The following is a 57,671-nucleotide window of genomic DNA, read 5'->3' as shown; positions in this document are numbered from 1 at the left end:
GTTGCCGGACTTGGTGATGTCAGCCCGGTCGACCTCGTCAAACGAACAATCCCCGTCATGATCCCCGCTTACGTGATCATGGTCACCTCGTCGATCGTGTGGGATTACCTGCTTCGAGTTCTCATTTAAGGAGGAAACATGGCTCTTTTACCAATGCAGATCGCTGAAACACTCACATCGAATGTCGACGCCATGACCGATGACCTGGTCCAGTGGCGCCGCGACTTCCACGCACATCCTGAACTCGGATTCCTCGAGTATCGCACCACGTCGATCATCGTCCAGCATCTGCGCGAGTGGGGCTATGAGGTCCTGCAGGGAAAGGACGCGTGCCTGTCTGAGGAGCGAATGGGACTGCCCAGCTCCGAAGAAGATGAGGCCGCAATTGCCCGAGCGATTGACGAGGGTGCCGACGCCGACTTTGTTCACTCGATTGCCGGAGGACACACAGGTACTGTGGCAATTCTCCGTAATGGGGACGGCCCCACTGTCGGCATGCGCTTCGACATTGACGCGCTGCCGCTGCAGGAATCCTCAGAAAAGGGGTATTACCCAGCGGATGAGGGTTTTAACTCCATTCACGCCTCCACCATGCATGCGTGTGGACACGACGCTCACATCACGATGGGGCTGGGTGTTGCCCGCACAATGGCACAGATGAAGGACTCCTGGTCAGGAACGCTGAAGATTTTGTTTCAGCCCGCTGAAGAAGGCGTTCGCGGAGCGAAATCGATGGTGGCCGCCGGCCATGTCGATGACGTCGACGTCATGTTCGCGCAACACGTATGGCCACACGACTTCGAAGAATCCGACTACGCGCCCGGATCCGGCGGGGCTCTGGCCACCACGAAGTACGACGTGAATCTGAAAGGACTGGCAGCCCACGCTTCAGGCGCGCCGCAAAAAGGCAAGAACACCATTCTCGCCGCGTGCACCGCAGTGTTGAACCTATATGCGATTTCGCGCCACTCAGAAGGGGCGACCCGCGTGAGTGTCGGCAAGATCGTTGCCGGCGATACCCGCAATATTGTCGCAGATCATACACACTTTGAGATGGAAGTTCGCGGTTCAACGACCGAGATCAACGAGTACATGGAGCACCGAGCCCGCACCGTGATCGAAGCGGCTGCACGGATGTATGAGTGCGACTACGAGATCGTGCGCATGGGAGAGGCCATCTCCCTGGATTCCGATCCGGACCTGATGGACCGAATCGCTGAAGCTGGCGAGTTGGTGGGCGTACGCGCCAATGACCCGAAGTGGGTGGAAATGACCGCTTCCGAAGACTACGCATTCATGATGAAGCGAGTCCAGGACAACGGCGGAAAGGCCTCATTGCTGCTGATCTTCACTCCGTCGAAGGGCGGCCTGCACTCCGTCGAGTTCACGGTGGATGAAGCTGTCCTGCCCAAAGGAGTGCGCGTCATCAGCGCAGCCGCCATCGCGGAAATGCCAGCCGCACACTGACCGAGTTCACATCGTTATGGCGCCGAGTGGTCGCATGCATGCGACCACTCGGCGCACACCACGTATCAGAAGCGGTGGACTGGATTAGGCCGGAGTGCCTGTGAATCATTACCCTTAGGACTATGGAACATGATTCGACAGTGCCCCCCTCGACAATCGACAAGCTTGTCATCACCCTTTCCTGCCCGGACCAGCCAGGAATTGTTCACGCAGCCTCCGGCATCATGAGCGACATCGGCGGCAACATTATCCAGTCGCAGCAATTCGGTGACCCGGATACCGGCCTGTTCTTCATGCGAATGGAAGCTGAATCACCTGTTGGTCGAGGTCCTGTCGAAGAAGGCCTGACACGAATCGCCGACAAGTTCAACGCCTCCTGGCGCGTCGACCAGTTGGGGCGACCGCTCCGCACCGTCATTATGGTTTCGCGCGAAGGGCACTGTCTCACGGACCTGCTCTATCGGCAGCGCTCTCAAGGTCTGCCTATCGAAGTGGTTGCAGTTGTCGGTAACCACCCTGACCTCGCGCCGGTCGCACAGTTCTACGGCGTCCCCTTTCTCAGTATTCCGGTCACCAAGGATTCAAAAGCGCGCGCCGAGGCAGAACTTCTTGACCTCATCAAGTCCGAGCAGGTTGAATTGGTCGTCCTGGCCCGCTATATGCAGATCCTGTCTGATTCGGTATGCCGTGAAATGGCCGGACGAGTCATCAATATTCACCACTCATTCCTGCCTTCGTTCAAAGGCGCGCGCCCATACGCCCAGGCTCACGAACGCGGCGTCAAACTCATCGGCGCAACCGCGCACTACGTTACAGCCGACCTGGACGAAGGGCCGATCATCGAGCAGGACGTCACGCGAGTCACGCACGCCGATTCCACCCGCGACATGGTGGAGCTGGGGCAGGATGTTGAACGCCGAGTCCTCGCGCAGGCAGTGCGTTGGCATGCTGAACGCCGTGTCCTGATGAACGGCAACCGAACCGTCGTATTCTCCCGCTAGTGTCCGCACTGGCGGTTTCCGCAGCGGAACACAGTTGATAAGATGAATCTGTCGCAACTGGCGAACAGGTGGGATGACCACCGGGGAGCGAAATAGGGTTGTCGCGGTCGCCCGCCTGGGCCACGCAACCGAGCGAGGAACGGCTGGGGCCATCCTCGCCACTAGTGAAAGCCAGACAAGCGAATTGAAAACTGGAGCAGCAATGAGTGATTCTCTCAACTCCCATACGTTGGCCGAACTCGATCCTGACATCGCAAAGGTGCTGGATGATGAGCTGAACCGTCAACGCGCCACCCTTGAAATGATCGCGTCGGAAAACTTTGTCCCGCGTGCCGTTCTGCAGGCTCAGGGATCAGTTCTGACCAACAAGTACGCCGAAGGATACCCGGGACGCCGCTACTACGGCGGGTGCGAGGCAGTGGACGTTGCTGAAAGTCTCGCAATTGAACGCGCCAAGAAAGTGTTCGGTGCCGATTTCGTCAACGTGCAGCCACACTCAGGCGCGCAGGCCAATGCCGCCGCGCTCATGGCGATGGCAAAACCGGGGGACACGATTTTGGGTCTGTCCTTGGCTCACGGCGGCCACCTGACACACGGAATGCGCATCAACTTTTCCGGCAAGATGTACCACGCCACCGCATACGAAGTTGACCGCACAACAATGCGTATCGAGCCCGATCAGGTGCGTGAAGTGGCGCTGCGTGAGCGTCCCCGTGTGATCATTGCCGGCTGGTCGGCCTACCCTCGTCACCTTGACTTTGCTGCTTTCCGCAGCATTGCCGACGAGGTTGGCGCTGCGCTGTGGGTTGACATGGCGCACTTTGCCGGCCTCGTTGCAGCCGGACTGCACCCAAGCCCACTGCCCCACGCCGACGTGGTGACCACGACGGTCCACAAGACACTGGGGGGTCCCCGCTCCGGCATGATCTTGTCCGCGCGCGGCGAGCAGTGGGGCAAGAAGCTGAATTCTGCTGTGTTCCCAGGTCAGCAGGGTGGCCCGCTGATGCATGTGGTGGCTGCCAAGGCCGTAGCAATGAAAGTGGCTCAGACCCCGGAGTTCAAGGACCGCCAGGTCAGAACTCTTGCTGGCGCGCAGAAACTTGCAGAGCGTCTGGGACGCGACGATGCGAAGAAGGTCGGCATCAAGCTGGTCACCGGCGGCACCGATGTGCACCTGGTGCTCGTTGACCTCGTTGATTCAACTCTTGACGGCAAGCAGGCTGAGGATCTGCTGCACGAAGTCGGCATCACGGTCAATCGCAATGCTGTGCCGTTTGACCCGCGCCCACCGGCAGTCACATCCGGTCTGCGTATCGGAACGCCGGCGCTGGCTACGCGCGGTTTTGGTGATGAGGAGTTCACCGAAGTTGCCGACATCATCGCGACCGCACTGGTTCAGGCGGCCTCCAAGGAGACAGTGGATATGGAGGGTCTGCAGGCGCGCGTGCGTGCACTGACTGATGCCTTCCCGTTGTACGACGGGCTGCAGCAGTGAGAGCGCCGTGGAAAGGTGCCGCACAGGTACTGGATGGGAAAGCCACCGCTGCTGCTATAAAGGGCGAGCTTGCTGAGCGCGTCTCACGTCTGCGTGAAGCCGGTGTCCATGCAGGGCTGGGAACAATCCTGGTGGGTGAAGATCCCGGGTCAGTGACCTATGTTGCCGGCAAACACCGTGACTGTGCGGAGGTTGGCCTCGAGTCGATTCGCATTGACTTGCCCGAGTCGGTCTCTCAGGCTGATATTGAGCAGGCTGTCGACCAGCTCAACGCTGATCCTGCCTGCACGGGTTTCATTGTGCAGCTTCCGCTACCCGTCGGGGTCGATTCCCAGGCCGTGTTGGAGCGCATCGATCCGGATAAGGACGCTGACGGCCTGCATCCGATGAACCTGGGCCGCTTGGTGCTGCGCGCGGCGGGTGACATCACCTCGCCCCTTCCGTGTACGCCGCGCGCCGTCATTGAGCTGTTGGAACGCTACGGCGTGGAACTCAATGGCGCGGATGTGTGCGTAGTTGGCAGGGGAGTGACCGTCGGCCGTTCGATCGGATTGCTGCTGACGCGTAAGAACATCAACGCGACCGTGACGCTGTGCCATACGGGCACGCGCAACCTCGCTGAACAGGTGCGCAATGCTGACGTGATTGTGGCTGCGGCTGGCTCGCCGGGACTGATCACCGCTGACATGGTGCGTGAAGGTGCGGCGGTGCTCGATGTTGGCGTTTCTCGCGTGACGGAAGCTGATGGCCGGGCGCGGCTGCATGGAGATGTGGCCGACGGAGTTGATCGTGTTGCGGCATGGCTGTCACCGAATCCCGGTGGCGTCGGGCCGATGACGCGTGCCCTCCTGTTGGCGAACGTGGTTGAAATGGCTGAGCGAAAGGCGGGTTTCTCCGCTCAGGTGTAAATGCGCAGGTGTGAGCTTAGTGCCTTAACTGTTCATGTTCGCGGTGCTGGGGGCTTTCCAACTGGAACGTGGAATGCGTGATCGTGACGGGAAAGTGTTCCTGTACGCAGCTGGCGAGTGTGTGCAAAATGTCGGATCGCTCGTGCTCGTTCAACTCGGGTTGGACGGTGACGTGAGCCGTCAGGGCTATCACTCCTGTCGCAATGGTCGAGGCATGCAGGTCATGTACGTCTTTGACTCCTTGAACATGGAGCATATGTTCACGCACCGTTGCCAGTTCCAGGCCGGGTGGTGTTTCCTCCATCAGGATCGCCACTGAGCGGCGCAAGAGTGTGATCGCCCTCGGAGCCATCATGCACGCGATGAGCAGTGAGGCGAGGGCATCCGCTTGGAGCCATCCGCTGAAATGGGCGACGACCGCGCCGATGATGACCGCGACCGACCCTAACGCGTCGGTGGCAACCTCGAGGAACGCTGCGCGCATGTTCAACGAGGAACTGCGGCCCCCCATCAGCACGAGTAGGGAAGCGACGTTTGCAGCCAGGCCGAGGATACCGACGATCAGCATGATGCGGGTGTCGAGTTGCTCGGGGTTCATGAAGCGGCCGATGGCTTCATATGCGATCATCACGCAGATCGCGGCGAGCATACCTGCCTGCAGTGCCGCTGCGACCACTTCGGATCGTGCGAGACCCCATGTGAATCTGTCGGTGCGCGGGCGCAGCGAAAGGTGAGCCGCGATCAGCGCAATCACCAGCCCGGTGGAGTCCACCGCCATGTGGCCGGCATCTGCAAAAAGTGCGAGTGATCCTGAAAGTGCGCCGCCGATTGTCTCGACGAGGAGGACAGTTGCCGTAATGGACAAGGCTGCAATCAGACGCCCTCGGGAACTGGCAGCATGCGAGTGCGAATGTGAATGCGAGTGGTCGCTTGCAAGCGACTTCTCGGCGGATGTGGGCCTGCTGTGGGGTGATGATTGCTCCGACTCCTCGCAGCAATCGCGATGCTCGACATCGGGCGACATGGCGTCCTTTCGCTAGGTGACAACGAAAATCAATACCCCAAGGGGGTATCCTTGGTTGGCTATAGAGTAGCCATTTCTCGCTGCCTTGCCAAGTCCGTGATGTCGAGTGGTCGCTTGCAAGCGACCACTCGGTGAAGTTTCGGGCACAATAGAGGCATGCTGAACGTCACGACTGTCAACCTCAACGGGATCCGCGCTGCCGCTAAACGAGGACTGAACGACTGGTTGAATCGCCAGCACCCCGACGTCCTCCTGATGCAGGAGGTGCGCGCGCCGGAAGAAGTGACGCGTGAGATTCTGGGGTCGCAGTGGCATGTTGTGGCCGTGCCATCGCGGGCGAAAGGGCGTGCGGGCGTAGCAGTCGCTGTCCCGATTGAGAACGAGGCGCTGATTGGAGACGTGCGGACAACGCTGGACGACCAGGAAAGTGATGTGGATTCGGGTCGCTGGCTGGAAGTGGACCTTGAATTTGCCACTCCACTGACGCTTGTGTCGGCGTATTTCCATTCGGGCGAGAAGGATACACCGAAGCAGGATGCCAAGATGGCGCACCTGCCGAGGGTGTCAGCGCGCATGAGCGAACTGTTGAAAGCTGCGAATTCGGCGAAGGGGCGTCAAGCTCTCGTTGCGGGAGATTTCAACATCGTTCGCTCCGAATTGGACATCAAGAACTGGAAGCCGAACCACAACAAGCGTGCCGGAGTGCTCGACGAGGAAATTGCCTTTGTGTCGTCATGGGCCGAGGGTGGCTGGTGCGACACCGTCCGCGAGCTTGCGGGGGATGTCCAAGGCCCATACACGTGGTGGTCGTGGCGAGGCAAAGCATTCGATAATGACGCCGGGTGGCGCATTGATTATCAGTTTGTGACGCCGGATCTGGCGCAAAAGGCACGGTCCTTTTCGATTGATCGCGCCGCCTCTTACGATGCGCGCATGTCAGACCATGCCGCTTTGACCGTGTCGTATGAGTTCGATTAATTGCAATCACACCCGTTGAAGAACAGCAGTGTGTGCGAGCCAGATCTCCTGAAAAAATAGGCTCTTTCCGATCTGACGACGCTCGCCAGTCTTCTACCTCATGACCCTGGATCGCCCGCACGATTCTGCTGAGTTTCAAACGTTCACGTGTGGTGCGTTGCTAGTTTTGCTGAATAGTGTTGCGTTGCTTGTGATGTTCGTTTGCGACTGTCCTTCCTGGTTAGTGTCCGTGGGTTTTTTCGGCGTGGTCGGTGAGGACTTGGTGGGGTTTGGTTAACAGGAATGGGGCGCTGGTTTCTCTTGTGCTTGTAATGCTAGGGATTGTGTGCGTGGTGCCGGTGAACGGGTTGGTTAGTGTGACGTCCCACGTGGTGGTGAGTGTGACGGTTTGGTGGGGTGATTCGTTTTGCCATGAGTGTGTGTGCACCATGTTGGGGTAGGGGTTTCCTGGGGTGGTGGTGATCAGTGGTGGGGTGTGGTCGTTGAAGTCGAATGTGTAGGTGGAGGCGTGAAGGGTGAGGGTGACGGTGTGGTTGAAGACGGTGAGGGTGTGGGTTTGGGTGGGTGTGGCGGCGTAGATGTTGGAGGGCACTTCGGTGAAGGCGTGTTGGTGTGGTTGGATGGTCAGGCCTGCGCCGCGTAGGGTGATGGTGTTTAGGGCTGTGCGTGCGATGGTGTCGGTTGACGGAGTGGCGGGCTGGTCTGGTTCTTTTCCTTCAGGTTTTTCTGTTGGTGGTGGGGTGCATTTGTCTGCTGGTGTGGCGCCGGCTGTGCCGGTGCCGATCTTGCAGCGCACCTGCCAGCCCGGTACACGAAAGCCACCAACCGGTCCCTCAACAACCTCAACCACACCACCAGCACCAGCGGCGTCAACATTCTCCACGCCAGCAGAGCCGGGAATGGGCGGAGTGGTCGTTTCTTGGCGGTAATCGACTTGGAGCGTTAACTGGTTGTCAGAATCCGAGCGAAAGTCAAATGAGTACCTATCTGTGTCATTAGCTGGAGGCGGTGACGTGCTAACTAGGATCAAGTCGGCAATTAAAATGGCTTTTTTCCAAGTCTCTACTGGCTTCATGATTGTGAACCTTCATCCTTAGAATCGCCGTAGAGACGCCTTAAAACGAAAGATCCCGAACCGCTGTCCACTTCGAGTTCGATGACCTCAGTTCTTTCTACGCCGCTGACAATTTTCCCCTCTTCATTAAACGCAACGTATATGGGGGTATGTACTGTACCCACAACCAAATAGACATCCTCATCATCCGAATGAGGGATGCCATCATCTAGAGTCCTGACCTCGTATTTCATACCGATGTTCCACCCGCCGCCTGTGTATTGCGTCTCGATCTCGTTGATAAAGGATTGGCAGACTTTGCATTCTGGGCTGCTGACTTTTTTGAGGGTGGTGGTGTTGCCGGTGTTGATGGAGTATGCGAGGAGGTTGAGGTAGTACTCGGCGAAGTAGCGTGCCCCGAACGCGTCCATGTTGGTGGCAGCGCTAGGTAGTTGTGGTTCGTGTGGTTCCACCCAGTCCACGGGTCTGCCGAGCTTCCCGTTGGGTAAAATCGGGTACTCACCGGACATGGGTATGCTTTGCGCCGCTTCGTGTGAGCTGCTGTTGGATTGAGGGCTTTGAGCGCTGCCACTCTGGTTGCTACCTTCCCCGTGGCTGCATGCAGCCAGAGTGAGCAAGCCAGCCAATACTGGAACCAGGAGCGTGGAGTGTCGTGATCGTCGTGTCATGTGCACCACACTACGGAACAGTACTGCTGCCCGTACAGACCCAATTCATAATTGTGGATCAAACTCTTTTTGCACCCACCTGTCGATCTGGATGCCTCTCACTGGATTCATCACGGCTCTACCTCCCGTGAGGTAACTCGTGACCAGTGCAAACGCCTCGTGCGTGGAAGCGACGGCCGTTGGCCCACTCTTCAGATCGACAGGCGGGTAAAGAGGGGAGGACAAGCATGCGGGAAGAAGAATTCCCACAATGTGGGAAGACGGCACATGCACGCGCACCCCCACACGAAACCCTTCAGTCCACAAGAAAGCGCAAGCTTGAGCCATTCCCACAAAGCACGACCCCTGTCTACCCTCGGCAATCACGGGAGCGACAATCACACGAGGCCCCGGGCATGTTCCCCCAGGTTCGAACTCGACACACACCCACAGCGCAAAGGACCCGCACTGACCCCACTGGCCAACCATTCCCACAGGTCACAGGCTCACCCACCCAACGGCGCGTAGCACCCACAGCCACACAACGAACCCACCACCACGCCAAATCGAACCTCGGGGACGAAAAGAGGAAAGGTGCATCTCTCATCTCGCACTCGAGACAAAGAGCGAGGCACTCATGCCTCCGCGAAAGGCGTTACAAGAGGGGGAGGACACCTACCCCCCATGCACGGTGACACGAGGGCCTGTCCTCACCCACGACGACACAGGGCACGAGGAGAGCGGGCATTCCCCACGCGCGGGGCTTGAACGACCGGCTCAGGCTCCAAGCTCAACGTGCAGCAGAGACATCCCCGCGCGGGGCTTGAAACTACTGCTACTTGTCGGCGCGGTCGATGACCTCGGACGTACCTGACATGTCGGTGTTCTGAGCGGAATCCTTGCTTGACGTGCTCTCAGCATTGTCAGGAGCAGTGCCGGCAGCCTCGCGCTCCTGGAGCAGCCGTTCGCCCAGAGCCAAAGCATCACGCCGATTCTCATCTTCGTGACGCTTATCCGCATCCTCTTTCAGTGCGTCAACCTGTTCGCGCGCATCGGCCTGACGACGCTTCTCCTCTTTTTCGCGCTTGGCGTCCTCGACGTTCCACGGAGTTTTTTCACCGCGAGCTTCACGTTCGTCAGCCAGATTCTCTCCACGTTTCATTGCCTGATGGAAGTTCATACGAGCCTGCTTCTCCTTACGGTGTTCAGAAATTTCTTCCGGCGACATGCTGGCTAGAGCCGCCAATTCGCCCTCGCTGAATGAGGGGTGGTATGAGGCGTCAATGGCCAGCGGAGCATCGGAAAGCTTGGGGGGATCGGGGGTCGGTTCGACCTCTCCGGTCACAGCGTGGTGTGGCCACTCCAGAGTACGAGGGACACCCAGCGTGACATAGTTCGGCGTCTCATTGAAGTGAATCAGAGAGGACTTATCGGTCGGCGGGATTGCAGGCGGATTCGCAACCCACGCACTGATCTGCAAAATGACACGCATCTGCAGGTTAATCCACAAAATGAGCGTGACCAGCGTCGTCGCAGTGGTCAACACTGCGCCCGACACGGCGCCAACAGCGGACGTTCCCAAAAAGCGCAGCACCCCGGCGGCGAGGGCAGCCAATGCGGCACCCCACATGAGGTCGCGTCGAGGTGGATGAACGAGCGCCACGATTCGAATCAGAACAATGAACACGCCGAAATCAACCGCAAAACCGACCAGCAGGCTCGCAATGTTCAATGCAATTTTACCGAAACCGGCGTCGATTCCCAGAGTCGAGAAAATCCAATCGCCAAACACTCGCAGAGCTACGGAGGAAACGGCGCTCACCAGCACTCCCACGCCCAGGCAGAGAGCGCCGACCAGGTTACGCGGCATCGACTTGTAGATGGGAACCGGGGCACTCACCAGCCCAAACATCGAACGAATCGCCATGCCCAGCGACCCCACAACCGACAGAGCGGACCACACCAAGCCGACGAAGGCAACGATCGACGTGATTGACATTGCGGTGGAGACCTGCAGATTGTCGGGGTTGACCAGCCCGCCGTTCGTGCCGTCATCGATGACGCCCGGCATCGCATTGTTGACACCGTTGATGACAGCCTCTTTGAGCTCCGCGTTATTGCCCAGCAGCGCCATGAAGATGGTCCAGCCAACGACCAGTGCTGCGGACAGCGACAGGAGCGTTGTCAGCGCCATACCGCCTGACATCAAGCCACCGGAACGCTTACTGTATCGCGCCAATGCTCGCGCCAGGCGCGTCCGGTTCCACCACTGAATCAGTGCCTTGATCTTGTCGACCAGACCCGGAGTAGCGAGGGTCTCGCGCAATCCCGGGCCGCGCAGATGCGAGGCGCGCTTGGTTTCGTCGGAATATGTGCCGGCCAGTTCGGCTGAATGATAACCGGGAGCATTCGGAGATGGCTCATCACGATAGGTCAGATCCGATTCGCGCACGGTGCCCGTGAACGTTCCGGGTACTGAGCGCGGGCTCGGCGGCGCAACGGTGGATCCCACGTTGGTAGCCGACAAATCGTGTTGAGTATCGTTCGTGCTTGCCGTCATATTCATAATCTACGGTGTTGACGCGGCGCGCGCTCGCTATGCATAGGCAGAATTTGCTCAACAGGGGACGGCCGTCTCCCCTCGTCGATCACGAAAATTGACGAGGGAGGCTGCCGCACCCGCGTTCCTACTTCGTTTCGAAATCGAAAAGGGCGAGCGAGGAATACATGCCAGTGGGGTCCACGCGGTCCAGGCGAAATCCTGGAACCATCCAAGAGGCCTCGAAATCTGCGGCGACGTCGAGAGCCAGGTCAATGGCTGGGTCATCAACATCCTGAGCCAGTGTGACGTGAGGGTGGTAGGGGAATCGAAGGGTGTAGTCAAGTGGGCCGGTGCGCACATCGTCTGCAAGGCTGCGGCACTCATCCACGCCTTGCGTCACAGTCAGGAACGCCACCTGGGACAGAGGGCGGAACGTGTCAGTACCTTTAATGGTGATGCGGAACGGCTGGCGGCGTTGCGCGACGGAGCGGAGGTGGCGAATGATTCGGGTGCGATCTTCCACCGGCACGGCAATCGGTGGCATGACGGTGATGTGGGCGGGGACACGAGAGCCGTTGACGTCACCCAGCCCGAGACGCAACTCTGTCAGTTCGCTGACCCAAGGCTCCGGAATGGCGATGACTGCTCCCATCCATTCCTGGCCGTCAAGGCGCGGAGGCAGGAACATGGATCACCGCCATTTCTGCAATGAGGTAGCTGCGTGGCGAAGCGACCAGGGTGCCGCTGCGCGACTGACCTTTTAAGAGTACATGGGATGGCGCGGCTGTGAGGTGAAGGTGGTGCGGCTGTGAGGTGAAGGTCGCAACGCAGGTAGATGCCATGACCTAGGTCACGAGCCGTCCCCGTGGTGGTGACAAACCTCTATGGCAACGTAAACTTATGACGTGGCCTGCCTGTGGGGACACGGACGGGGCACCGAGAAATGAACGTCTCTCAAGAACTTCGTTGACAACGTGGAAGGACACACAGCGATGAGTGCTCAGGTGCGCAAAACTGCCACCAAACTTGCCGATGGGCGAGACCTCTTTTATTTCGACGATTCCCCCGAATATGTATCAGGACAGCGCACTCGTCGCCTCGATGACCCGCGGCCCTTGCCGGATCGTTTCGCACCGATTGAAGGGGAGGACGGGACCGTTCATCCCGTGACCGGACCTCAGATGCGCAAAGACCCGCTGACCGGGGACTGGATCCCGATGGCGACCCACCGCATGAACCGTACATTCCTTCCGCCAGCAGACGCGAACCCGCTGGCGCCGGCACGACCGGGCGCCGAATACTCCGACGGGGAGATACCCGACACAGACTACGACGTCGTCGTCTTCGAAAACCGCTTCCCCTCCCTCATGGCAACCCCAGAACAGGCGCAGGAAATCGCAGCAGCTGACGGTGTGATCCCCGTGAACGGTCTCGACGGTGATGACCTGTACCGCAGGGCGCCAGCCGCGGGACGATGCGAAGTCATTTGCTTCACCCCGAACCTTGAAGACTCACTGGCCACCGTCTCCCATGAGCGCATGCGCACCGTGATCGAAGCGTGGGCGGACCGTACCCGCGAACTGTCAGCAATGCCCGGCATCAAACAGGTTTTCTGCTTTGAAAACCACGGCAAGGAAATTGGCGTCACACTCTCGCACCCACACGGCCAGATCTACGCCTACCCCTATCTGACGCCCCGCACCCGCCAAATGCTGACTCAGGCTCAGGCCCACCGCGAAGCGACTGGTCGCAACCTGTTCGACGATATCGTGGACACCGAGCTGCGCAGTGCACGCCGTATCCTCGATCAAAGCGAACACTGGGTGCTGTTCACCCCCGGAGCCGCGCGCTGGCCCGTCGAAGCTCACCTCGTCCCACGTCGCCACGTACGCGACATTGCGCATCTGACCGAGGAAGAACGTGAAGAACTGGCTGACCTCTACCTGCATTTGCTACAGGCAGGTAATCGCTTCTTCGTCAACCCGGACGGTTCGGCCATCGAGCTGCCGTACATCGCGGCCTGGCATCAGGCGCCAATCGGACCTGAAGGCGACGAACTGCGCCTGCACCTGGAGTTCTTCTCATTCCTGCGCGCGCCGGGCAAACTGAAGTACCTGGCTGGTTCGGAATCAGGTATGGGTGCGTGGATTTCCGACACGTCTCCCGAAAAGATCGCTGACCGTTTCAAGGAGGTGTGGTGATATGACCACCCCACACACACCCGAGCAGGCTGACTCCATGCACGAGGGCGGCTCAGCCAAGACAGAGGACCTCACGTTCAACGACCCCTTGACATTTGACGAGGGGGCCCTCGCCGCGCGCACCCTGTTCCGCGAAACATTCAACGCAGATGCGGATGGCGTGTGGCACGCACCTGGCCGTGTCAACATCATCGGTGAGCACGTGGATTACAACGGTGGCATCTGTCTGCCGATCGCGCTGCCACACCGTGCATTTATCGCTGCCACACCGCGATCTGACCGCCACGTACGCCTCGTGTCTCCGCAGACGCGCGACCATATCGACGAGTTCGACCTCGACACCGTTGACCGGCGCGGGACTGACGGCGAAGTATCCGGCTGGGCTGCGTACCTTGTGGGCGTGGCATGGGCCCTGGAGCAGGCCGGCTTTGGGCCGCTGCGCGGCTTCGATGCGGCGCTGCATTCCTGTGTGCCTCTGGGTGCAGGACTGTCGTCTTCTGCCGCTTTGGAATGCGCGATGGCCGTGGCGATCAACGACATGGAAGACCTCAACCTGCTCGGTGGTGACGATGATGATGCGGGCCGCGCACTCCTGGTGGATGCCGCACGGCGCGCTGAAAACGACATTGCGGGCGCCAATACAGGTGGGCTGGATCAGTCTGCATCGATGCGCTGCACGAAGGGACACGCACTGGAGCTTGACTGCCGCGATATGTCCGTGCGGTCGATCCCATTTGACCTGGCTCACGACCACCTGGCACTCCTGGTGATCGACACGCGCGCCGAGCATTCGCATGTAACCGGCGAATACGCCCAGCGCCGACAGGCCTGCGAAGAGGCCGCAGGCATCCTCGGTGTCGATCTGCTGGCCGACATCGACGATGAACAAGCGGCATTGGATCAGCTGCCTGACGAGGTGATGCGCGCTCGCGTGCGTCACGTTCTGACGGAGATTGATCGCACACGCACGTTCATTGACGAGCTGGTTTCCGGCTCGCTGGTCGGGGAGCGGCTGGATCGCTGCGCCGCGCTCTTGGACGCGTCCCATGACTCGCTGCGTGATGACTATGAGGTGACCTGTCCGGAACTGGATGTGGCCGTCGATGCGGCGCGAGCCAGTGGAGCACATGGCGCACGCATGACAGGTGGCGGTTTCGGCGGCTCGGCGATCGCCCTCGTCGATGAGTCTGCTGCGCGAGACGTGGCCCGGGCTGTCGCTGATGCCTTTGCTGAGCACGGCTTCGAAGCGCCGCAGTTCCTGATCGCTACGCCTGAAGAACCTGCAGGAAAAGTCGCTGAGTAACGTGGCGCGTCACAGGGGTCGTCAATACCTCGATCAGTGGCTGAAATACCGCGGCGGCCCTTGTGGTGGCGAATCGTCGACAGATGTGACATTCGACCAGCCGTGGCAGCTGAAAACTCCCACAATGGCACAATCAGATCTATGAGTGATGAAACCCCATGGCTGATTGTGGGGCTGGGAAATCCCGGCGCCCAGTATTCGCGCACCCGTCACAATGTCGGTCACATGGTGATCGATGCTCTGGCGGGACGATGCAGTGCGACCTTGACCGCACACAAGAGCGGGACGCACATGGCGAGTATCCGTCTGGGCATCAGACCAGGGGGCGCGCCAGGACCGCAAGTTCTCGTGGCCACATCCGATTCATACATGAATACGTCGGGTCGCTCGATCAGTGCGTTGGCTCGCTTCGCACACATAGCGCCCGACTGTATCCTCGTCATTCACGATGACCTCGACCTGCCCGAACACGACCTGCGTCTGAAATTTGACGGGGGAGAAGGCGGCCACAATGGCCTGAAATCGCTCAGTCAGTGTCTGGGGACGCGGGCTTACCACCGGTTGCGTGTCGGAATCGGCAGGCCTCCGGGCAGGCAGGACCCTGCAGACTACGTTTTGGCACAGCTTTCAGCGCGCGACCGCACTGAGTGGGACGTGACAGTGGAAAAGGCCGCTGACGTGATTGAAGACGTGGCACTAAACGGTTTCCCGGAGGCCCAACAGCGCCTGCATTCGCATAGCTCGCCGCAGTAAAATCCTTTGTGTTTGCGCCATCGCAGTGATTCCGCCCGCCCACTGAGCGCCCTCGCCACATGTACCCATCCCAGTGAAACATGAGGAAGATGTCATGAAATTGAACGGCTTGATGGACCTGATCGGAGCCGACCAGGCAGTTCAACAATTCGCCACTTCACTGTCACGGTCCCTAAGCGGCACCATCGTCGCCCCGCAAGGCATTCGACCCGGCATGTACGCCCTTGCATCGCGCGAAAGGCTCATTGACGAGGCGGACCCGTCCACCGTTGGACCTCTGATCATCATCACGGCATCGGGGCGAGAAGCCGAAAGGCTGACTGACGCATTGTCTGCATGGGTGCCGAATGTGGGCATGTTCCCCTCGTGGGAAACCCTGCCGCATGAGCGACTGTCACCCCAGGTGGACACGATGGCCCAACGTATCGCCATCTTGCGCCGGCTGACACACCCGGATCCAACCGACCCGGCGACCGCGCCACTGTCCATTGTTGTCATGCCGGTTCGCGCATTCCTCCAACCTGTCATCCACGGGCTGGCCGACCTGGAGCCGGTGCGCGTCAAAGTAGGGGACATGGTGGATCTGCCCAGCATGGTTGACCGTCTGACACAACTGGGATACGAACGCGTGGATATGGTGGAGGCACGCGGACAGGTCAGCGTCCGAGGCGGCATCCTCGACGTTTTTCCACCTCAGGAAGCACACCCTTTACGCGTCGAACTGTGGGGCGATGAGGTTGACGAGATTCGCTGGTTCTCCATGGCTGACCAGCGCACCCTCGGCGCAGCTACCGACGGCCTGTGGGCGGTGGCCTGTCGAGAACTCTTGCTAACCGACGAGGTCCGTGAAAAGGCACGCCATGCTGCTGACACCCTGCCGGGCGCGGCGCAGATTCTGGAACTGGCCAGTGAAGGGATCTACAGCGCCGGCCTGGAGTCTCTGGCCCCTGCTTTGGTGGAGCGCATGGACACCGTCCTTGACATCGCTTCCGAGAGCAGCGTACTCATCATGGATGAGCCGGAGCGGGTGCGTGCCCGCGCAGCCGACCTTGTGTCAACCACCGAGGAATTCCTCCAGGCAGCATGGACCGCAGCGGCCGATGGCGGCACTGTTCCACTGGAAGCGCGCGACGCTTCGTTCCGTGACCTGGACGAAGTGTGGCAGGCTTCCGGACTTGCGCGGTGGGAGGTCTCCTCACTGGCGCCGGCAGAACTGGCCGATGCGTTGATCGCTGTCGAGGAAGACCGAGGTGTGGATACGGACGACGAGCCGGGTGCTTTGCAGGCCCACGAGGCGCACGCCGTGGTGGTCTCACCGACACTGATGGCAGTCGGTGCTCGAGAAGTACGCCCATATCGCGGTGACTTTGATCGAGCGTGCGCCGATTTGGCTGAGCTGTCACACGCCGGGTGGAACATGGTGGTGACCACTCAAGGCCCTGGGCCCGGGCGACGAATCGCCTCGATACTGAACGATGCGCACGTGCCGGCGCGAGTGGTAGAGGAGTTGACGCGCGCGCCTGAAGAAAGTGTCGTGCACGTGACGACCGCGCAAGCCGGCGCCGGGTTTGTAATGGCCGATCAGCACCTGGCAGTCCTTACTGAACAGGACCTGACTGGTCGCGTGGGAGCGACCACTCGCGATATGAGGAAGATGCCGTCGCGGCGCAGGAAGGGCGTCGATCCGCTGACACTGCACGCCGGCGACCTGGTTGTTCACGAACAGCACGGGATCGGACGCTTCCTCGAACTGGTCTCACGCACTGTCGGCAGGGGAGCGTCCGCCGTCACGCGCGACTACCTTGTCATTGAGTACGCTCCCTCGCGCAGGGGACAACCTGGGGACCGTCTGTTCGTGCCGACGAACTCGCTGGATCAGGTCTCCAAATACACGGGATCGGATCAGCCGACACTGACCCGGATGGGTGGGGCTGACTGGGCGAAGACCAAAGCCAAAGCTCGTAAAGCCGTCAAGGAAATCGCCGCTGAGCTGATCCGCCTGTACGCCGCGCGCCAGGCAACAAAAGGGCACGCGTTCAGCGCTGACACCCCCTGGCAGCGCGAACTTGAAGATGCGTTCCCATATGTGGAAACCCCTGATCAGCTCGTGACAATCGATGAAGTCAAAGCTGATATGGAAAAGTCCATGCCGATGGACCGGCTCCTGACAGGAGACGTGGGATACGGCAAAACCGAGATCGCTGTGCGCGCGGCGTTCAAAGCCATCCAGGACGGCAAGCAGGTTGCTGTGCTGGTTCCCACCACCTTGCTGGTCCAGCAGCACTATGACACCTTCAGCGCTCGCTATGCCGGTTTCCCCGTCACAATTGGGACACTGTCACGTTTTTCCACGCCGAAAGAAGCTGAAGAGGTCAAGGAGGCACTTGCGTCCGGTGGTATTGACCTGGTGATCGGCACACACGCCCTGCTGACGGGCACGGTCCGCTTCAAGGACCTAGGTCTAGTCGTCATTGACGAGGAGCAGCGTTTCGGTGTCGAGCATAAGGAGACACTCAAAGCGCTGCGCACTGATGTGGACGTGCTGTCCATGTCAGCAACACCTATCCCTCGAACACTGGAAATGGCGATTTCCGGTATCCGTGAAATGTCGATCCTGCAGACACCGCCAGAAGAGCGTCAGCCGGTTCTGACATTTGTGGGCGCATACACGGATGCGCAGGTTATCGCTGCAGTCCGGCGCGAGCTGTTGCGTGACGGGCAGGTGTTCTACGTCCATAACCGTGTCGAATCCATCAACACGGTGGCTGCTCACCTCAGCGAACTGGTACCCGAAGCGCGCATCCGTGTCGCTCACGGCAAACTGTCCGAACACGAACTTGAACGCGTCATCGTTGATTTCTGGAACCACGACTTCGACGTGCTGGTGTGCACGACAATCGTGGAAACCGGCCTGGATATTTCCAATGCGAACACACTGATTGTGGACAGGGCAGACGCGTTCGGACTCTCACAGTTGCACCAGCTGCGCGGCCGAGTGGGACGAGGGCGCGAACGCGCTTACGCTTACTTCTTTTACCCAGCTGACCGCACTCTTACCGAAACGGCCCATGAACGGTTGCGGACAATCGCCCAGTTCACGGATCTGGGCGCCGGGCTGCACGTTGCGCAAAAAGACCTCGAAATCCGCGGTGCCGGCAACCTGCTGGGTGGCGCGCAATCAGGTCATATCGAGGGCGTGGGGTTCGATCTGTACGTGCGTATGGTCGCTGACGCAGTGGCAACATTTAAAGGGGAGCGCCCCGCCGAACAGGTGGACGTGCGAGTGGATCTGGCCGTGGATGCGCATATTCCTGCCGAATATGTGACGAGCGAGCGCCTGCGGCTCGAGGTATACGCCAGGATTGCAGGCGTGAGCACGCCTGAACAGGAAAGCGATGTGCGCGATGAGCTGGCCGACCGATACGGCCCAATTCCTCCTCAGGTAGATTTGCTGTTCGACATTGCGCGACTGCGTGAGCGCCTGCGCCAGGTCGGTGTCGAAGAGGTCGCCACTCAGGGACGGTACATCAAGTTCGCACCCGTCGAACTTGCTGATTCACAGATGATGCGCCTGAAGCGGCTGCACCCTGGCGCAGTCATTAAGACTGCGGTGCGTCAGATCCTGGTTCCCATCCCAATGACCGCCCACATCGGTGGGCACCCCTTGGCAGACAGCGCCCTCATCGAGTGGACGCTGAATGTCGTTGACACGATCATCGTGCCTTTCGCCGCCTCATCAGAAGGCGGCGCCCCCGGCGTTAAAGACCGGTGATCACTCCCCGCGAACATAGAAGCCCGACACCTTGAAACGCCGAGTGGTCGCGTGCATGCGACCACTCGGCGCAAGTACCTGGGTGAGTCGTCCTCGTTCATGAGCGAGGGGAGCGGGACTTCTCACCCCCTGGTGCGGCACATCGGTCAACGTGACGTAGAATAGACACGCACAAGACCTAAGGAGGATCTCGGTGGCACAAAAACGGGGAATAGCTGGCTTCGTTGCAACTCTTGCCGGGCTGGCGCTCGTCATTACGGGATGTTCAGCTCACCCAGGCGCGGCGGCGCGAATCGGAGACCACAACATCAGCGAAGAAACCGTCACGGAAGTTGCCACTGCACTTCCCGATGTTGTGGCACAGCGAGTCAGTCGCGTGGATGCGCTCAGGCTCCTGACGTCCAGCTATTTCCAGAATCGCATGGGACACGACAAAGACGTGACGTTTACTGACGACCAGGTTCTTGACCTCATGAAGCAAGTAGCTGCATCTCGTGGTCTTGAAGCCCCGGAAAATGTACCCGCCAGCGTCCTCGACGTCTTCAGAGGAGAGATGGTCCTGCAGCAGCTGCAGGTCGACGGCAATGATCTCCAGACGATCCAGCAGGAACTGGAACAGTACTACACGAAGGAAAAAATCGACATTAACCCGCGGTACTACACCGCCCAGGCGAACACAAAGCAGGCCAGCACGCTTGCCGACATTGTGACACCCGCAGATGTCAAGGCGCCGAAGAGCGACGGGGATGCATCGACTGACACAGACAGCCAAAGCGGCCATACCCACTAAAATTTAAAACGTGAGACATACCTCGATGCACGCTGCGCGGCTCACGCCGAATGAGGGACCAATGTCGCTCAAGTGCAGGTCAACACGTACACGTGAAGGTCACGAGCACGTTTTTCGAGCATCAGGGGTGTGTTTTACAACCGTTGCGTACTACTGTGAGACGCGACAGCTCCACGCACACAATCACGAAGGAGAATGACGTGGCAAGGATTGAGACAATCGGGGCACGCGAAATCCTCGACTCTCGAGGCAACCCGACCGTAGAGGTCGAGGTTCTGTTGGAGGACGGCACCGTTTCCCGCGCATCCGTTCCCTCCGGTGCATCAACCGGTGCCTTCGAGGCGGTCGAACGTCGCGATGGCGACAAGGATCGTTACATGGGCAAGGGCGTACAGGACGCTGTCGATGCAGTGACCGAGGTGATCGGCGCTGAACTGATCGATGAGGACGCAACCGACCAGCGCGTCATCGACGAGGCCATGCTGGACCTCGACGGAACCGACAACAAGGGCAAGCTGGGCGCAAACGCCATCCTGGGTGTGTCGCTCGCAGTGGCCAAGGCTGCCGCAGAGTCTGCCGGACTGCCCCTGTACCGTTACCTGGGCGGCCCGAACGCACACGTTCTGCCTGTCCCGATGATGAACATCCTCAACGGCGGCTCTCACGCAGACACCAACGTGGATATTCAGGAATTCATGATTGCCCCAATCGGCGCTCCGACCTTCCGTGAAGCACTGCGCTGGGGTGCAGAGGTCTACCACACCCTCAAGGGCGTCATCAAGAGTCGTGGCCTGTCCACCGGCCTGGGTGACGAGGGCGGCTTCGCCCCCAACCTTGAGTCCAACTCGGCAGCACTCGACCTGATCGTGGAAGCCATCGAAAAGGCCGGTTACAAGCCGGGCGCAGACGTGGCACTGGCACTGGATGTTGCCTCCACCGAGTTCTTCGCTGATGGCATGTACCAGTTCGAGGGTGAAGGCCGCTCCACTGACTACATGGTGTCCTACTACGAGAAGCTCATCTCTGACTACCCGCTGGTCTCCATCGAAGACCCGTTGTCAGAAGACGAATGGGACGCATGGAAGTCACTGACCGCTCAGATCGGTGACCGTGTTCAGCTGGTGGGCGACGACCTGTTCGTCACCAACCCCGATCGCCTGCGCAAGGGCATCGAGATGAACGTGGCTAACGCACTGCTGGTCAAGGTCAACCAGATCGGCTCCCTGACCGAGACGCTGGATGCCGTTGAGGAAGCACACCGCAACGGATACCGCACGATGACCTCGCACCGCTCCGGCGAGACCGAGGATACGACGATCGCTGATCTTGCTGTTGCCACCAACTCCGGTCAGATCAAGACCGGTGCTCCGGCACGTTCAGAGCGTGTCGCCAAGTACAACCAGCTGCTGCGCATTGAAGAAGAGCTTGCTGAAGCAGCCGTGTACGCAGGTGCATCGTCGTTCCCACGCTTCAAGGCCTGAGAACACTGAAGCCCTGACGGCTTATTTTTTTAATGTGCGCCGAGTGGTCGCTTGCATGCGACCACTCGGCGCACAGCTGTTTCACGGGAATATGACCAGAACGACTGTGACATGCCGCAAGCGGATCGCCCGGCTCGAAGTGTTTTAAGGCACGATGAGAACATGGCTGATTCGTCGCATCATGATCCGAGGCGCCCTCACGCGCCTCGTCGACGCACTTCTGGTGCGTCACGCCCCTCGTCGACGCCAGCCAGCCAGCAGCGTCGCTCTCGCCCAATCCGGCGATCCCATGGAGATCAAACGGATTCACATAGCGACAGCCAGATATCTACTCGGCCCTCTCTCGGCGCAGTAAACGACAGGGCAGATGAATCGCGTGAGTCGGGCGCCGAAGCGAGTCAGGATTCGCCGAAGGGCCGCTTCCATTCGGATCGCCTGCGCCGCATTGGCCTGGCGGGACCCCGCCTGAAAACAGGAAGCTCGGACTCTTCACGCTCAGCATCTGTCGCATCACGTTTTCGCCGGAACCGTCAACCGGACGCGGCGACGAAGACGAAGGAACGTAGTGGCGGACGGGGCGCAAAGACAGCACGCAGTGACGCTTCGTCGCGCAACATCTCTTTCGGCGGACTGACAATTTCGGTCCGATTCCTCGCAATCAGCATCATGGCTGCGCTGCTTGCTGTCCTACTCATTCCCTCCGCGTACCAATGGTTCAGGCAGAGCCAGGACCTGAAAGATATGCAGGTGCGTGTCGAACAGGCCAGGGAACGCAACGCCGAGCTTCACGAACAGCTCGACTTATGGAAGGACCCGACGTACGTGGCATCGCAGGCCCGCTCACGCCTCGGATATGTCCAGCCGGGAGAAACCCAGTACACGGTCAAGGACCCAGGGCCAGGATACGAGGATGCCTCCTCGCAGGAAAACGACAAACGAGGCCCGGATAAGCCGTGGATTCAGATTCTTGCCCAATCGGTCATCGATGCGGACAACCCTGAAGAAGCAACCCACGACGCCAAAGACCAGACTCCACTGAACTTCAGTCAATCAGGAGACGAGAAATGAACATCCACGGCAGCGACACTGACGCAAGGCAGTTGCCGGAGCTGTCGCCGGTCACCGAAAAGGACCTGGAAGTGGTGCGCGAGCAGCTCGGACGCTTGCCGCGTGGAGTGGATTCTATCGGCGCCAGATGTGTGTGCGGACGGCCCACCGTTGTCGTGACTCGCCCGCGCCTGGATGACGGTACGCCTTTCCCGACGACTTTCTACCTTACGTGCCCACCGATCGTGCGTGGATGCTCCACGCTGGAAGCAGAGCATGTGATGGAAGACCTCAATGAGTGGATCAGGATTGACGAGGACGCAGCCAGGCACTACCGCGATGCTCACAACTCCTATATCGCTTTTCGTCGGACGCTGGGTGAAGTGCCGGAGATCGACGGCGTATCTGCCGGTGGCATGCCAACTCGCGTGAAATGTCTGCACGCGCTTGTCGCGCACTCCCTCGTCGCAGGCCCCGGAGGCAACCCGGTGGGCGACAAAGCACTCGAAATCCTTGCCGAGCGCAATCTGTGGCAGTCTGACCGCTGCATGTGCTAGACGAGTCGCGACAATACGATGGCCTGCAGCGAGGCATCCACGCCGCCTTCAAACGTGACACAATGAGCGCCGTGACTATGACTGAACCAGAACAGCTGCGCCACCCTCGGCGTGTGGCAGCCATCGACTGCGGGACCAACTCAATCAGGCTCCTGATCGCAGACGTTGAGCGAGACGATACGGGATCTGTGCGGATGCGGGACATCACGCGCCTGATGCGGATCGTTCGTCTGGGCTACAACGTTGATAAGACAGGGCGTCTCGACCCCGACGCAATTGAACGCACGCTGGAAGCGGTGCGAGAATACGCGGAGCTTATTAAGCGTCACAATGTGGATTCCGTGCGTTTTGTGGCGACTTCGGCTAGCCGAGATGCGCAGAACCGCGATGTTTTTGTCGACGGGGTGCGTGAACTGCTCAACGTGGAGCCTGAAGTGGTGCCCGGCGAGGAAGAGGCCGCTTTGTCCTTTGCTGGAGCGATGAGCGCGTTGGATTCTCAGGCGAGGCGTCCGGCACTGGTGGTGGACATTGGTGGTGGCTCCACTGAGCTGGTCATCGGCACAACAGGCGTCGAACAGGCGATCTCGCTCAACATGGGGTCTGTGCGAGTGACGGAACGTTTCTTCGCGCACTGTGACTCTGAGCAGGGGATTGATCCGCAGGCCGAAGCCGAGGCCACCCGGTGGATCGACGAGCAGCTGGATCGTGCTGCCTCGGTCATTGATTTTGGCGCAGTGGGAACATTGGTGGGCGTCGCCGGCACGGTGACGACTATTGCCGCGCAGGCGCTGGGCTTGGATCGCTACATGCCTGAACGCATCCACGGTGCCGTGTTCACGATGGACGAGGGGGAACGCGCCATCCGCTTCATGATCGATCAGCCTGTCGACGTGAAAGCCGCCCTCGGCTTCATGCCGAAAGGACGCGAAGACGTGATCGCCGGCGGCGCACTGATCTGGTCCCGCATTTGTGCGCGAGTGGTCGCGTGTACGCGACCACTCGGCACAATCGATCGCTGGGTGACGTCCGAGCACGACATTTTGGACGGGATCGCCTTGTCTCAGATGAAAGAGTAGACGCTCAGCAGGTGTTTAGTGCGCCGGCGGCGTAAACCACGCAGTGCTGACCGAGGCTGGATCTGTGCCTCGTGCCGCGATCGCTCGGTGCCGGATCGCCGTGCTCGGACGTTCAGTGCTGATTTGACGCGTGCGCTCCACGGGCGCGCACGCTTGTACGCTGGTGCAGGGCAATAGCCCCCAACAACGCGGCAGCAAATGTACCGAGAATCACGCCGAAGCGAGCATGGAACACTTCGGTTTCGCCCGGGAACGCAAGCCCGGCTACCAGCATCGCGACCGTGAATCCGATGCCGGCCAGCATGCCGATCGCGGCAATGTCGGGCAGGTCCACTCCGTTGCCCAAGCGCAGGCGGGTGTAGCGCGTCAGAATAGCGACCGACCCCCAGATGCCGATCAGCTTGCCCAGCGGCAGTGCGACTGCGACGGAAATAGTGATTGGGTCGGTTAGCGCTGCGCTCAGGCCACCCTCGCCACCCATGACGGGTACGCCAGCGGCGAAGAATGCGAAAACGGGAAGAGCCAGGCCCGCTGACCACGGACTGAGCTTCTCATTAAACTCGTGAGTGAGCTGGCGGTTCCTGATGCGTTTGGCAGGCACAACCATGCCCAGGCAGACACCTGCGATCGTCGCGTGAACGCCGGAGTTCAGCATGAGTGCCCACGCCACCACAGCCAAAGGTATGAGCAGCCACCACTTGGTGATCTGGCGCTGCACCAGGAAACCAAAGACCACGATCGTCAGCAGTGCTCCGCCCAGCGCCAGCCAGTTCAGGCCAGATGAATAGAACACTGCAATGACGATGATGGCCAGCAGATCGTCGACAACTGCCAAAGTCAGCAGGAAGGTTCTCGCGGCAGGTGGGAGGCCTCGTCCAAAGATCCCCAGGAGTGCCACCGCGAAGGCAATATCAGTTGCAGTTGGCACGGCCCACCCGTGGAAGTGATCGGAACCAGTGATGGTTTGGATCAGCACATAGATGGTGGCAGGTCCGACCATGCCGAAAGCGGCCGCCAACATGGGCAGTGCCGCTTCCCGGATGTCACGCAGCGGTCCGGTCACAAAATCTGACTTCAACTCCAGGCCGACAACGAAGAAGAAGATGGTCAGTAGCCCGTCGGCCGCCCATTCGTGAACTGACAGATGCAGTCCGAGCGATTCAGGGCCAAATTCATAGTGCGAAATAGCGCTGTAGATCGGTTCCCAGGGGGAATTTGCCAGGAAGAGAGCGATGAGTGCAACGACAATGAGCAGCAAACCGGTTCGCGTCTCGTCAGCGAGGAATCGCGGAATGGCTTGGAAAGCATTGCGAATACGGTGCCCCACACTCGCGTTCGACGAGGATGCATAAACTCGTTTGCGCGGCAGAGCTGATACCAGGATCGGTGGGCGTTGTTGGAGGCGCGCACCAGGGAAGTTATGACGTGAGCGATGCACAATCCCATCACTGCGATACGGGATTCGAGGCATGTCGCGCTTTTCGCGTGTGGCTCCACCGGTGGAGGTAGTTTCTTCAGACGAGCCGAGAGTCATTCGTATCGAACCTTCCTTCGCGACGAGGAACCGCTGTGATGGAGATGTGGCTACCTTCGATCATAAGGCACAGGCAATGTGTGGGTAATGCGTTGTCGAGGCGTGGGCGCGGCTCGTGTGGGATGACGGCCGGAAGTGCGTGTAAACTAGGCACGCTGCCGTCACGAGCCATGAGCCAGGCTTGTGAGGTTGGCATGCCCCCATGGCCCAATTGGCAGAGGCAATCGACTTAAAATCGATGTGTTGTCAGTTCGAATCTGACTGGGGGTACGGAGTCGGGCACGCAAGCGGCAGAAATGATGCTCGCCGGGTCTTTGCCGGACGCGGCAGGTTCATTGACGAGGGAGTCCCATGCGAATTCTGACTCGGAAACTCTTCTGTGGAGAGCTGGCCTTGGATTGGTGAAGGGCGAGAGGTGCGCCGAAAGGGATCGCCAGATCTCGCTGTCGGCTCAATAAGAAAGACCCCGATGGGCTAGCGGTCGGGCCGCAAACGTGAAAACCTTAAGACAGGTAGTAGTGGGTCAGTCTGTTTCCGGCAACGCCTGTTCCCGGGGCGCGCTGGCCAGAAGGAGGCACAATGTCCAACCCCGTGTTGAAGAAGCTGGTGAAAGACGAGACGCGCTCGGCGCAGACCACTCCAGCTGGCTATCCAGGAATGCCAGGGTATGCCCCCGGCAACAGCGGATATACCAATTACCAGTCGCAGCAGTACGCTGATCCTTACGCCCATCAGGCTGGCGCTGGCGCTTCGGCCGGCACTGCAACGCAGCAGGGGTACCCTCGTTACCCCCAGCAGGCGGACCAGTTTGAGGAATTTGAGCAGCGTTACAACCAGCCGTCTGCTGATGCGGTGGATCGTGGCCGACTGACAATCGACGATGTCATCGTCAAGACCGGAATCCTTTTTGGGATTCTGCTTGTCGCAGCTGCCGGAGCATGGGCTGTCACGCGTGCCAACCCGTCGATGGGGCTTGGTTTGATGTTTGGCGGCCTGGCCGTCGGATTCGTGCTGGCTTTGATTATTTCGTTCTCACGTTCACCGAAGCCGGGACTGACGATGGTGTACGCAGCTGCTGAAGGCCTCGCGCTGGGCGGCGTGTCATCAGTCATGGAAATCGTGTATCCCGGGATCGTCCTTCAGGCGGTTGTGGGTACTCTGAGCGTTTTTGGCGTCACACTGGCTCTGTATGCGTCTGGCAAAGTTCGCTACTCATCGAAGATGGCCAGGTTTGCCATGATTTCTCTGTTCGGCATCATCATCTTCTCGATCGTGTCGTTCCTGCTCAACATCACCGGCGTGCTCGACTCGTCACTGCGCTCCATCACGGTTATGGGAATCCCGCTGGGGGTCTTCATCGGTGTCTTCTGCGTCTTCATCGGCGCGATTTGCCTGATTGGTGATTTCGAGGTGGCCAAGGTGGCCGTCGAGCAGGGGGCTCCATCAAAGTTTGCCTGGACATGCGCATTTGGGCTGATGGTGACTCTCGTGTGGATGTATCTGGAGATTCTGCGCCTCCTGTCATACTTCCGCGAGTAGACTCGCTTTCATCATTACACGTCACAGTAAGGACAACGCACTATGGAAAACGTTCACGTCGAAGGCGAGTTTGGACGCAAGCCGACTGTCGCATTCACAGATGCACAGCCCTCCGATGAGCTGCTGATTGAAGTGCTGCGCGCGGGTGATGGCCAGGAAGTGGAGCCGGGCGACACGATTCAGTGCCATTACCTGGGCCAGGTGTGGAACGGACAGGTTTTTGACAACTCCTATGACCGAGGCCAGGCACTGAGCTTCCAGATCGGTGTGGGAATGGTGATCCGCGGATGGGATGATGGCTTGGTGGGGCAGCGTGTTGGCTCACGCGTCTTGCTGTCAATTCCGGCAGAATACGGGTACGGCGACCACGGGGTACCGCAGGCAGGTATCCAAGGTGGAGACACCCTGGTCTTCGTGACTGACATTCTGGGAGTGCACTAGCACCACCTTGAGGCATCATCGATACGTCTCAATTCACTGGGTCCTTGCGGACACATCCGCAAGGACCCTTTTGATTTAAAAGACTGAGACCTCGGCTGAGATCAGAGCGACCCGAGCAGCAGCGCCAGCTTCAGGAACGGGACTTCAGAACGGGGCACGCATAGCCCGTGCGTGAATGGCACTGATAACCATCGGGGTTCTTAAACAGGTAGCCCTGGTGGGAATCCTCTGCGAACCAGAACTGCCCGCCATCGGCCGCCGTCGCAATATGGGTGGTAATGGCTCCGAAGCCATGCTCACTGATTGTGTCGTGGTAGGCCTCGCGCGTGCGCACGGCAAGGTCGTACTGCTCATCAGTGGTCGTCCAGATCGCCGAATGGTACTGATGGCCAATATCGCCGCCTTGTCGATCGCCCTGCGTGGGATCGTGAATTTCAAAAAACGTGGCAATGATCTGGCCGGTGGAAATCTTCGACGTGTCATACACGACGCGCACAGTCTCGAGATGCCCGGTTCCGCCGGCACACACCTGCCTGTAAGTTGGATGATCAGCATGCCCGCCCATGAAGCCGACGGCAGTGGCCACAACCCCCGGTGTTTCCCAGAAAATCTTTTCGACTCCCCAGTAGCAGCCAGCAGCGAAATAGATCAGCTCCTGACCCTCTCCAGGTTCCATATCCAGCGGAGTTCCCAGGACAACGTGACGGTTCGGATCATCATGCACATTGATGGCGTTGTGGAACTCAAACATTGTGGCTCGCTTTCTCTTGGTGCCGATATTGTCTCATTGCCGTATGTAAATGCCCACCCGCTTCCCCTTAATTGCGCTAAGAGCATGAATGTCACGTAGACTATCGTGCGACATTTAACCTGTGCCTCAAGCTCTCCTCGCACACATCCCACGATGAGAACTGTCTCGAGCTGGCACGTGCCGCCTCAGATCAGAGACACCGTGCATTATTGACGAGGTCGGGCACGCTAGCCCGCGACGCGAACTGCGCCAGCCAGATGCAGGTTGACTGTTGACGCTCCACTGAAAGTGAGGATCACCATGGCGCAAAGCCACGACACGCCGTATGCCGAACGGCTGAATAACTGGATGGGCAAATGGCCACGACGCCGCTTCCATTCATCGTCTCGCGACCACGACGAAGTCGTGAGCTTCCACGAGCCTGCTGTCTCGCCTCGGTCTCGTGACGCAAGCGAGGGCGTGACATGGTCTGTGCGTGTGGCTGCAGCATGGTCGTGGCGCCTCCTAATCATTATCGCTGCCGTTGCCGTCGTGGCGTGGGGAGCGGTCCAACTGTCCCTGATTGTCTTTCCGGTTGCGATTGCCGTCCTTCTGACAGTCCTGCTGGAGCCGCTGGTGCGTTTCCTGCACGTCAAGGTTCGCCTTCCGCAGACAGCCGCAGCTGCCACCGGATTGGTCGTCGCCCTCCTCGTCGTCGTGACAATCATCGCTGGAGCCGCCGGACAACTCATCCGGCAGGTCCCGTCCCTAGTCTCCAAAGCCTCCCAAGGTCTCGATAAAGCGGTCGAATGGGTATCTAACGGCCCGTTCGGACTTGAGACGGCCACCATTGAACAGGGCATCGAGACAATCCGCACAGAAGTCACCCAGTTCTTGAGCGCACACTCCTCGGCCCTCGCAACAGGCGCACTGAGCCTGACGAGCTCTCTTGCGTCAGTTCTGACCGGATCCCTCATTATGTTGTTCTGCCTGTTCTTCTTCATGCGCGAAGGCAGGCGGATCTGGCTATGGGTGGTACGCCTGTTCCCGGCGCCAGCGCGCCGCCCGGTCCACGAATCAGCGATCCGCGGATGGGTCACCCTGTCGGCATACGTGCGCACGCAGATCAAGGTTGCCGCAATTGATGCAATCGGTATCGGTATCGGTGCGTGGGCACTGGGCGTGCCGATGGCGATCCCCATCACCGTGCTTGTCTTTTTCGGCTCGTTCATCCCGATCGTTGGCGCCCTGGTGTCTGGAACCATTGCCGTCCTCGTTGCATTGGTGGATCAGGGCGTGGCGCGCGCACTGTTCATGCTGCTGATCATCCTCGCCGTCCAGCAGATCGAAGGTAATATTCTGCAGCCCTGGCTCATGTCCTCTGCAGTATCCCTGCACCCAGTCGCCGTCCTGCTGGTTGTGGCAGGTGCCGGCGCGGTCGCCGGCATTCCCGGCGCTCTTTTCGGCGTGCCGATCGCAGCATTCCTGAACTCAACGTTCCTTTACCTGCACGGATATGACCCCATACCCGCCCTTCGCGATCAGGAGGACAGACCTGGAGGCCCGCCAGGAATGTTGGATGAGATGGTCGCGCAGTCCTATGCCTCTGATGATGACGAAGACGGTGACGGCATCAAGGACAACAAGAACGAAGCCGTCACGTCAGATTCAGACGAGGATACTTCCCATAGCGGCAGCCACGCTGACACTCATGATTCTCACGCTGACGATGATCGAGCGCAGGGTGACAGTAACGAAATTGCTGCAGCCCGGGGTGGATCATCCAGCGACGAGGGCGACCCAGCAGGCTCATCCTCCTCAACGCGGTGAGCTGACGCCTCGAGCAAGCGTTGATGCGCTCGGCGATCACGCTGAGCCGGCATCGACGCGGTGAGCCAAAACTCTAATTAAACGTTCACTCGCAGGCTGGCAGGTGCATGCGCGTGGGCCCTTCATATAGCAAACTCCCCGAAAGAGACGGTTGAACACAGTCAGCCGCTCTTTCGGGGAGCACCCGTCTGGAGAGTAATTATCCTTCTTGTCCGTAAGGCACACACTCGAGAATTTCAACCTCGATGGTCTTACCGTTGGGCGCCTCATAGGTCAGCTTGTCGCCAGGCTTATGTCCCATCACCGCTGCACCCAGCGGTGCGCGAGCGGAGAACACCTGGATACCCAGATCGCCGCCGGCATCGCGTGAGCCGAGCAGGAACTTCTGCTCACGGCCAGCCACCGTTGCAGTGACGACCATTCCAGGCTCCACCACGCCATCGTTGGCGGGAGTTTCTCCCACCTCCGCATGCTCGAGCATCTCCTGAAGTGCGAGGATTCGTGTCTCGTTCATGGACTGCTCATTTCGGGCAGCATGGTAGCCGCCGTTCTCCCTCAAATCGCCTTCCTGGCGAGCCGCATCGATCAGTTTGGCGATCTCCGGGCGACGCTGCTCGATTCTCTCAGTCAGCTCTGCCTTGAGGGCATCATATTGGGCTCGTGTCAGCCACTGAGTGTCCGCCATGGTTCCTTCCTTTCAATGAAAAAGTCCGGCACCGTGGTGTGGTGCCGGAGCGACAAAACGATGAACTGGGGTCAGTGTAACAATAAGAGCGACTAAAGCCATATTCAAAGCGGCGAAAGTCTCGTTTTCATCTCCGGACGAAACGGCGCATGGGTCACCCTCGTCAATGACGACAAAACAACCAACGCCGCTGGCGGCACACGCTTAAGCAGTCAGGACCGCGATGTACACGGCGACGCATTGACACGCCCACGCCAGGATCGTGAACGAGTGGAAGATCTCATGGAACCCAAACCACTTGGACGAGGGATTCGGCCATTTCGTCGCATAGACGAGGGCACCCAGTGTATACAGCAAACCACCTGCAATGACGAGCCACACGACGGCGGGGCCACCACCAGACCACAGAGCGGGCAGATACCATATGGCGGTCCAGCCCAACACAACGTACAGCAGCGTTGCCAGCCAGCGGGGCGCTGCCGGCCACAACAGGTTAATGAGAATGCCTGCGATGGCACCTGTCCACACGATCGAGAGCAGAACAACCTGATCATGCGGGGACAGGAGGGCGACAGCCAGCGGTGTGTAGGTGCCGGCGATCAGCAGGAAAATGTTTGAATGGTCGAGTCTGCGCCATAGCGTCTCCCATTTGGGAGCCCAGTAGAAACGGTGGTAAAGCGCCGAGATGCCGAACAGGATGAGCGATGCGGCAAGGTAGACAGCCGAGGCCCATGTAGTCGCTGTGGTAGGTGCCAGGCACACGAGAACGATCGAGGCGGCCAGTGACAGGGGAGTGGCGACCAGATGGAGCCATCCGCGAAAGTGCGGCTTGACGCTAATGAGCTGTTCTGGAACCCACTGGGTGGGGTGAATAGATGCAATCTTCATGTCTGACATCTCTCCTTACCGAACTCGCATTCTCGCAGGGACAGTGACGCGTTGGTGGAGGCCGCGGGGCGCCGCGGTGGCGCTGTGATGGGGCCGTGATGACCACCCCGCCCTCTACCACCCCGCCCTCTTCCCTACGATACCGTAAGTTAGGTAGCGGGACCGCCACAATCTCCACAGGCGAAATCCACGGGGCAATCCTTCGCCCTCTGAGTTCGAGGCGTGAGGTATACAGTTGGTGCAAGAACATATGGGAGGTCCCGATGGCGCAATGGAATTTGCTCTACGACCTGTATGAACGGCGAGTACGCTCTGAAATCGCTCATGGGTCGATTCCCCGTCACGTCGGGGTCATCTTGGATGGAAACCGCCGCTGGGCGCGTTCCATTGGAACCACAGCGTCTCACGGTCACCGCGCCGGTGCCGGGAAAATTGCAGAATTTTTGGAGTGGGCCGAAGAGGTCGGAGTTGAGATCGTCACGCTATGGATGCTCTCTACCGACAATCTGGAGCGCGATCAGCATGAGATCGACGAGCTTTTTGACATTATTGGACAGGCCGTGCGCGCCTTGGCCGCTCAGCGTCGCTGGAAAATCGGTGTTGTCGGTGATTTGTCACTGCTCAGCGAGGATCTTGCCGATGAGTTGCGCAGCGCCCAGGACGCGACGAAAGATATGGATGGCCTGAGCGTCAACATCGCGGTTGGCTACGGCGGGCGTCATGAGATTGCTGATGCGGTGCGCTCTTTGCTGCGAGATGCGGCTGCGCAGGGGCGCACGCTGGAAGAAGTTGCTGATTCGCTCACTGACGAGGACATCACGAATCATCTGTACACCAAAGGGCAGCCTGATCCGGACCTTGTGATTCGCACCTCGGGTGAGCAGCGGCTATCCGGCTTTATGATCTGGCAGAGTGTTCACACCGAGTTGTACTTCTGTGAGGCGTACTGGCCTGACTTCCGACGCGTCGATTTTCTGCGCGCGCTACGCTCCTATGCGCAACGTGAACGGCGTATGGGGCGCTGATTGCGCGCAGGCGAGCTAGTCGTTCAGCTCCGACTCGCTCAGCTCCGACAGCCACGGTGGGTTGGCGCCGGCACGCGAAACAGTGATATCTGAAATTCGTGAGGCTCGCGTCAAAATCTTCATTGCGGTCGCCTCGTCAAGGGTCCGCAACGCTTCGCGCGCGTTAGCCCCCACGAGGCCAAGACCCCACAGCGCGTCAATAATGCCGCCAGTGAACGAATCACCCGCGCCGACAGTATCAACCACTGGGATATCAGCAGGGGTGGCCGCGCACTGCATGCCACTCACTGAACGAGCCATGGCACCCTTGCTTCCGCGGGTGACGATGACAAGCGACGGGCCAAGTCCGAGCCAATCAGACACGACCTCGTCCAGTGGTGCATCATTTGTCAGCCATGCGATGTCTTCATCTGAGACCTTCACGATGTCAGCTGCACGCACGAAGTCGAGGATCGTGTCGATCGATTCTTCCGGTGAGCCCATAATGTCGGGGCGGATATTCGGGTCGTAGGTGACGATGGCCTGATCGTGTGCGCGGTGCAGCGCGTCAAGAATGGCGGGGCCACCTGGCCGAATAACAGCGGAAATCGACCCGGCATGCACGATGCGGGCATTGGGAGAAACAGGGATAGGCGTGCGCGGAGCCCACTCAATATCGAAGGTGTAGGTCGCGGCACCTCGCTCATTCAATGTGGCGGTCGCCGTCGTTGTGCGTGTTGCGCCGAAAGATTCCGGTGGAATATAGACGTGGGAGTCGCGGAAGTGTTCAGTCACTGTCCGCCCTCGTTCATCGCGGCCCAGCCACGTTTCCAGCACAATCGGACGACCCAGGCGACCCAGTGTCATCGCCGTGTTTGCGGGAGAGCCGCCGGGTGTCTCCACAACATCATCGGGGCGGTCGGGGCGGTGCAGAATATCCACGAGAGACTCGCCGATGGCGAGGATATGCGGGGCAGACAAGATATCCATTGAAACTTCCTGACTGGTGACGTACACGCTTCTGTGCGGGTGCGCCCGAACTGGTGGGGAAGAGCGCACGAGTGCGTTCTGTGCTTAGCCTATCGAATGTGGGTATGCAGCGGAAATTGGCAACGCCTGCAGACTCCATGGTCGAGGAGAACGGGGCGGAGTGCGGTCATGTGGCGCCAGGGGCTGTGTGCGCTCGGGCGGTGCTAGAGGCGACGTGACCGCGAGTGGTCGCCTACCTGAAAGCGCCGTCTGCTTGTTCAGATGAGCCGCTCGCATCGTCGTGTGGCTGGTCTGAGGCGTCTGCCTGTTCAAGGCGGGATTGAGCCTGGTCCAGGATCGTGCGGCAGCGCGTGGCGAGAGCTTCACCTCGCTCCCACAGCTGAAGGGTTGCTTCGAGGGGAGCCTTGCCTGATTCAAGAACACCGACGATCTCAACGAGTTCATCGCGTGCCTGCTCGTATCCCATAGTGGAAGCATCCGGCCGGTTCTCCACAGGTGAGGTGCCATTCTGGCTCATAGACTTTTCCTTCCCAGTTTTCTTGTGCGTGCCGAGTGGTCGCGTGCACGCGACCACTCGGCACAATGAACAAAGCTTTGCGCATTAATTGGCGAGGGGATCATCTTCTGATGCGGAGGTATCCGAGGTAGCAGGAGTGAAGCCGAACACTTGAGCGACCAGTCGGCCCGACGCTAAGACGCCCTCAAGTAAATCGCCTTTCGCTATCTGATCAGTGGAGCGAATCAGATCTCCACCCGGCGTGCGCAACAGGGCATACCCGCGATCCAACGTTGCCTGAGGGGACAGAGCCCTCAACGTGCCGATCGCTCGAGCCAACCCCGTCTGCTCGCGGGACAGCATTCGCGACAGCGCCACTGACAGACGGCCGCGCAAACCGTCCACAACCTGCACGTGGCGCTCGACAATCGCCCTTGGCTCGACCATCACTGGACGCGAGGTGACCAACGAGAGACGCTCGCGCTCCCTGCCTACCACGCGCGCAACCGCAGAACGCATGCGCGAGGCGGCCTGAGTCAGCCCAGCAGTCTCCTGCGCCAAATCCGGCACGACACGGCGGGCCGCATCCGTCGGCGTGGACGCACGAAAATCAGCAACCAGATCCAGCAGAGGAGCGTCGGCCTCGTGCCCAATGGCTGAAACAAGCGGTTTACGAATCGTTGCCGCAGTACGCACCATCGTCTCATCAGAAAACGGCAAAAGGTCCTCGACCGAGCCGCCACCACGGGCCACTACGATGACATCAACATGGCTCAGCCCGTCCAGCTCAGTCATCGCCGCGCACACCTCCCGCACCGCGTGCACGCCCTGAACAGCAACTTCACGAATCTCAAAGCGGATCGCAGGCCAGCGTGCGCTCGCGTTGACCACGACGTCATCTTTTGCCTTGGCGTTGCGGCCACACACCAAACCAATCACCTTCGGGGCGAACGGCAGCGGGACTTTGCGTTCGGGAGCAAACAGGCCCTCGGCCGAAAGCTTGCGGCGCAGCATCTCAATCTGCGCGAGCAAATCGCCCAGTCCCTGCAGATGGATCTCCTCAGCCCGCAGATTGAGCGTCCCGCGCTTCTCCCAAAACACAGGAGTCGCACGAATCACCACGCGCGCCCCTTCTTCAAAGCCCGGACCGGTGCGGTCCAGTACCGAAGGGAACGCGGTCACAGTCATGGATGTATCCGCTTGCACGTCACGCAGCACGAAAAACGCCATACGAGTGCCAGGTCGCGGCTTGTATTCGACGATCTGGCCTTCAACCCACAGTGTCGACATCTTTTCGACATAGGTCTTGATGTTCTCAGTAAGCAGTCGCAGAGGCCACGGGTTCTCCCTCGTCGTCATCGCTGCCTTGGGGGCGAGCGTGCGCGCACCGGGCTGGCCCGCGTTCATTGACGAGGGTGGCCGGCCGCTTCCGGGCTGGCGTCCATCTGGCATATGCGGAGGCTGTGAAAATGACACGATCCAAGGATGTCACATCACACGACGATGCGGACGGTGGAGCGCTGCCGTGACGTGGGATTCATTACGCTGAGGATGTCAATAGGTGTCATAGACGTTAGATTGGACGTATGAATCAGGACGCCGCTGCGCATCGCGCATCTCCCGTGTCGCTTCCGTCGCCCTCGTTCCCACGGCCGCCGCAAGATGATGGTGGGGCCGGATCAGGCCAGGACCAGACGCCTGAAGGCGGGCGCGTGCTCGTCGCTGCGCCGCGTGGGTACTGTGCGGGCGTGGACAGAGCGGTCGACGTCGTGGAGAAAGCGCTCGAACTGTACGGGCCGCCTATCTACGTGCGCAAAGAGATCGTTCACAATAAATACGTGGTGGAAACTCTGTCTGAGCGCGGCGCGATTTTCGTGCAGGAAGTCGACGAAGTTCCCGAGGGAGCTCGGGTCGTGTTTTCCGCGCACGGAGTGTCACCGCAGGTGGTGGCCGCAGCGCAGGAGCGTCACCTCGCCACTATCGATGCGACGTGCCCGCTCGTGACGAAAGTGCATCGCGAAGCGGTGCGTTTTGCGCGCGAAGACTATGACATTATCCTGGTGGGCCATCAGGGGCACGAGGAAGTCGAGGGGACGTTTGGTGAGGCTCCCGACCATATTCAGGTCGTTGGATCGCCTGACGAGGTTGACTCGGTGACGGTGCGTGACCCCTCGCGCGTGGTATGGATTTCGCAGACCACGCTCTCTGTTGACGAGACGCGGCAGACGGTTGACCGGCTGCGTGAACGATTCCCGGAGCTGACGGATCCTCCCAGTGACGATATTTGCTATGCGACGCAAAACCGGCAAGTTGCAGTGAAGTCGATTGCGCCTGACGTTGATGTCATGATCGTGGTGGGATCGGCGAATTCGTCGAATTCTGTGCGGCTGCTGGAAGTTGCGCTGGATGCCGGTGCCGGTTCAGCTCATCGTGTTGACCGAGCAAGTGAGCTGCGCGAAGAATGGTTTGAAGGTGCTCAGACGGTTGGTGTCACATCGGGTGCGTCCGTGCCGGAAGTGTTGGTGCGAGACGTCATCGCGTGGCTGAAAGAACGCGGCTTGACGCACGTTGAGCAAGTGCGCACCGAAACCGAGACGACAACGTTTGCATTGCCGCGTAATTTGCGTATGGAGCTCAAGAAGTCGGGGCTGATCGATGCGCGCCCGCACGCGCCGCGGCAGTCAGGTGCGAACCACACGCATTGACGGTGACGCCCGGTGCAACGAAGGCGCGAGACGCTGCTGACTCACCACAAGATATCTGCGCGAATTTTCTGGTGTGTGCCGAGTGGTCGCGTGCACGCGACCACTCGGCACACACATGAATGAGGCGCAGGACACGGCTTTCCGCATACGCGCACAGGAATGCCTACAATAGGGCACGTGTCTTTGACTATTGGAATTGCGGGACTGCCCAACGTCGGCAAGTCGACCCTCTTTAACGCCCTGACGCGCGCATCAGCGCTCGCAGCGAACTACCCCTTCGCCACGATCGAACCAAACGTGGGAGTGGTACCGCTGCCTGATCCTCGTCTGGACGTTCTAGCAAAAATGTTCAACTCAGAAAAGATCATTCACGCCACCGTCTCATTCGTTGATATTGCGGGCATCGTGCGTGGCGCCTCTGAAGGCGAAGGCCTGGGCAACCAGTTTCTTGCCAACATTCGCGAGGCAGACGCAATCTGCCAGGTCACACGCGCATTCGACGACCCCGACGTTGTCCACGTCGAAGGCAAAGTTGATCCGGCCAGTGACATTGAGACCATCTCAACAGAACTGATCCTTGCTGATATTCAGACCCTTGAAAAGCAAATCCCTCGCCTCGACAAAGAGGTCAAGGGTAAGAAAACAGATCCGGCAGTTCTGGCGACGGCGAAAGCCGCCCTCGAACTTCTTGAACAAGGCACCGTACTATCCGGGCCCGAGGGAGCAGCGCTCGACCAGGATGCCCTTAAATCGTTCCAGCTGATGACGGCGAAACCGTTTATCTATGTCTTCAATATGGATTCCGAGGGGATGGCAGATCGCGCCAAGCAGGATGAACTGCGCGCCCTCGTCGCACCCGCTGACGCCATTTTCCTGGACGCCCAATTCGAGTCCGAACTCATTGAACTTGACGAGGATGACGCCCGCGAAATGCTCGAAGAGTCAGGGCAAGCAGAATCTGGCTTGGATCAGCTGGCGCGCGTGGGATTTAGCACCCTCGGACTGCAAACATTCCTCACCGCTGGTGACAAGGAATCACGGGCATGGACGATTCACCAGGGAGATACCGCCCCCGAAGCTGCCGGCGTCATCCACACCGACTTCCAGAAAGGTTTCATTAAAGTCGAGGTCGTTAGCTACGACGAGCTGGTTGAACTGGGCTCGATGGCGGAGGCGCGCGCTCACGGGCGGGTGCGTATGGAAGGCAAAGACTACGTCATGCAGGACGGTGACGTGGTGGAGTTTCGTTTCAATGTAACCTGAGGCGCGCTAGTGTTAGCGGCATGACAACACGTGCTGCTATTTACCTCCGTATCTCGCTCGATGCTGCCATGGACGGCCTCGCCATCGACCGGCAGCGCCAGGACTGCGAAGCCCTTGCCGAGCAACGCGGCTGGGACGTCGTGCATACCTACGTCGATCAGTCGATCTCCGCGTCGAAGAAGGACGTGGACCGCCCCGACTACGACGCGATGGTGGCGTCCTTTGAGCGCGGCGAGATCGACGCGATCATTTGCTGGGACCTCGACCGCCTCACACGGCAGCCCTGGCAGCTCGAAGAGTGGATCGACAGGGCAGAGGAGCAGGGGCTGAAACTCGTCACTGCGAACGGTGATGCTGACCTTGCCACCGACGGCGGCAGAATGTACGCGCGCATCAAAGCAGCCGTGGCACGCGGCGAGATCGAGCGAAAGAGCATGCGCCAGTCTCGTGCGCAACAGCAACGCGCCGAGCAGGGCCGCTGGTACTCCGGCGGTGTGCGCCCTATCGGCTACACCTCCACCGGCGAGATCATTCCATCCGAAGCCGCCGCCGTGCTCGGTATGTTCCGCGCTGTCGAGAGGGGCAACTCCATGCGCGACATTGCGCGCGCCTTATCTGGGGTCGATCAACCGGGCTTGCCGGATATCCCGACCACGCCGCGCCATATGTACACCGTGGTCACAGAGCGCAACGCTCGACGCCGCGCTGAAGGCCAGGAAGAAAAGCCGGTTCCCGACGCGCAGCCGTGGGCCTACACGTCGTTGCACTCGATCCTGCGCAACCCCGTGTATGCGGGTTACTCCACTTATAAGAAGGCCAAGCGCAAAGGCGTGAAGAACAAATACCGCCGTGTCACGCATATCGTCCGCGACCCCGATACCGGCGAGCCGGTGAAAGGGCAGTGGGAGCCGATCGTCACACCCGATCTGTGGTGGCGCGTGCAGAACGTGCTCGATGATCCCGACCGGCTGACCAACAAGGAGCGGCGTAATACTCGCCGCCATCTTGGCTCGGGTCTGTATGTCTGCGACGAGTGTGGCAATCCCGTGCGCACGCATGCCGACCGCTACCGCTGCGCCGCCTGTGGCTTAGTGCGCACGCATAGCGTCGATGATTTTGTGCTCGCCGTGATCCGCGCCCGCCTTGGTCGTGACGACCTAGCAGACCTGTTGCCGACTGCGGATGACGACGAGGTCGACGCCATCGACGACGAACTCGCTGAGCTTCGCGCAAAGCTCGCCCGCGTCCAGGCTGACTACGACGAGGAGCTTATCGAGGCCCGTGACCTCAAGCGCGCGCGAAACCGTTATGAGCCGCAGATCGAGAAACTCGAAACGCGCCGTGCCCGCCTTGCTGGCGCATCGGCGCTGCTCGACACAACCGGCTACGCCTCGCCCGTGGATGCCTTCGACAACGCAGAGCTCGCCGTGCAGCGCCGTGTCATCAACACCTTGTGCCAGGTGCGCCTGCGCCGTGGTGTGCGTGGCAGCAAGACTTTTAACCCCGAATCAGTCCAGATCGTGTGGAACTAGGTTGCAGTGTGTGACACGTCAACAATCGCGCGCATGTGCTGTAGTGCGCAACGCCCCTACGAAGGAACGCCACAGGAGCCGGCAGTTCGGGGGAGATCTGCCTTCGTGTATCGGGGGTGACACTGCTCAACCGTGGCGTTCGGGGAAAGTATTACACGACTGTTTCCACCCCGCATGTCGAGCGCCGAAAGCAAGAACCCGGGTTGTACGGTAGCGGTAATTTGCGTTTTTGTTACACGCCGCGTTTCACGCAACGATCCCGGGCGGCTTCGCATCCTGCCATGTGTACATCGTTACATCTCAGGGGCGAGATGTGGAGGATCGGCCAGACTTGGATAGGGAGTGCCCGCATGGCAAACGAGCGGATTACAGAAGACTTAGTCGATGAAAAGCTCCGCAACCTCGGATATTACGAGGATGCAGAGAAGATCATCGTTGAGAAGCAGCAATCCGCCATTGAGCTGGTTCGCAAGTCTTTGTCGAAGGCGTCGAAAACTGGCGGCGGCGGTGGTGGTTTCCCGGAGTTCATCATCACTGCCCCCGACACCCCCGACATGATCGTGGTTATCGAGTGCAAGGCAGAGACACGTTGGCACGAGTCGGAAAATCGTGATCGCCCTAAAGACTTCGCGGTTGACGGTGTTCTGCACTACGCAAGTTTTCTGACACACAAATACACCGTGATCTCGATTGCAGTCTCGGGCACGCCTGCACATAGTGAATGGTCCTTCTTTGTCACCACCAAAGGAGAGAAGGAAGCACGCCCGCTTAAGGCCCCGAGCGGTGCAGCGATTACCGAACTTGTCAGCCTTGATGACCTCATTACCGCCGCATCGTTCGATCCTTCTGTTCAGGCAAAGCGAACAAAAGACCTCATTTCGTTCTCTCAGGAAATGCACGCTTTCATGAGGGATGAAGCGGAGCTAGAAGAGAAAGAGAAGCCTCTCGCCGTCGCGGGTAGCCTAATCGCGCTCAACGACCCTGTCTTTGCAAAGACCTACGAAGCATATGGTGCGAAAGACTTGCCCGACTTCTGGATGCAAACGATCCAGAAAGTCATCGGGTCTGCGCAAATCCCGTTCGCCAAGATAACGAACATGACCCAGCCGTTTACTGGCATCCAAGTGCACCCAGAGCTGGGTAAAGCTACCAAAGCCTATCCGCAGGGCTTGTTACACGAAATCGTGACCCTGCTTGCGGAGAAGGTGCTGCCCTTTATCACCGTTTATCACGACTTCGACGTTGTGGGAGCTTTCTACGGTGAGTTCCTGAAGTACACAGGCGGTGACGGCAAAGGGTTGGGGATTGTACTCACGCCGAAGCACATCACTGAGCTGTTTAGCCTGCTTGCCAACGTCGATAAGGACAGCATCGTGCTTGACACCTGCGCTGGTACTGGAGGCTTCCTAATCTCGGCAATGAACCAGATGGTCCGTACTGCGATCACGCAAGACGAGATTGAGTCGATCAAGAAAAACCAACTGATCGGCGTCGAACAAAACCCGAGCATGTACGCCCTAGCGGCTTCAAACATGATCCTGCGCGGTGACGGGAAGGCCAACCTCTACCAAGGGTCTTGTTTTGACACCGCCATCACCAAAGGCGTCAAGTCCCACAAAGCGACAGTTGGTTTGATTAACCCGCCTTACGCCAAAACTAAGGAAGACCTGCACGAGCTGCGATTCGTGGAACACATGCTTGATTGTCTCACTCCCGGGGCGATCGGTATTGCCATTGTCCCTATCTCGTGCGCAACTGCGCCTAGCATCCGCAAGCGCAGCCTCCTGAAGAACCACACACTGGAAGCAGTCATGTCAATGCCACCGGAAGTCTTTTACCCGGTTGGTGTCGTCACTTGTGTGATGGTGTTTACTGCACACATTCCACATGAAAGATCTGACCGGAAAAGCTGGTTTGGTTATTGGCGCGAAGACGGGTTCGTCAAAATTAAGAATCTCGGCCGCGTCGATCGAAATGGAACCTGGCCAGAGATACGCGACCACTGGGTTGAGATGTTCCGTAATCGAGAAGTCAAGCCTGGTGAATCTGTCATGCAAAAGGTGGATGCCGAGGATGAATGGGTCGCGGAAGCTTACATGGAAACGGACTACTCGACTCTTACCCAGTCGGACTTCGAGAAGGTCCTTCTCGACTACGCACTGTTCACCTTGCGCGGGGTCGATATCGAAGAAGGCGGGGACGCGTGACTCGCCAACCTTTAGGTGACCTATTTCATGTTGAGTACGGAAACAAACTCGACATGAACAAGATGACACCAACCGATCCACGGACAGGCATCGCATTTGTAGGACGAGTGGGTGGCCTGAACGGAAAATCAGGTGTCTCCGGGTACGTCGAGGCACTACCTGACCTGACCCCTTATCCCACAGGTTTAATCACAGTTGCCCTCGGAGGGTCGCGACTGCTGTCTTCCTATGTTCAGCAGCGCCCGTTCTATACAGCTCAGAACGTGGCAGTCCTTCGTCCAAAGCGAGACACCATGAGTCTCAACGAGCGTCTCTTCTACGCGATGTGTATTCGCAAGAACGCCTTTCGTTATAGCGCTTTCGGAAGGGAAGCAAACCGCACTCTAGCGACTATTGAGGTTCCCACCGAGATACCCGATTGGGTCGAAATTAGTGAGGTTCCGACTCATGAGGGGCTTCGGGCAGCTACAGGCGATCCCGTGGCTTTGACCGACCCCAGTGGCTGGTGCGATTTCCCGATAGAACAGCTATTTGAGATCAAGAAGGGTAAGCGAGTCACCAAAGCAAATAGGCAACCGGGAACAACACGTTTCATAGGTGCTTCGGACAGTAACAATGGGATTACCGATTGGAGCGCGCTTGAACCACTCTTCCCCGCAGGGACCATCACAGTTCCCTACAACGGATCGGTTGGTTATTCCTTCTACCAGGATCAACCGTACTTCGCCTCAGACGACATTCAGGTGTTAATCCCTAAACAAGAAGTGTCCTACTGGGCAATGCTGTTCATCTCAACCATGATTCGTCACGAGAAGGACCGATTCACGTATGGGTATAAGTGGAATTTGGCTCGAATGAGGAAGATGACACTTCGGTTGCCAGCTGCACCAACCGGGAAGCCTGACTGGGATTACATGGAAGGCTTTATGCAAGGATTACCGTTTTCTGCCGCGATCACTGGTGAGGTGGGTGTCTAACGCTCATCGGTTACGCCTACGTTCCAACCTCCAAGCAGAGACAGTAGCTCGACACTCAGCGTGACCTTCTTGTCCAGCGCACCCGTGAGGGCGTGGCGCACGCCCGCGCCCAGGGCAGGGTCGCCGGCCCCAAACCGAAGCTCGACCAAGAACAAGCCCAGATCGCCAAGGAGCTTATTGAGGGCGGCAAGTCCGTCAGTGCAGTAGCCAGGACATTCAACGTCTCGCGGCCGACGATCTATCGCGCTCTCAAGCGCATCGAAGCCGACGCCTAAGCACAGGCTGCGTCGCTAGCGCTCGCACCCGGCGAGAAGGCACCAGGCTGCGCTAGCGACGCCCGGCGCACAAAGGCACTGTACTGCTGGGATACGCCTGCGACCGGCAGAGCCGGGCCGAATACGGGATTGACCACATACACCCCGTATTCGTGCAAAGGAGCACTGCCATGTCCACTCATTCCCACACGCTTGCATCTCACGGCGAGATCCTTGCGAACCTCCCCGGCATCCTCGGCTTCTACCCGAACAACTCGCTGATCCTCGCGTTCTTCGTCGACGACGAGGGCGTCGACACCGTCCGCCTCGGCCCGGTCGCACGGTTCGACCTGGACGAGGCCGTGGAGAAGCTCAACGAGAGCCGCGAGCGGTTCGCAGCGTGGGTCCACCACCTCGAACTCGACGCAGTTATCGCGTACATGATCAGCGATGACATTGCGCAACCGGTCTTCGACGAGACGGCCACGTACCTCACCAGCGGGGCAGTGCACCTACCGCCGCTGCTCGGGGTGGTGCAGGTGCCCGAAATCGTCACCGGGGCCGCGTGGTGGTCTGTGTACCAGCATCCGCTCATCGACGAGCCACGCCACGGCGTTGTCGGCGAGGTCGCCGCATCGGCGGCGCTTCAGCAGATGCTAGAGCACACCGGAGAGCTGCCGGAGCCGAGCAAAGACGACATCGAAGCACGGTTGAACAGCACCGATCACGGCATCGACGCTGCCGAGCACGCCGACATCATCGAAGACGCGCTGGCGTATATCCCGCCCATGTTCGCGGACGTGCTGCAGCGTGAATACGAGCAGGCGGCGGCAGGGATCACCCAGCCGAGCACTCGTGCTGTTCGGTCTGCGCTGAAATGCTTCACCACGCCGCGCTTGCGAGACACGCTGCTCGCAGCGCTGCTCGATGAGCCGCAGGCTGGCCTTGCGTTCATAGAGCAGGTTATGCGCGCTGTCCCGACCAGCTGGCCGGGGATGCGGGCGCAGCTCACCGCCACTGTTGCCGTGCTCGCTCACGCCACAGGCCAGCCGGGACTAGCTGGCGTGGCTGCGCAGCGAGCCACCGAGATCGGACCAGACGAGAATTTCCCGTCTCTGGTGGCCAAGCTGACCGACATTGGCCAGGGCGAGCGGATGGTCGAACTCGTCCGCGAGGGCGCTGAGAAGACCCGCACGATCTTGTTCACCGAGTAACACCACACACCCCGTTGCAGCGATGCAACGGGGTTTCTTTTTCTCGCGGGGCCGTGGCCAGCAGAGATGCACACCTAGCGGGGCGGGGGAGAACCCCCTAGACAGCAGAGCTGTCTCCAACAGACGGATTGACCATCCATCCGAACAAGGAGGCACCTGATGCGCGACATCACCCACACCGACCTGGAACTGCTCTACCAGCTCGCCGACGGCATCGACGGCGAGGACGCCGATCCGGGCGCAGCACAAGAACTGCGCGACCTAGAGGCGGCAGGCACACCGCTGCCCTGGGCAGTGCTGTAACGACAGCTCAACCCCCGCAGCGGCAAAGCCGCTGCTTAAGTACCCAAATTGCACGGCAAATCACACCCACTCACGTAAGGAGAACCATCATGTCCAACCCCTTCAACAACGGCACCATCGTCGGCAACGCAGCTCGCGCACCCAAGCTGTTCGAGCACGCAAACGGCGGCGCGACGGTGAAGCTCAGCGTCTATGCGCGCAACACCTTCAAGAACAAGTCCACCGGCAAGGTGGAAAGCGAGATCGTGGAGCTGACCGGCTACGTCCAGGACGCCGCGAACCCCGGTGTGTTCGGCTGCATCGGCTCCGGCGATCGCGTTGCGGTGAGCTACTCGCTCAAGACCGACGTCTACACCGACAAGGACGGTGTGAAGCAGTACCCGCTGGTGGCGCGCATCGACACGGTGCAGCTGATCGATTCCAAGAAGGAGTCCGCTGCTCGCGCTGTCCGTCGCGGAGGCGAGGCGGCGACCGCCGCCCTGGCTGGCGCTGAGGGCGAAGAAGTACCGTTCTAACTACGAAACCCCGCAGGGAAACCTGCGGGGTTATTTTTTCAACCATTTCACACGCCAATTTGCTGCGAATCACTTGTGCAGTTTTACGGTGCAGTGGTGCGGTGCTTTTACTGGCGTTTCTGCTGCGCAACTCACTGCACTATGTAGTGTCTGTGACATTTCATTAACACGTAGGTTGCACTGTGTATTGGGCACCCATTTCATCGACACGTTTACTGCGCAATCAAATGCCCTGTCACTTTAATGACATGTGAATTGGGCAGTGAAGTGGTTTGTCATCCTATTGACACCTTTACTACGCAACAGAATGACAACGACATTCTGTCGGCCCTTCTACGGACATCTCTTCTGCGCAGCACATGCCCCGTCGTACACACCGACGTGCTGCGCACTATCTCCGCCACTCAACAGGCCAATTCACTGCGCAACGTAGTGACACCGGCCCCGCCTAGCCGAGATTTCTTCGATTTTCGCTGAATATCAGCCGTTTACCCGCCGCCAATGACCTACGACGCCGACGGCCCCCTGTTAGGCCCGCAGAAGGCCGTACAGGGCAGGGGAGAGCAGTGCTACAACTCCATACCGCCATCACGATCACGCTGCTGTTGCTGCTGGCGGCGCTTCTCGATGCGCTCGCGTGCACGCTGCTGCGCCCCGCCCTTCTTGCCTGAGGTCTGCGACTGCCTGAACAGCGTGTAACGCTCAAGCAACTCTGGGCTGCGATGCAGTTCTTGCACCAGGAACTTCTTATCCAAGTGCTCCAACTGTTGTCCTGACTTCACCGCTTCTTCGATGATGATGGCGGCTTCATCTTCGGCGTCCGTGTGCGCGTTGCGGCGGATCTGATCAGCCTCATCGCGGGCATCCTTGCGCGTTACTGCAGCGTCGCGTGTGGCCTCGTCGCGGATGCTCGTGGCCTCATCTCGTGCTTTGCTGCGGATCGTCTCGGCGTCGCGCTCAGCCTGCTTACGGGCCTCGTCGGTCTTGCGAGTGATCGTCTCTGCTTCGCTGCGAGCTGCGGCTGTAATATCGCCCGCCTTGGCCCGCGCAGTCTCTTCGGCTCGTTCGAGCAGCTCGTCTGCTTGCGCTTCGGCCAGGCCCAACTCCTGCTCAGCATCCTTGCGTGCTTCGCTGCGGATCTCTTCGGCTTCTTGCTCGGCCTTCTCGCGTGCTTCCTTGAGCACACGCTCGGCAACCTCGCGAGCCTGTGCTTCAGCATTCTCCTGTACGCGCTGGGCTGCTTCGCGGGCTTCTTGCGCCTGTTCAAGTTCCTTAGCAGCCTGCTCGCGGTCACGATCAATTGCGTCCATGTCGCGCTGCACGGATCGCTTCTTGACTTCCACATCATCCTCGCGCTTGGCGAGATCGCGCTCCCGGTCTTGTTGCTCGGTGTAGCGGTCGAGGTTGAGTGACTCGTCATGACGTTCGGAGACTTCTAGTTCCACCGGATAGCCGAGCGAGTGCATGTGTTCGCGCAGGCCCCGTTGCGCGTCGATGAACTTCTGGTTACCCGAGATCTGCTTGCCCTTCTTCGGGCCGGATGTGTACCGCACTGAGGTGTCAGTGTTGTACGCGATGCCGGGGCGGCAACGGAGCTTGTCGGGATCTTCGGGCTTCGGTGAGAACGTATCCGCCTGGAACTGGATGTGTGGCGTTGATTCGTCAAAGTTCATATCACCGCCAGCGACTGCGTCGATACCGCCGGGGATGAAGTTTTCTGCAAGCCAGCGCATTGACTCTTCGAGGTACTGCTTTGCTTCCTCGTAGTCGCGGGCGACATAGCGCGGACGTTTCACTTCGCGCCCGTCCACCTCACTGGTGTAGTAGTCGGGGATCTCCTTGCACATCGACTTCGGCAGATACACGACGAACAGCGACGTCTTGAAACTGTTCTTCTGCACGCGCACTCCGTCCATCCGAGGCGTCTACGGCCGCCACAGGGCCGTACAGCCGCTGCCACAAAGATGAACCAATCGAGTCGCGGCGCTACACATTTGCATCAACAGCTGCCGCTGGATCTGCTGCAGCGCGACGCGCTGCGAAACACACGTCGCTGGCGGTGCTCGTTACATGCGCTTGCGCGCATATGGCCGCCGCGAACGTGATGCGTCTGCACAGATACTGTGCTTATGGCACGGGCCGATATGGAGTGTGTTATTCGACCCGTGTTGTTATCACCCGCAGCAGCATCAACACCGCCTTGCGGCGGATGGCTCGCTGCGGGATGTTCACCACCCTGCAATGACCGCCTAGCGGCGGTGTCGTTATGCAGGGTGTGGCTGTGCGCACCACGTTAACGATGTCGGTCTTGCCGTTCGGTTCGACGCCGTGGCACGTTCGCAAGCTCACGTTGCACACGGCGTGCGCGATGACGCGGGAAGACGCCGCAAGCGGCGTTTCCACCCGTCATCGGCCCTTACTTTAAGACCGACATACAACGACTGACGCCGTATGTGGTGCGCACAGCGTGGCGACCTGCAGATTTTGCGTAGGCACCATGTGCGCTTCGCGCATCAACGGGCCGTTTCGGGTAAGGGTCGAAGACCGCATAAAGACCCGAAACACGCAGGTCGCAGCCCCCTTCTGTGTCAAAACCCCTATGAGTTTGTCGTTATAGGGATAGAAGGGGGAAAAGGGCATAAGGGGGTGCGACGCCTCCGCTGCGCTCCGGCGCTCGGCATAGCCGAGGCACTGCACCGGGTGTTACCGCTCGCTGGCGCTCGCATAACCCGGTGCCCGGCGCTGGCGCGCCGCCCCTCATAGCCCCAGACTCAGACCTCGCTCGCTCGGTCTGGCTGGGTCTACCTTTCCCTCCGCTTGCGCTCCGGTCAAGATGCCCAATAGTGCAGCTGGCGCTGCACCTTGTGTGATGACCCATGCTTTACGTCACGACACTGCCGGCAATCCGATATATCCCGTCGATATACAGTCGGATATGCCAGCATCGATGTGTCGTGGTTGGGTCATCACGAAACGCTCCATCACGGCAAGCCTGCCGAGATGGATATTGGCGTATCTCACGACGCGGCATTATGCGGCATGCGCCGCATATCATCTGCCGTCGCGGTTGCATCTTCAGCAGCACAGCTGCTGAAATCTGCTCTGTCCACGCTGCTGTCTTTGCTGCGCCCACAGTCCCGTCTTCGGCATATTTCACATCCACACGAGACTATGCCGGCCGGAACCGCGCATGACAGCAGCGCGACATACCGCCAGCCATGTGGCGGATGATCCAGGCGACGGGGCAGACGTGTATATGCCCCGTCGCCGATACCGGCGCAAGCATCGTGACAGTGTCACGTGTAGCGGTGCCGCAGCCACCCGCACACACGCGAAAACCCCGCCCTTGCGAGCGGGGTGTGTGGCGACATCAAACGTGACGGCTGTACGTCGTCACGCCGCGTGGCCGTACACACATGAGGTGATTGCGTGTACGGCTAAAGGGTTAGTCGGGTACAACTTCTAGATGCCGCTTCGGCTTACTGCCCTCGGTGCTCTCAGGCGTGTCGCCGTCACCGTTCTCAGGTGTATCGCTGTCCCCTTCGGTGCTGGCGGACTTGTCACCGTCCCCTTCGGTGCTGGCGGACTTGTCACCGTCGAGATTCACCTCGAACTCTTCGGCATACTTGCGCAACTGCGCAAGGCGCTCCTTTGTCGCTTTGTGTGCACGGCGCGCCTCGTTCACGGTATCTTTTGCTTGCTGCTCATCGCGCAGCGCTGCTGCGTAATCGTCTCTGAAAGACATGGTTTGTTCTCCTTGGTTGAATGAACTGTTTATTTGGACTCGGGGCACGACGGTGGAGCGCGCGTGTGTAGTAGCACGGCCATCACCCATCAGCCCTCGCACTCAGTTCAAGACCCAGCCTGACTAGCTGAGCTAAGCGGCGGGATCTCGTCGTAGGCGGGTTTGTCCGCATTAGTGCTTCACACCGCCCAGCACCGTGACGAGCTGCTGGCGCTGCTCATCTGTCAGTTGGGGCGCTGCATTCACGACGGCATCGACGAAGCCGTCGAATAGCTGCGGGGCAGGGCGGCGTGCGGCCGCGAGGTAGGCGTCGAGATCGTCTTGGCGAATCCGATAGGCGGTGCCGAAACGGTGGAATGAAAGACGGCCCTCTTTAATAGCTTTTCGCAACGTGGACTCGGAGCCGACGCCGAGATCGGCGAGTTCCTGCAGCGTGTAAAAGCGTGGCGCGACGGCGGTAGTCGTGTCCTTTTCGGACATAGAAAAACGCTCCTGGGCAGATTGATCTGTCCCGGAGCGGGGTGCTTTACCGGCTTGCTATTCAGGCGGCTTGGAGTGCCGTGCTCAACTCGCTAGAACGGTGGTCTGCCGTCCCATCGCTTTACGGGAGCGCTTACTCCCTACCTGACCGCTTTTGTGGTTGGCAATGCCGTTGCCGACCGGTCTATCTCGTCGGAGGAACCGCGCCTATCACGGTCGAGAGGCTGTCTCTTTATGAATTATCCTCGGGGTTATCCCCCGTATGCGGCTGGCTAAACCAAAAACGAATTAAAACGCCACATACGGTCTGGGGGCCATCGTACGGAACTTATGCGTCGCGCACAATAGCCTGCGACCTAATCTTTACGAATCGAACCGAGCACGTTTCTACACGCCACGTGGCACGGCTGGGGTGTTGTGGTGGGGCAGCTGTTGTGTGGCGGCATGGTGACACGCAAGGGGTGCGCCTTTTTGTGACCTGTGACACGTCTATAGTGTGCTCGTTTCGTAGTTTTGACCTCGTTTCGTAATTTGCCGATCAAAATACGAAAAAATTACGAAACGCTCTACCTGCGGTTTCGTAGAACTACGAAAATCGGAAAACCAAATTACGAAACACGCGATAACGCTGTGACCTGCACAGACACGTCACATTTCGGGGATGTTTCGTAATTTTGCGGCATTTCGACCCAAACCTTTTAAGGGAGAGACACAGACACACATTACGGGCACATGTCTACGACATAGACCGTCCTCATTGAGGGCACGCTGCAGGGGTTGTAGCTATGTGACACGGCCGGGATGCTGCGTCACGGTGACACGCAAGGGGCGCGCCTTTTTATGACCTGTGACACGTCTGTAGCGCGCTCGTTTCGTAGTTTTGACCTCGTTTCGTAATTTGCCGATCAAAATACGAAAAAATTACGAAACGCTCTACCTGCGGTTTCGTGATTTCCGCAAACGAAAAGAACAAAACTACAAAACACGCGATAACGCTGTGACCTGCATAGACACGTCACATTTCGGCGGTGTTTCGTAATTTTGCGGTATTTCGACCCAAACCTTTTAAGAGAGAGACACAGACACGCATTGCAGGCACATGTCTACGACACAGAGCGTCCTCGTTGAGGGCACGCTGCAGGGGTTGCAGCTATGTGACACGGGACACAATCGCAATCAAGGTGTCTCTTCTTATTTAGATTTTCTTCAAAAAGTGGAAAAATTACGAAACGAAAACCATTTACGCTGCTCAACGTATGTTTTTGTGTTTCGTAGTTTTGTTCTTTTCGTTTACGAGATTACGAAATGACCCGCAAATACCTACCGTGACCTGCGGTGATGTGTTTCGTATTTTTCTGCGTAATTTCACGTCGCCCGAAGCAGACACCCTGCCGTGTGCTTGCTGCAGGGCTGCGGCCGTCCCTCCATGTGGAGCGTCAGTGTCGATGCTGTAACTTAAACGTACATACATTTGTGGCGCTCTCGTTACGTGTCTGTGCATTGCCGAGCTCTTTACTGTTGTGTGTGGGCGCGCAGCCGTAGTGTCCGTGCCACTCCGAGTAGGGCGCGTCGTACCCCAAACCCATGTTCAATTAAATTCCAATCCAGAGAGGTCTTGCACTGTTGCGGTGCGGTTGTCTTCTTTCTCACCGTATTGGACCCTGCGAAATTAATTGGATACGATAGGCCCATGTTGATTTCAGGTTCCGTTTTCATGCGGCCGCTCACCAGCCGCTAAGGCGGTTTTCTCCCTCCCGCAGGTTAGAAACCGCTCCGGTCCTTTAGCCGGGCGGCCATTTGCCATGCCCGGCTCCGTTTCAACTCCACGGAGCACACCTGATGTCTACATACGGATACGGCCGTCACGAACATGGCCAAAATTTTCTCACAGACCACAAGATCATCAACTCCATCGTCGATCTTGTAAAACAAACCTCCGGCCCCATCATTGAGATCGGGCCAGGAAGCGGTGCCCTCACTCACCCGATATCCCACTTGGGGAGGGCAATAACGGCAGTTGAGGTAGACGCAAAACTAGCTGCCAAACTCACAAAAAAGACCGCCTCGGCGTCGGTCGAAGTGGTCCATGATGATTTCCTCAACTTCCCGTTACCCGCCACTCCCTGCGTCATTGTGGGAAACATTCCCTTTCACCTCACCACTGCCATTCTTCGAAAGTTGTTGCATGCGCCGGCATGGACTGCCGCTGTACTCCTCATGCAGTGGGAAGTCGCTCGCCGCCGGGCCGGGGTAGGTGCAAGCACGATGATGACAGCTCAGTGGTCCCCATGGTTCACGTTTCACCTTGGTTCCCGAGTACCAAGGTCTGCTTTCCGGCCACAGCCAAACGTTGACGGGGGGATCTTAGTGATCCGCCGGGTGGGTGACCCGAAGATCCCGATAGAGCAACGCAAAGCCTTTCAGGCGATGGTGCACACCGTTTTCACCGCCCGGGGACGCGGGATAGGGGAAATTCTCCGAAGGGCAGGGTTGTTTTCATCACGTTCAGAGACACAATCATGGTTGCGCTCGCGAGGAATCGACCCCGCAACCCTACCTCCCAGATTGCACACCAGCGACTGGATCGATCTCTTCCAGGTGACTGGTTCCTCTTCACCGCGCCATCGGCCCATTTCACAATCGGGAAGTAGTCAACGCCCTCCTCAACGGAAAAATCGAGGCCGGCGGCGGTAATCCCCCCACCACCAAAACCGAAATCCACCAGTAGTAGTGAACGACCCATGTTCGTCTACCGTGAGCCGCGTTATGGCAGTGACGTGTTCTCGTCGGGCACAGTCATAGTTCCCGGCGTTGCCAGCGACAGGGTTCTACACCCAGCAGCGGGACCGATCAAAATCACCCGCACGGGGAACGACCCTGCTGGTGGTTTCGATTTTGATGAAAGCGAGGAGACATAGCCCCTCGCCAACTCCCCGTAGCTGGCGAACAGTAGCTCCTGGCGCTGGCGCTCGTTGGTGAGTTTGCGTGCCACATCGAAAGCCTTATCGACTTCCCGGTCCAAGTTGTTGTGAGCCTTGAGCAGAATTGGGTCCATCGATAACGGGTTGTAGTGCTCCGCGAGTGACCGCTGGGGGTGCCGCTCGCGTGCCCGCAGCACCAACTGTCCAGCGTCGATGATTCGCTGCTGCGCCTTCTCATCTAGTTCACACAGAGCTGGTCCGCAGTTGTAGCTCCCGATGTACTCCGAAAAACGGAAAAAATAAATAGTGGGGATACATCAACCTTCCACTTTCCATTCTTCCGGCTCAGAGTATTGAGGGGTCTGGGACCGGGTCCGTAAACCCTTTATGTTTTTCGCGCACAGCGGTTTTTAGCGACGCACCCTATAGGTTTTCCGCAGAACCTATATGTGTTTCTGTGCACCCCCATATGTTGTCTGTTTCTAGCGGTATTTCGTTGTACTTTGCGCATCGAATAGTTATTTATCGACGACACTCCGTCGAGTTTAAGTTCAATGTGTAGGTTAGCCGAATAAGAAGCTCTGGCAGATGGTGGGGCAATCCTGCTCTGACATCTTAATCTAGCTTGGGTGCGCTGGGATTAGGACTGGTCACGTGTGAGAAGTTTTCGTGTACAACTAGTGACATGAACTTTTTATTGCTCGGTGGTACCGGTTTCCTTGGAGGACACATTGCGGCTGCAGCAGTCGACCGAGGCCATCAAGTTACTTGCCTTGCACGAGGTAACGGGAAGGCTCCCAACGGAGCTGAGTTTGTGAGTGCGGACCGTGACCGTGACGGTGCGTACGATGAGGTTGCGGGGAAAACTTGGGATACCATTGTGGATCTGACGAGTCAGCCGAAGCATGCGCGGGATGCGGCGGCGAAACTCCAGGCCAAGCATCGTATATTTGTGTCTTCGAGCAGCGTATATGAGGATCAGGGAAGTATTTCTTCCGAGTCTGATTCCGTAGTCACTCCGCTTGAAATTGACTACATGGAGGACATGGGGCAGTACCCAGCCGCAAAGTCTGCTTGCGAAACGATTTATCGCAGCACAAATCGGTCGGTAATGGTAGTTCGACCCGGTCTGATCGCTGGCTACGGCGACGAAACAGGGCGCAGTGGTTACTATCCGTGGCGCTTCGCGCATCCCACGGGTGAGAACGTGATCGTCCCAGACCCGGCGTTTCCCGTCGCTATGATTGATGTGAAAGACCTTGCAGGCTGGATAGTTGAGTCTGCAGAAGTTGGGACTTTCGGAACCTTTAATGCTACGGGGTTTGCTACTTCCTTGTCCGATGTGTTCAAGATTTCGCGTGAGTTAACCGCATCGGAGGCTACGGAGCGACCTTGCTCTGATGAACTGCTTCTCGCTAATGATGTAACCCCGTGGATGGGCCCAAAATCGTTGCCGTTGTGGGTACCAGGTGAACAGTTTCGCAACATCGCGCTACTCGATTGCACCGCAGCCTACGAAGCGGGCCTGCAGATTCGCCCGTTGAAAGAGACATTGGCGGATGCGCTGCGATTTGAAGAAGAACAGCAGGGTGAAAGACTCGCTGGGCTCAGCGATGAAGAGGAAGTCGTGCTTCGCCAGCGGTTAGAAGGTGGCATTTAGTTTCGGCAGGAACAGTTTTAGTTGCAGTCGGGACCGTACTGAGTTGGTTTTCGTTCCGCGACTGACTGTGAGAATGAGTCCGAATCTGACTCGAGGGGAACTTCGGCGATGCTAGCTCTTCATGACGGGGAGCGATGTAGCGTTCTTTCGCCTCTCCGTGGAGTTCCGTTTCGTCATATAACCTCTGGCGTATGTGAAGGGTCGCGAGCAGACCTATCGCAGCAACCCTTTTGACACCGCGCAATGGCTAAGCTGAATGAGCAAACAGTTAGAGTGAGCGTGGGGAGGAGCCTCGGCATGAGTCTGAAAGATGAACTGGAGGAGTACGTCCAGAAGACCGTCGACGAGCAGTGGGAACGTCGCGCAGGCCAGAAGGTGCCCGACGCCGATGACCTTCCGCTGAAGAATCTTGCTGTCGAGCTCGACGCAACTGTCCTCTACGCGGATCTTGCGTCGTCGACGAAGATGGTCAAGGGGTACAAGGACTGGTTCGCTGCGGAGGTCTACAAGAGCTATCTCTACTGTGCAGCAAAGATCATTCGAGCGCGGGGTGGTATCGTCACGGCCTTCGATGGGGACCGCGTCATGGGTGTGTTCATCGGGGACTCGAAGAACACCGCCGCCGCGAAGTGTGGGCTCCAGATCAATTGGGCTTCGAAGAATATCGTGGCAGCGAAGATCGCTGAGAAGTACCCGAAGAGCACCTTCGTGCTAGAGCAGCGAGTCGGCATCGATACCTCGAAGCTTTTCGTCGCCCGAACAGGCATCCGAGGCAGCAATGACTTAGTGTGGGTTGGGAACGCAGCAAACAAAGCGGCGAAGCTGGCCACGCTCGATCCTCGCTATCCGACCTACATCACTGCCGATGTCTACAGCAGTCTGAATGAGACCTTGAAGCTAGGGGGTAACCCGAAGCGGAACATGTGGACTGACCTGGGGACCTCCGACATGGGCTATCGGATCTACGGGTCGGGGTTCTGGTGGCCGGTCTGACGGGGGATGTCAACTGAGGGAGCTGATCCACTCTTCCATCTGCGGGATGATGGGATTTCCCTGGTACACGGTTCCGATGCCGGACGTCCACTGCGGCCGGAGTAGGCCTTGATTGTGATCGTTCAGGTTCGAGTAGAAGACATCCCCGACGACAACCGGGCTCGATCCCCAACCGCGCCCCGCCAGGTGCGCTAGGTGGGCTGCCCTGTTGACGACGTCGCCCATGTACACGACGTCGTTGATCGTGCTGCTGCTGTACCCTGCCTTGATCATGAGGACCCTCCCGTATTCCACGCCTATGCCGATGCGGAGCTGGGTGATCCCTGCCTTCTCGTAGTGGTGGTTGAGGAGCTCCAAGAGGGTATTGGCCTGCGCTGCGGTAGCGAACACATCGTCGATGTGGTTGACCTGCGTCGTCTTGTAGGAGGCCCACACGCAGTCGCCGACGATATTCACCTCGCGCACATAGGGGTCCGAATTCAGGACTGCGACCATTTCCGAGATAAACGACCGGTAGATCTTCGCAAGAACGGGCCTCTTGTGCTTCGACGTCAGGCCGGACGAGTCTCGGATGTCAATAAAGATCGCCGAGCACATGCCGTAGAAGCCGTTGGAGAACGTGAGCTTGTTTCGGTCAGGAAGCCCGTCTACCTCCTCATACGCTCCTGCCGGCTGGTCCAAGATCGCTTGGATCCGGGCCGAGCTGGCCCTCCAGTCATACGGTCTGTAGTTTCCGTCCATTTGCGTCCTAACTGTTCGTGATGCCGACAACGAGGGCCAGGACTGCGATAGCGGCTCCTGCAGCGAGAGCACACCGGATGGCCCACTTTGCGGCGGATGCTTTTACCGTGGCAATCCGAGCATTGACATGTATCTGGTCAGCGAGATCTTTCGTCAGCTCAGCAGGGTCAGAGGTCAGTACATGGAGCACTTCGCTGTACTCATGTCTCTTGCCCCTGAAATTTCGATCGATGCTTCCAAAAAACAGCCTGTTGATCGCGTCCTGATCTGCATCCTTATCCTTGACTCTCGGTGTCAGTGTCCATCCGCACCAAGCGCCGGTAATAAAAAGAAACAAGCAGGCCATCCCAACGAGAGTGTCGAACAGTGCAGTCCGGGAAGTAAAGTCCTTTGCGAGGTTGTACGTCATTGTTGCCATCACCCCGGTGAAGGCAAGTGTCACGCTGGCCTTCGCATCTGAGTGGCGAATCCACTCGTTCACCAAAGCGAGAGTCTTCCATGCGTGATCTGGGTTAGGCTCGGGTGAGCTGACGCGCGTGGTCGCGTCGTGCGGATGGCCCTCGGTGGTCCGTCGTCCACCGCGCCGAGACGGCTTTCGAAACATAGCTCTAGAGTACTAAGATTTACATAGATACTTCAGGAACGTCCGTTACACGCGAGTCTCAAATGGGGACCACGAGCTGGCAGTCACGGGTAGAGCTTGAAGACGGTTTACGCTCCTGCCCCGGTGCTGCCGGGGCGACTGCGGCGGACGCACCACCTACCGATCCAGAGGTTACCCTGTTCTGAAACGTGGTCGAATTCCGGTTCAACGTGTGAATAGAGTGGTCTCTGCGCACGTCGGATTCTCACCGAGAGAGAGGCGTGGCAATCGCCAGCTTGGGCGCGAGCCAGCCGCACAGTTGGGTGCGAGCGCGCGTCGGCGCAGGCGCTGAGTAAGAGATCAGGAGTGACGCACTATATGCGAGGACAGGAAAACCTCGAACCTGCTGAGGAGGCTTACGTGACGAATGGAAATCCGGATCGGCTCCGTGAGTTTGCTTTCTTCCCGTTTCGTGTGAAATATGAGCGCGGCGCTGCGCCTCGTTACAGTCCGCTCTTGGCGTGGAACCAGACACTGAACGAGCTTGCCGCGCTTGCCGAGGACGAAGACTGGGGCGAGGCGACCCGGTCACTCGACCATCCGATCCTCAACAACTATGTCAACTACACGTACAAGCGCCTCGTCACCGAAGACAAGATTGATGTGAGCGCTGATGGGCAATACGCTGCATTTAATACTGGACTGCTGACTGCACTTTCAGAGGAGCTCTTTGCGCTTTTTGAGAGGAACCACTTCCGCAACGATGACGCGCAAGATTGGTTTTTCAAGGGATGGGTTACCGAGTCCAACAGAGATCTTCTGGCTAATTTTGACCCCTTGCCGCAGATGACACAGTACGTGAGAACAGCTGGCGACCTCGTATACGACTGCAGCTGCGAACTCAAATTGGCTTACAGTCACATCTTGGGCGATAACATTGACCGCTTTCCACTGGATTTGCAGGCGAACCCGGTCCGCGCGCGACAGGCGCTTGATTCTGCGGTGAACTGGGCGCTGCGCAAGACTCGCCGCAACTATAAAGTGGTCGTGCCTCAGTGGTATCCGGCCGCGCCTGAAGATACGGCACAGTTCCTGATGCCGTTGGATCTTGACAGTGATGGTCGAGCAGATCTGGCGCTGGTAGTGTCCAAGGCTAATGAGCGCATATACCGCGGACACACCGTGTTGACATTGGAGATGGCGTACTCGAATGCCCGTCTCGTCGCTCGTCCTGACTCCGAGTGGCTTCTACCCAGCGCGGGAGAACCTAACGAGGTCGACTGAGGCCGTGGGGCAGCGCTGTTCGGTGGGGCTCAGCGGCGGT

The 57,671-nt window shown here is 58.9% G+C and carries 50 protein-coding genes, 1 tRNA gene and 1 riboswitch (1 of these 52 cut by a window edge); of the genes, 33 read left to right on the top strand and 18 right to left on the bottom strand.

The annotated features are described in order from the left end of the window. The 5 genes from dcuC to BN3002_RS05955 all read left to right on the top strand — a co-directional run. A protein-coding gene (gene dcuC / locus BN3002_RS05975; RefSeq protein WP_082628562.1) for a C4-dicarboxylate transporter DcuC crosses the window boundary here: on the top strand, positions 1–129 show its final stretch. The gene continues 1,455 nt to the left of window position 1, outside the view; only the last 129 of its 1,584 coding nucleotides appear in the window; the start codon falls outside the window, past its left edge; it ends in the stop codon at positions 127–129. 9 nt (positions 130–138) lie between these two features. After that, positions 139–1,467 (top strand): amidohydrolase, encoded by a 1,329-nt coding sequence (locus BN3002_RS05970; protein ID WP_058237100.1) that lies wholly within the window; start codon positions 139–141, stop codon positions 1,465–1,467. 122 nt (positions 1,468–1,589) lie between these two features. Then, positions 1,590–2,468 (top strand): formyltetrahydrofolate deformylase, encoded by an 879-nt coding sequence (purU, locus tag BN3002_RS05965; RefSeq protein ID WP_058237099.1) that lies wholly within the window; start codon positions 1,590–1,592, stop codon positions 2,466–2,468. Positions 2,469–2,511: 43 nt separating this feature from the next. After that, positions 2,512–2,596, top strand: a riboswitch (ZMP/ZTP riboswitch). A gap of 74 nt (positions 2,597–2,670) precedes the next feature. Beyond that, positions 2,671–3,963, top strand: coding sequence for a serine hydroxymethyltransferase (glyA, locus tag BN3002_RS05960; protein WP_058237098.1), 1,293 nt, complete (start codon positions 2,671–2,673; stop codon positions 3,961–3,963). Beyond that, the gene (locus tag BN3002_RS05955) at positions 3,960–4,871 is read left to right on the top strand and encodes a bifunctional methylenetetrahydrofolate dehydrogenase/methenyltetrahydrofolate cyclohydrolase (protein ID WP_058237097.1); all 912 of its coding nucleotides are present in this window, start codon (positions 3,960–3,962) and stop codon (positions 4,869–4,871) included. Before glyA ends, BN3002_RS05955 begins: the two co-directional genes overlap by 4 nt. Positions 4,872–4,887: 16 nt before the next feature. Here BN3002_RS05955 and BN3002_RS05950 read toward each other — a convergent pair whose 3' ends face one another. After that, complete coding sequence (locus BN3002_RS05950) at positions 4,888–5,895, bottom strand: cation diffusion facilitator family transporter (protein ID WP_058237096.1); 1,008 nt, start codon at positions 5,893–5,895, stop codon at positions 4,888–4,890. Between the two features lie 156 nt (positions 5,896–6,051). Here BN3002_RS05950 and BN3002_RS05945 point away from each other — a divergent pair, with 156 nt between their 5' ends. Further along, on the top strand, positions 6,052–6,873 hold the full coding sequence (locus tag BN3002_RS05945; RefSeq protein WP_058237095.1) for an exodeoxyribonuclease III: 822 nt from the start codon (positions 6,052–6,054) through the stop codon (positions 6,871–6,873). Between the two features lie 220 nt (positions 6,874–7,093). Here the strand turns inward: BN3002_RS05945 and BN3002_RS05940 are convergent, their stop codons facing one another. The 4 genes from BN3002_RS05940 to BN3002_RS05925 form a co-directional block, all read right to left on the bottom strand. Further along, positions 7,094–7,756 carry a hypothetical protein gene (locus BN3002_RS05940; RefSeq protein ID WP_058237094.1) on the bottom strand — a complete coding sequence of 221 codons (663 nt, stop codon included), beginning with the start codon at positions 7,754–7,756 and terminating at the stop codon, positions 7,094–7,096. A 188-nt stretch (positions 7,757–7,944) separates the two neighbouring features. Further along, positions 7,945–8,457, bottom strand: coding sequence for a DUF6318 family protein (locus tag BN3002_RS05935; RefSeq protein ID WP_058237093.1), 513 nt, complete (start codon positions 8,455–8,457; stop codon positions 7,945–7,947). Positions 8,458–9,430: 973 nt separating this feature from the next. Next, entirely contained in the window at positions 9,431–11,155 is a 1,725-nt protein-coding gene (locus BN3002_RS05930; RefSeq protein ID WP_058237092.1) for a YhjD/YihY/BrkB family envelope integrity protein, read from the bottom strand. A gap of 127 nt (positions 11,156–11,282) precedes the next feature. Beyond that, positions 11,283–11,825 carry a 2'-5' RNA ligase family protein gene (locus BN3002_RS05925; RefSeq protein ID WP_058237091.1) on the bottom strand — a complete coding sequence of 181 codons (543 nt, stop codon included), beginning with the start codon at positions 11,823–11,825 and terminating at the stop codon, positions 11,283–11,285. 304 nt (positions 11,826–12,129) lie between these two features. Here BN3002_RS05925 and galT point away from each other — a divergent pair, with 304 nt between their 5' ends. The 9 genes from galT (at position 12,130) to BN3002_RS05880 (ending at position 24,117) form a co-directional block, all read left to right on the top strand. Continuing rightward, positions 12,130–13,338: a galactose-1-phosphate uridylyltransferase gene (gene galT, locus BN3002_RS05920; RefSeq protein WP_058237845.1), complete on the top strand. Its 1,209-nt coding sequence runs from the start codon at positions 12,130–12,132 to the stop codon at positions 13,336–13,338. A gap of 1 nt (position 13,339) precedes the next feature. Then, positions 13,340–14,641: a galactokinase gene (gene galK, locus BN3002_RS05915; RefSeq protein WP_371935772.1), complete on the top strand. Its 1,302-nt coding sequence runs from the start codon at positions 13,340–13,342 to the stop codon at positions 14,639–14,641. Positions 14,642–14,782: 141 nt separating this feature from the next. Beyond that, positions 14,783–15,394, top strand: a complete 612-nt coding sequence (pth, locus tag BN3002_RS05910) for an aminoacyl-tRNA hydrolase (RefSeq protein WP_058237090.1) — start codon at positions 14,783–14,785, stop codon at positions 15,392–15,394. Positions 15,395–15,488: 94 nt separating this feature from the next. Next, positions 15,489–19,166, top strand: a complete 3,678-nt coding sequence (mfd, locus tag BN3002_RS05905) for a transcription-repair coupling factor (RefSeq protein WP_058237089.1) — start codon at positions 15,489–15,491, stop codon at positions 19,164–19,166. Positions 19,167–19,359: 193 nt separating this feature from the next. After that, the gene (locus tag BN3002_RS05900) at positions 19,360–19,956 is read left to right on the top strand and encodes a hypothetical protein (protein WP_058237088.1); all 597 of its coding nucleotides are present in this window, start codon (positions 19,360–19,362) and stop codon (positions 19,954–19,956) included. Between the two features lie 200 nt (positions 19,957–20,156). After that, positions 20,157–21,437, top strand: coding sequence for a phosphopyruvate hydratase (gene eno, locus BN3002_RS05895; RefSeq protein WP_058237087.1), 1,281 nt, complete (start codon positions 20,157–20,159; stop codon positions 21,435–21,437). A 162-nt stretch (positions 21,438–21,599) separates the two neighbouring features. Further along, positions 21,600–22,505 carry an FtsB family cell division protein gene (locus tag BN3002_RS11275; protein WP_058237086.1) on the top strand — a complete coding sequence of 302 codons (906 nt, stop codon included), beginning with the start codon at positions 21,600–21,602 and terminating at the stop codon, positions 22,503–22,505. Then, positions 22,502–23,041, top strand: a complete 540-nt coding sequence (locus tag BN3002_RS05885) for a DUF501 domain-containing protein (RefSeq protein WP_058237085.1) — start codon at positions 22,502–22,504, stop codon at positions 23,039–23,041. Before BN3002_RS11275 ends, BN3002_RS05885 begins: the two co-directional genes overlap by 4 nt. Before the next feature lie 77 nt (positions 23,042–23,118). Further along, positions 23,119–24,117: a Ppx/GppA phosphatase family protein gene (locus tag BN3002_RS05880; RefSeq protein ID WP_058237084.1), complete on the top strand. Its 999-nt coding sequence runs from the start codon at positions 23,119–23,121 to the stop codon at positions 24,115–24,117. A 112-nt stretch (positions 24,118–24,229) separates the two neighbouring features. Here the strand turns inward: BN3002_RS05880 and nhaA are convergent, their stop codons facing one another. After that, positions 24,230–25,651 carry a Na+/H+ antiporter NhaA gene (nhaA, locus tag BN3002_RS05875; RefSeq protein WP_257525502.1) on the bottom strand — a complete coding sequence of 474 codons (1,422 nt, stop codon included), beginning with the start codon at positions 25,649–25,651 and terminating at the stop codon, positions 24,230–24,232. Positions 25,652–25,847: 196 nt separating this feature from the next. On the opposite strand from nhaA, the gene BN3002_RS05870 reads away from it, so the two are divergent. The 3 genes from BN3002_RS05870 (at position 25,848) to BN3002_RS05860 (ending at position 27,631) form a co-directional block, all read left to right on the top strand. Continuing rightward, positions 25,848–25,921, top strand: a tRNA-Leu gene (locus BN3002_RS05870). A 309-nt stretch (positions 25,922–26,230) separates the two neighbouring features. Further along, entirely contained in the window at positions 26,231–27,190 is a 960-nt protein-coding gene (locus BN3002_RS05865; protein ID WP_058237083.1) for a Bax inhibitor-1/YccA family protein, read from the top strand. A gap of 42 nt (positions 27,191–27,232) precedes the next feature. Further along, entirely contained in the window at positions 27,233–27,631 is a 399-nt protein-coding gene (locus BN3002_RS05860; RefSeq protein WP_058237082.1) for an FKBP-type peptidyl-prolyl cis-trans isomerase, read from the top strand. A gap of 130 nt (positions 27,632–27,761) precedes the next feature. Here the strand turns inward: BN3002_RS05860 and msrA are convergent, their stop codons facing one another. Further along, positions 27,762–28,382 carry a peptide-methionine (S)-S-oxide reductase MsrA gene (gene msrA / locus BN3002_RS05855; protein WP_058237081.1) on the bottom strand — a complete coding sequence of 207 codons (621 nt, stop codon included), beginning with the start codon at positions 28,380–28,382 and terminating at the stop codon, positions 27,762–27,764. A gap of 300 nt (positions 28,383–28,682) precedes the next feature. Here msrA and BN3002_RS05850 point away from each other — a divergent pair, with 300 nt between their 5' ends. Beyond that, positions 28,683–30,191: an AI-2E family transporter gene (locus tag BN3002_RS05850; protein WP_058237080.1), complete on the top strand. Its 1,509-nt coding sequence runs from the start codon at positions 28,683–28,685 to the stop codon at positions 30,189–30,191. A gap of 199 nt (positions 30,192–30,390) precedes the next feature. Here BN3002_RS05850 and greA read toward each other — a convergent pair whose 3' ends face one another. After that, on the bottom strand, positions 30,391–30,876 hold the full coding sequence (gene greA, locus BN3002_RS05845) for a transcription elongation factor GreA (protein WP_058237079.1): 486 nt from the start codon (positions 30,874–30,876) through the stop codon (positions 30,391–30,393). A 204-nt stretch (positions 30,877–31,080) separates the two neighbouring features. Then, positions 31,081–31,764 carry a PAQR family membrane homeostasis protein TrhA gene (gene trhA / locus BN3002_RS05840; RefSeq protein ID WP_058237842.1) on the bottom strand — a complete coding sequence of 228 codons (684 nt, stop codon included), beginning with the start codon at positions 31,762–31,764 and terminating at the stop codon, positions 31,081–31,083. 263 nt (positions 31,765–32,027) lie between these two features. On the opposite strand from trhA, the gene BN3002_RS05835 reads away from it, so the two are divergent. After that, positions 32,028–32,789, top strand: coding sequence for an isoprenyl transferase (locus BN3002_RS05835; protein WP_058237078.1), 762 nt, complete (start codon positions 32,028–32,030; stop codon positions 32,787–32,789). A gap of 15 nt (positions 32,790–32,804) precedes the next feature. Here BN3002_RS05835 and BN3002_RS05830 read toward each other — a convergent pair whose 3' ends face one another. From BN3002_RS05830 to xseA, 3 genes are all read right to left on the bottom strand, one after another. Continuing rightward, positions 32,805–33,758: a PfkB family carbohydrate kinase gene (locus BN3002_RS05830; protein ID WP_058237077.1), complete on the bottom strand. Its 954-nt coding sequence runs from the start codon at positions 33,756–33,758 to the stop codon at positions 32,805–32,807. Between the two features lie 232 nt (positions 33,759–33,990). Next, positions 33,991–34,275, bottom strand: coding sequence for an exodeoxyribonuclease VII small subunit (locus BN3002_RS05825; RefSeq protein ID WP_058237076.1), 285 nt, complete (start codon positions 34,273–34,275; stop codon positions 33,991–33,993). Positions 34,276–34,359: 84 nt separating this feature from the next. Beyond that, on the bottom strand, positions 34,360–35,661 hold the full coding sequence (gene xseA / locus BN3002_RS05820) for an exodeoxyribonuclease VII large subunit (protein ID WP_058237075.1): 1,302 nt from the start codon (positions 35,659–35,661) through the stop codon (positions 34,360–34,362). Positions 35,662–35,840: 179 nt separating this feature from the next. On the opposite strand from xseA, the gene BN3002_RS05815 reads away from it, so the two are divergent. The 9 genes from BN3002_RS05815 (at position 35,841) to BN3002_RS05780 (ending at position 45,224) form a co-directional block, all read left to right on the top strand. Beyond that, positions 35,841–36,959, top strand: coding sequence for a 4-hydroxy-3-methylbut-2-enyl diphosphate reductase (locus BN3002_RS05815; protein ID WP_082628558.1), 1,119 nt, complete (start codon positions 35,841–35,843; stop codon positions 36,957–36,959). A gap of 177 nt (positions 36,960–37,136) precedes the next feature. Then, positions 37,137–38,222: a redox-regulated ATPase YchF gene (ychF, locus tag BN3002_RS05810; protein ID WP_058237074.1), complete on the top strand. Its 1,086-nt coding sequence runs from the start codon at positions 37,137–37,139 to the stop codon at positions 38,220–38,222. Positions 38,223–38,242: 20 nt separating this feature from the next. Next, a complete protein-coding gene (locus BN3002_RS05805; protein WP_058237073.1) occupies positions 38,243–39,754 on the top strand; it encodes a recombinase family protein in 1,512 nt (503 codons plus the stop codon). A gap of 350 nt (positions 39,755–40,104) precedes the next feature. Then, positions 40,105–41,961 (top strand): HsdM family class I SAM-dependent methyltransferase, encoded by a 1,857-nt coding sequence (locus tag BN3002_RS05800; RefSeq protein WP_024058955.1) that lies wholly within the window; start codon positions 40,105–40,107, stop codon positions 41,959–41,961. Continuing rightward, a complete protein-coding gene (locus BN3002_RS05795; protein ID WP_022865465.1) occupies positions 41,958–42,938 on the top strand; it encodes a restriction endonuclease subunit S in 981 nt (326 codons plus the stop codon). The genes BN3002_RS05800 and BN3002_RS05795 overlap by 4 nt, the downstream gene beginning before the upstream one ends. Before the next feature lie 92 nt (positions 42,939–43,030). Further along, positions 43,031–43,213, top strand: coding sequence for a helix-turn-helix domain-containing protein (locus BN3002_RS05790; RefSeq protein ID WP_022865466.1), 183 nt, complete (start codon positions 43,031–43,033; stop codon positions 43,211–43,213). A gap of 170 nt (positions 43,214–43,383) precedes the next feature. Continuing rightward, entirely contained in the window at positions 43,384–44,406 is a 1,023-nt protein-coding gene (locus BN3002_RS05785; RefSeq protein WP_038610815.1) for a DUF4192 domain-containing protein, read from the top strand. A gap of 159 nt (positions 44,407–44,565) precedes the next feature. Then, entirely contained in the window at positions 44,566–44,709 is a 144-nt protein-coding gene (locus BN3002_RS11270; protein ID WP_016456431.1) for a hypothetical protein, read from the top strand. A gap of 89 nt (positions 44,710–44,798) precedes the next feature. Next, positions 44,799–45,224 carry a single-stranded DNA-binding protein gene (locus BN3002_RS05780; RefSeq protein WP_048733861.1) on the top strand — a complete coding sequence of 142 codons (426 nt, stop codon included), beginning with the start codon at positions 44,799–44,801 and terminating at the stop codon, positions 45,222–45,224. 569 nt (positions 45,225–45,793) lie between these two features. On the opposite strand, the gene BN3002_RS05775 is transcribed toward BN3002_RS05780, so the two are convergent. From BN3002_RS05775 to BN3002_RS05765, 3 genes are all read right to left on the bottom strand, one after another. Next, positions 45,794–47,140: an ATP synthase F0 subunit B gene (locus BN3002_RS05775; protein WP_040693938.1), complete on the bottom strand. Its 1,347-nt coding sequence runs from the start codon at positions 47,138–47,140 to the stop codon at positions 45,794–45,796. 1,529 nt (positions 47,141–48,669) lie between these two features. Continuing rightward, positions 48,670–48,969, bottom strand: coding sequence for a hypothetical protein (locus BN3002_RS05770; RefSeq protein ID WP_024058949.1), 300 nt, complete (start codon positions 48,967–48,969; stop codon positions 48,670–48,672). A gap of 171 nt (positions 48,970–49,140) precedes the next feature. Next, on the bottom strand, positions 49,141–49,449 hold the full coding sequence (locus BN3002_RS05765; RefSeq protein WP_024058948.1) for a helix-turn-helix domain-containing protein: 309 nt from the start codon (positions 49,447–49,449) through the stop codon (positions 49,141–49,143). A 1,839-nt stretch (positions 49,450–51,288) separates the two neighbouring features. Here BN3002_RS05765 and erm point away from each other — a divergent pair. Beyond that, positions 51,289–52,143 (top strand): 23S ribosomal RNA methyltransferase Erm, encoded by an 855-nt coding sequence (erm, locus tag BN3002_RS10750; protein WP_016456425.1) that lies wholly within the window; start codon positions 51,289–51,291, stop codon positions 52,141–52,143. A 70-nt stretch (positions 52,144–52,213) separates the two neighbouring features. On the opposite strand, the gene BN3002_RS05750 is transcribed toward erm, so the two are convergent. Further along, positions 52,214–52,621 carry a type IIL restriction-modification enzyme MmeI gene (locus BN3002_RS05750; protein WP_425319843.1) on the bottom strand — a complete coding sequence of 136 codons (408 nt, stop codon included), beginning with the start codon at positions 52,619–52,621 and terminating at the stop codon, positions 52,214–52,216. Between the two features lie 434 nt (positions 52,622–53,055). Here BN3002_RS05750 and BN3002_RS05745 point away from each other — a divergent pair, with 434 nt between their 5' ends. Both BN3002_RS05745 and BN3002_RS05740 read left to right on the top strand, forming a co-directional pair. Beyond that, positions 53,056–54,030 (top strand): NAD-dependent epimerase/dehydratase family protein, encoded by a 975-nt coding sequence (locus tag BN3002_RS05745; RefSeq protein WP_034662607.1) that lies wholly within the window; start codon positions 53,056–53,058, stop codon positions 54,028–54,030. A gap of 297 nt (positions 54,031–54,327) precedes the next feature. Continuing rightward, on the top strand, positions 54,328–55,023 hold the full coding sequence (locus tag BN3002_RS05740) for an adenylate/guanylate cyclase domain-containing protein (protein WP_058237072.1): 696 nt from the start codon (positions 54,328–54,330) through the stop codon (positions 55,021–55,023). 9 nt (positions 55,024–55,032) lie between these two features. Here BN3002_RS05740 and BN3002_RS05735 read toward each other — a convergent pair whose 3' ends face one another. After that, positions 55,033–55,764, bottom strand: coding sequence for an adenylate/guanylate cyclase domain-containing protein (locus BN3002_RS05735; RefSeq protein ID WP_058237071.1), 732 nt, complete (start codon positions 55,762–55,764; stop codon positions 55,033–55,035). Positions 55,765–55,771: 7 nt separating this feature from the next. Further along, the gene (locus BN3002_RS05730; protein ID WP_154955706.1) at positions 55,772–56,368 is read right to left on the bottom strand and encodes a Pycsar system effector family protein; all 597 of its coding nucleotides are present in this window, start codon (positions 56,366–56,368) and stop codon (positions 55,772–55,774) included. A 399-nt stretch (positions 56,369–56,767) separates the two neighbouring features. On the opposite strand from BN3002_RS05730, the gene BN3002_RS05725 reads away from it, so the two are divergent. Then, positions 56,768–57,631 (top strand): DUF3825 domain-containing protein, encoded by an 864-nt coding sequence (locus tag BN3002_RS05725; RefSeq protein ID WP_157843513.1) that lies wholly within the window; start codon positions 56,768–56,770, stop codon positions 57,629–57,631. Positions 57,632–57,671: the final 40 nt, after the last annotated feature.

Origin of the sequence: Actinomyces ihuae (assembly GCF_001457875.1) — a bacterium.
GTDB classification, from domain to species: domain Bacteria; phylum Actinomycetota; class Actinomycetes; order Actinomycetales; family Actinomycetaceae; genus Pauljensenia; species Pauljensenia radingae_A.
This window is presented reverse-complemented; position numbering and strand designations above follow the sequence as displayed.

What these genes read in the sequence shown, in the direction of transcription:
- erm (WP_016456425.1), top strand. Translation starts at nt 51,289, where the DNA reads ATGTCTACATACGGATACGGCCGTCACGAACATGGCCAAAATTTTCTC.
- BN3002_RS05805 (WP_058237073.1), top strand. Translation starts at nt 38,243, where the DNA reads ATGACAACACGTGCTGCTATTTACCTCCGTATCTCGCTCGATGCTGCC.
- BN3002_RS05765 (WP_024058948.1), bottom strand. Translation starts at nt 49,449, where the DNA reads ATGTCCGAAAAGGACACGACTACCGCCGTCGCGCCACGCTTTTACACG.
- BN3002_RS05730 (WP_154955706.1), bottom strand. Translation starts at nt 56,368, where the DNA reads ATGTTTCGAAAGCCGTCTCGGCGCGGTGGACGACGGACCACCGAGGGC.
- BN3002_RS11275 (WP_058237086.1), top strand. Translation starts at nt 21,600, where the DNA reads ATGGCTGATTCGTCGCATCATGATCCGAGGCGCCCTCACGCGCCTCGT.
- BN3002_RS05885 (WP_058237085.1), top strand. Translation starts at nt 22,502, where the DNA reads ATGAACATCCACGGCAGCGACACTGACGCAAGGCAGTTGCCGGAGCTG.
- greA (WP_058237079.1), bottom strand. Translation starts at nt 30,876, where the DNA reads ATGGCGGACACTCAGTGGCTGACACGAGCCCAATATGATGCCCTCAAG.
- BN3002_RS05740 (WP_058237072.1), top strand. Translation starts at nt 54,328, where the DNA reads ATGAGTCTGAAAGATGAACTGGAGGAGTACGTCCAGAAGACCGTCGAC.
- galT (WP_058237845.1), top strand. Translation starts at nt 12,130, where the DNA reads ATGAGTGCTCAGGTGCGCAAAACTGCCACCAAACTTGCCGATGGGCGA.
- BN3002_RS05825 (WP_058237076.1), bottom strand. Translation starts at nt 34,275, where the DNA reads ATGAGCCAGAATGGCACCTCACCTGTGGAGAACCGGCCGGATGCTTCC.
- BN3002_RS05860 (WP_058237082.1), top strand. Translation starts at nt 27,233, where the DNA reads ATGGAAAACGTTCACGTCGAAGGCGAGTTTGGACGCAAGCCGACTGTC.
- BN3002_RS05880 (WP_058237084.1), top strand. Translation starts at nt 23,119, where the DNA reads ATGACTGAACCAGAACAGCTGCGCCACCCTCGGCGTGTGGCAGCCATC.
- mfd (WP_058237089.1), top strand. Translation starts at nt 15,489, where the DNA reads ATGAAATTGAACGGCTTGATGGACCTGATCGGAGCCGACCAGGCAGTT.
- trhA (WP_058237842.1), bottom strand. Translation starts at nt 31,764, where the DNA reads ATGAAGATTGCATCTATTCACCCCACCCAGTGGGTTCCAGAACAGCTC.
- BN3002_RS11270 (WP_016456431.1), top strand. Translation starts at nt 44,566, where the DNA reads ATGCGCGACATCACCCACACCGACCTGGAACTGCTCTACCAGCTCGCC.
- purU (WP_058237099.1), top strand. Translation starts at nt 1,590, where the DNA reads ATGGAACATGATTCGACAGTGCCCCCCTCGACAATCGACAAGCTTGTC.
- glyA (WP_058237098.1), top strand. Translation starts at nt 2,671, where the DNA reads ATGAGTGATTCTCTCAACTCCCATACGTTGGCCGAACTCGATCCTGAC.
- BN3002_RS05735 (WP_058237071.1), bottom strand. Translation starts at nt 55,764, where the DNA reads ATGGACGGAAACTACAGACCGTATGACTGGAGGGCCAGCTCGGCCCGG.
- msrA (WP_058237081.1), bottom strand. Translation starts at nt 28,382, where the DNA reads ATGTTTGAGTTCCACAACGCCATCAATGTGCATGATGATCCGAACCGT.
- BN3002_RS05745 (WP_034662607.1), top strand. Translation starts at nt 53,056, where the DNA reads ATGAACTTTTTATTGCTCGGTGGTACCGGTTTCCTTGGAGGACACATT.
- nhaA (WP_257525502.1), bottom strand. Translation starts at nt 25,651, where the DNA reads ATGACTCTCGGCTCGTCTGAAGAAACTACCTCCACCGGTGGAGCCACA.
- BN3002_RS05775 (WP_040693938.1), bottom strand. Translation starts at nt 47,140, where the DNA reads ATGGACGGAGTGCGCGTGCAGAAGAACAGTTTCAAGACGTCGCTGTTC.
- BN3002_RS05785 (WP_038610815.1), top strand. Translation starts at nt 43,384, where the DNA reads ATGTCCACTCATTCCCACACGCTTGCATCTCACGGCGAGATCCTTGCG.
- BN3002_RS05950 (WP_058237096.1), bottom strand. Translation starts at nt 5,895, where the DNA reads ATGTCGCCCGATGTCGAGCATCGCGATTGCTGCGAGGAGTCGGAGCAA.
- BN3002_RS05780 (WP_048733861.1), top strand. Translation starts at nt 44,799, where the DNA reads ATGTCCAACCCCTTCAACAACGGCACCATCGTCGGCAACGCAGCTCGC.
- BN3002_RS05970 (WP_058237100.1), top strand. Translation starts at nt 139, where the DNA reads ATGGCTCTTTTACCAATGCAGATCGCTGAAACACTCACATCGAATGTC.
- BN3002_RS05835 (WP_058237078.1), top strand. Translation starts at nt 32,028, where the DNA reads ATGGCGCAATGGAATTTGCTCTACGACCTGTATGAACGGCGAGTACGC.
- BN3002_RS05865 (WP_058237083.1), top strand. Translation starts at nt 26,231, where the DNA reads ATGTCCAACCCCGTGTTGAAGAAGCTGGTGAAAGACGAGACGCGCTCG.
- BN3002_RS05770 (WP_024058949.1), bottom strand. Translation starts at nt 48,969, where the DNA reads ATGTCTTTCAGAGACGATTACGCAGCAGCGCTGCGCGATGAGCAGCAA.
- BN3002_RS05815 (WP_082628558.1), top strand. Translation starts at nt 35,841, where the DNA reads ATGAATCAGGACGCCGCTGCGCATCGCGCATCTCCCGTGTCGCTTCCG.
- pth (WP_058237090.1), top strand. Translation starts at nt 14,783, where the DNA reads ATGAGTGATGAAACCCCATGGCTGATTGTGGGGCTGGGAAATCCCGGC.
- BN3002_RS05925 (WP_058237091.1), bottom strand. Translation starts at nt 11,825, where the DNA reads ATGTTCCTGCCTCCGCGCCTTGACGGCCAGGAATGGATGGGAGCAGTC.
- BN3002_RS05945 (WP_058237095.1), top strand. Translation starts at nt 6,052, where the DNA reads ATGCTGAACGTCACGACTGTCAACCTCAACGGGATCCGCGCTGCCGCT.
- BN3002_RS05830 (WP_058237077.1), bottom strand. Translation starts at nt 33,758, where the DNA reads ATGGATATCTTGTCTGCCCCGCATATCCTCGCCATCGGCGAGTCTCTC.
- galK (WP_371935772.1), top strand. Translation starts at nt 13,340, where the DNA reads ATGACCACCCCACACACACCCGAGCAGGCTGACTCCATGCACGAGGGC.
- BN3002_RS05930 (WP_058237092.1), bottom strand. Translation starts at nt 11,155, where the DNA reads ATGACGGCAAGCACGAACGATACTCAACACGATTTGTCGGCTACCAAC.
- BN3002_RS05935 (WP_058237093.1), bottom strand. Translation starts at nt 8,457, where the DNA reads ATGTCCGGTGAGTACCCGATTTTACCCAACGGGAAGCTCGGCAGACCC.
- BN3002_RS05800 (WP_024058955.1), top strand. Translation starts at nt 40,105, where the DNA reads ATGGCAAACGAGCGGATTACAGAAGACTTAGTCGATGAAAAGCTCCGC.
- BN3002_RS05850 (WP_058237080.1), top strand. Translation starts at nt 28,683, where the DNA reads ATGGCGCAAAGCCACGACACGCCGTATGCCGAACGGCTGAATAACTGG.
- xseA (WP_058237075.1), bottom strand. Translation starts at nt 35,661, where the DNA reads ATGAACGCGGGCCAGCCCGGTGCGCGCACGCTCGCCCCCAAGGCAGCG.